Here is a 56,140-nt window from a genome sequence, read left to right on the forward strand (position 1 = left end):
GGATGAGGAAGTAACCGGATACGACTTCGGCGCCGGGCATCCGATGGACCCGGTGCGGTTGGCGCTGACCATGCGGTTGGTGCAGGCGTACGGGCTGGACCGGGCGGTCCGGGTGGTGGCCGCCAAGCCGGCCGGGGAGTCGACGCTGCGCCTGGTCCACGGGCAGGAGTACATCGAGGCGGTACGCCGCGCCTCGGCCGCCCCGGAGGCGGCGGACGGCTCCTACGGCCTCGGGACGATCGACGATCCGGCCTTCGCGGGGATGCACGAGGCGTCCGCGCTGATCGCCGGGCAGTCGGTGGGCGCGGCCGAGGACGTCTGGCGCGGGGAGGCGCTGCACGCGGTGAACTTCGCGGGCGGGCTGCACCACGCCATGCCGCGGGGCGCGTCCGGGTTCTGCATCTACAACGACGCGGCGCTGGCGATCGCGCGGCTGCTGGAGCTGGGGGCGGAGCGGGTCGCGTACGTGGATGTGGACGTCCACCACGGGGACGGGGTGCAGGCGGCCTTCTGGGACGATCCGCGAGTGCTGACGATCTCGCTGCACGAGCACCCCCGGACGCTGTTCCCGCAGACCGGCTGGCCGGAGGAGGCGGGCGGGGAGGGCGCCGAGGGCTCGGCGGTCAACGTGGCGCTCCCGGCCGGGACCTCGGACGCGGGCTGGCTGCGGGCCTTCCACGCGGTGGTGCCGGAGCTGGTGGCGGCGTTCCGTCCCCAGGTGCTGGTGACCCAGCACGGCGCCGACACCCATGTCGAGGATCCGCTGGCCCATTTGGCGGTGACCGTCGACGCGCAGCGGGCGGTCGCCGAGAGCTGTCACCGGCTGGCGCACGAGCACGCGGACGGGCGCTGGGTGGCGCTCGGGGGCGGTGGGTACGCGGTGGTGGACGTGGTGCCGCGGTCCTGGACGCATCTGGTCGCGATCGCGGCCGGGCGGCCGGTGGAGGCCACTACGGCGGTGCCGGAGGAGTGGCGGGCGGAGGTGTACCGGCGGACCCGGATGGACGCGCCGCGGCGGATGACGGACGGGCGGGAGCCGGACTGGCAGGATTTCCACGAGGCCGGGTACGACCCGGCGAGCCGCCTGGACCAGGCGATCCTGGCGACGCGCCGGGCGGTCTTCCCGCACCACGGGCTGCTGCCGTAAGGCCCGCAGGCGACCGGAACGCCTGCGGCGGGCCACGCGGCGGAGCCGCATATCGGTGCTTCCCCCTCCCCGCCCCTCCCCACAACTGGGGCTCCGCCCCAGACCCCGGCCGGGGCTCCGCCCCAGACCCCGTGCGGGGGCTTCGCCCCAGACCCCGGCCGGGGCTCCGCCCCAGACCCCGTGCGGGGGCTTCGCCCCAGACCCCGGCCGGGGCTCCGCCCCAGACCCCGTGCGGGGGCTTCGCCCCAGACCCCGGCCGGGGCTCCGCCCCAGACCCCGTGCGGGGGCTTCGCCCCAGACCCCGGCCGGGGCTCCGCCCCAGACCCCGTGCGGGGGCTTCGCCCCAGACCCCGGCCGGGGCTCCGCCCCAGACCCCGTGCGGGGGCTTCGCCCCAGACCCCGGCCGGGGCTCCGCCCCAGACCCCGTGCGGGGGCTTCGCCCCAGACCCCGGCCGGGGCTCCGCCCCAGACCCCGTGCGGGGGCTTCGCCCCAGACCCCGGCCGGGGCTCCGCCCCAGACCCCGTGCGGGGGCTTCGCCCCAGACCCCGGCCGGGGCTCCGCCCCAGACCCCGTGCGGGGGCTTCGCCCCAGACCCCGGCCGGGGCTCCGCCCCAGACCCCGTGCGGGGGCTTCGCCCTAAACCCCGTGCGGGGGCTTCGCTCCGGACCCTGGTCGGGGGCCCCGCCCAGACCCCGTGCGGGGTCGCTCCGGACTCCGGGCGGGGGCTTCGCCCCAGGTCCCGGGCCGGGGGCTTCGCCCTAAACCCCGGGCGGGGGCTTCGCCCCAGACCCTGGTCGGGGGCCCCGCCCAGACCCCGTGCGGGGTCGCTCCGGACTCCGGGCGGGGGCTTCGCCCCAGGTCCCGGGCCGGGGGCTTCGCCCTAAACCCCGGGCGGGGGCTTCGCCCCAGACCCCGGGCCGGGGGCTCCGTCCCAGATCCCGGGTGGGGTCTTCGCCTCAAACACCCGGCCGGGGGCTCCGTCCCAAACCCCGGGCCGGGGCTCCGCCCCAAACGCCCCGGGGGCCAGGGGCGGAGCCCCTGCGACGTGTTGGACGCTCCCTTGCGGGCGTTACGCCAACCGTGGGGTCTGGCCGCATATTCGGGCGGCCGGCGGGGTGGGTCCGTCAGCATCGGGGGCGTGTTGAGTACCGCCGCGCTGCGCGCGCATCTGCTGGTGGCGCGGCTTGCCGGGCCCGTGGCCACGAGCCGGGAGGAGAGCCTGCGCCGCTATCGGCTCTTCGCGGCCCGGGATCCCCGGGTGCTGCTCGGGTTGGAGCCCGAATACGACTGGTCCTTTATGGAATTGCTCGGCCTGATGGGCGAGAAATGCGGGGTTTCGGTCGACCCGGCCAATGTTTCGGGGCCGGATGTGATCGATCCGGAGCTCACGATCGCCGCGCTGGACGCCTTCGCGGACCGGCTGCGCGGTGCCGCCCGGGACCGGGTCCCGGTGCTCCTCGGCACCGGCCATCCGCACCGTCTCCTCGGCTTCTACGCCGCGTTGGCGTCGGCGCTCTCGGCGGCGGGCTGCCGTGTTCTCACTCCCGCGGAGGGTAGATGTATCGACATAACGACGCGGTTCGGCGTACGTACCCACCGGCTCACCTACGTACGAGGTGTCGCGATGGTGCGGGCGCCCGGCGCTCGCCCGACCGCGAGTGAGCCGGGCGCCCACAGCCATTCGCCGCTCCCGGTTCGGGTCGCGCTCGGCTGTGCCGCGGAGTCCGGCGGGCCCCTGCCGGGGCTTGTCATCGGGGACCACGGATGGGTCTGCGGAGCAGGTCAGCTGGGCTTTGAGGCCATCGGGCCAGGGGACACGGACGACCCCGCGCTGTTCGTCGGGGAGGCCGAGGGGCGGGTGTCCGTCGCCGTTCCGCTTGATGACGGTGTGCGGTCTGGTTACTACCGGCCGATTACTCGCTATGTACTCAATCGAGCGTGTCTGTCACAGTAGGCGTCCGATCGCTACTCCTCTTCCCCACTTGCATCACCCGCCCCTAACCTGGGGTGGAGCGCGCATGCGACCAGGAGTCACCGGAGGGGAAGCCGGTGCCCGACATGTGCGGAAGGTTCAGGTGTTGTCATGGCTGCTGGCGAACGGCCTCTGAACGAGGTTCAGTTTCTGACCGTGGCGGAAGTCGCCTCGGTGATGCGAGTGTCCAAGATGACCGTGTACCGCTTGGTGCACAGTGGTCATCTGCCGGCGATCCGGGTGGGCAGGTCTTTCCGGGTCCCAGAGCAAGCGGTTCATGAATACCTCCGCGAATCGTATGTGGGGGTGGAGTCCGCCTAGGCCGTTTCCGGGCCCGGGGAGGACCCTCGGATTACGTGGTTCGCTCGGCGCCGGGTAGGCTGGCCCGATGTAGGTCGTGTGGGCTCGGACGCCCCGCACCGAGTGAATCGAAGTGAGCGAGGGTAGTCGTGGGCTCTGTTATCAAGAAGCGGCGCAAGCGGATGGCCAAGAAGAAGCACCGCAAGCTGCTCAAGCGCACGCGCGTCCAGCGTCGCAACAAGAAGTAAGCAAGCGACGCTGTGTTCGTCCCGCAGCCCTCCCACCACCGGTGGGAGGGCTGCGGTGCGTGGGTGGCACCGGCCTGAAGCCACGTTCGCCCCTTCGGCCCCGGCTCAAAACGTCGCACCGCGCGGCGAGTGGTCATCACAGCGCAACATCGAGCGGTTACGGTGTTCGGCACAGCCCAGCTCGGACGAGGGTGGGAAGGAAGGCGCTGATCTTGGGAAAGGTCGTGCTCGTCACCGGAGTCGCTCGCCGGCTGGGAGGCCGTTTCGTCCGGCGTATACAGCGCGAACCCGATGTGGAGCGAGTGATCGGCGTGGACGCCGTGCCGCCCGAACACCACCTCGGCGGCGCCGACTTCGTCCGGGCCGATATCCGTCATCCCACGATCGGGAAACTGCTCGCCGAATACGGCGTCCACACCGTCGTCCACATGGATATCAACGGCACTCCGCTGGGCGCGCGCGGCAATCGCGCCTCGGTCAAGGAGACCAACGTCATCGGCACCATGCAGCTGCTCGGCGCCTGCCAGAAGGCCCCGTCGGTGCAGCGGCTGGTGGTGAAGTCCAGTACCAATGTGTACGGCTCCGCGCCCCGCGACCCCGCCGTCTTCAGCGAGACCACGCCGCCCAAATCCCTCCCCAGCGGTGGCTTCGCCAAGGACACCGTCGAGGTCGAGGGATATGTCCGCGGCTTCGCCCGGCGCCGCCCCGATGTCGCGGTGTGCGTGCTGCGCTTCGCCAACATCCTGGGGCCGTGCGCGGACTCCCCGCTCGCCGAGTACTTCGCGCTGCCGGTGCTGCCCACCGTCATCGGCTACGACCCACGGCTCCAGTTCGTCCATGAGAAGGACGCCATCGAGGTGCTGCGGATCGCGGCCTCCGAGCCGCGCCGGTCCACGCTCAACAGCGGTACGTTCAACATCGCCGGGGACGGGGTGCTGCTGCTCTCCCAGGCCGCCCGGCGGCTCGGCCGCCCGACCCTGCCGCTGCTGCTGCCCACCCTGCGCTGGGCCCGCACCGCGCTGCGCTCCCTCGGCATCACCGACTTCTCGCCCGAGCAGATCCGGCTGCTCACCCACGGCCGGGTCGTGGCCACCACCCAGATGCGCGAGACCCTGGGGTTCGAACCCGAACACACCACCGCCGGCGCCCTCGCGGACTATGCGCACAGCCGCGGCCCCGGGCTGCTCCCGCCCGAGACCCTCGCCCGTAACATCGACCGGCTCGCCGCGCTGCTGCCCGCCGGCGCCCAGCCTTAAGGAGCGCAACCACCATGGCGGACGCCAAGGTCATTCCGTTCGGTGAGGAACCCCGGTCGTCCCGGAGGAAGGTCCCCCGGCTGGGTCGCGGCGGCCGCTCCCAGGGCTCGCTCAAGCCCGTACCGCAGCAGCGCGACGAGGCGCTCGAACAGCGCCCCCAGACGGCGGCCGCGACCGTGCCGCCCCTGCCGCCCGACTCGCCCAAGCCCGCCCCGGGCAGCGGCGACTGGGAGCGCAAGCTTGCCCACGGGCTGAGCTTTCTGCGCCGCCGGATCACCGGGGACTACGAGGTCGACGACTTCGGCTACGACCACGATCTGACCGAGCAGGTGCTGATGTCCCTGCTCCGCCCGCTGTCCGACAAGTACTTCCGGGTCGAGGTGAAGGGGATCGAGAACATCCCCGAGAGCGGCGGCGCGCTCGTCGTCGCCAACCACTCCGGGGTACTGCCGCTGGACGGGCTGATGCTCCAGGTCGCCGTGCACGACAACCACCCGGCCAAGCGCCATCTGCGGCTGCTCGCGGCCGATCTGGTCTTCATGCTCCCCGTCATCAACGAGCTGGCCCGCAAGGCCGGGCACACCCTCGCCTGTGCCGAGGACGCCCAGCTACTGCTGGAGCGCGGCGAGGTGGTCGGGGTGATGCCGGAGGGCTTCAAGGGGATCGGCAAGCCGTTCTCGGAGCGGTACAAATTGCAGCGCTTCGGGCGGGGCGGCTTCGTCTCGACGGCGCTGCGTGCGGGGGCGCCGATCGTGCCGTGCTCGATCGTGGGCGCGGAGGAGATCTTCCCGATGGTGGGGAACGCGAGGACCCTGGCCCGGCTGCTCGGCATTCCGTACTTCCCGATCACGCCGACCTTCCCGCTGCTCGGGCCGCTGGGCGCGGTGCCGCTGCCGACGAAGTGGACCATCCAGTTCGGCGAGCCCATCCCCACCGACGGGCATCCGCCGGAGGCGGCGGACGACCCGATGCTGATGTTCAACCTGACCGACCAGGTACGAGAAACGATCCAGCACACGCTCTACAAGCTGCTCGTCCAGCGGCGGTCGGTGTTCTTCTGACGGCTTGGTCCCTGGGGGTGGTGTGCGCCGTAACACCACCCCCAGGGCCTTTCACCTCGTGTCGTCGCCGTCGATGCTCAGGCCCGGCAGCAGGTCCGGTAGCAGCGGGGGGATGGTGATGTCCGGCTGGGACGGCTTGCTGCCCGGGTCGCCCTTGCCCGTGGACGGGCTGGGGCTGGATCCGCCGCCGAGTGGCGGGTCCAGAAGGTCGCCGGCCCCGCCCACCAGGCCGCCGCTCTGGCTGTGGGTGCTCGCCGAGGACGACGGGTGCGGGCGCGGGGCCGTCTTCTCGTCGGTGCGGCTGCCGCTCGGGGTGGCCGAGGCGGACGCCGGGCGGTCGTCCGGGGCCATCCCGCCCGCGCGCTGCGGCGTGTGGCCGGTCTGCGGGCCGGACTGGGCCTGCTGCTCCTTCTTCGTGGGCAGCAACGCCCGCAGCGGACCGACCTCTTGGTCTATGGCGTCGAAGACCGAGCTCACCTCGTCGCCGACGTCCATGAGCTGGACCGGCAGCTGCTCGCGCAGTCGGCTCCAGCCGTCGCGGTGGGCCTGGGAGAAGGTGGACAGCTGCTGGATCGGGCCGAGCGAGCCGTCGCGCTCATAGACCTGGTGCAGCAGCCGGTGGCCCTCGGAGGCGTCATGGCGCATCCCGGCCAGGACCCGGCGGATCTCGCCCAGCGAGTCATGGTCCAGATCGCCGGTGCGGGTCCGCTCCATCAGGCGGCGCGCCTCGCTCATCCGGGTGGACGCCTGGTCCAGATAGATCCGGCCCCGGTCGGCGTCGCCGTCCGCCATCTCGAGCTTGAGGTCTTCCATACCGCGCTTGAACCCGTAGAGGGTGTCGCCCGGCAGCGCGTTCGAGCTGGCCGCGGCGACGCCGCCGAACGCGCCCGCCGCCACGCCGACCGTGAGCCCCCCGGCCGCGAGCCCCTTGGACCAGCGGGAACGGGGGCGGAATCTTGCCACCGGGGGTTTGGCCCGGTGGGCGCCACTGGGCCGGCGGCGCTGCTCGGGCACGCGCGGCGCCCCCTCGGCGAAGGCCGCCTCCATGGCGGCGACCAGCTGCGCCCGCTGGGTGGCGCGGACCTCCGGGTCCAATGTCGGTGCCGGCAGCTCGCCCAGCCCGCTCGCCAGGGCCAGCAGCCGTCTCCGCTCGGCGCTCTCCGCCGGTGGGGAACCTGGCTGTTGCTGCGGCGTCTCGTCCCGGGCGGCCTGGTGGTTGCTCTCCAGGGCCTCCAGGGCCTCCAGGGCCTTGGCGAAGGCGTTCGCCCGCCGGTGTGCCGATACGTTCGCGATCACAGGCGGCACCTCCTCTCGTCGTGACGGTCGACTCCCCAGGACACCCGAGGGTTCCGTGCCATGCGCGCATCCACCCGATCGAGTGAGTGGATCACGGGCAGGGTACGACCACAAGGCGCCTGCATCCCCCACAACGAGCGGCGCAGCACCCGGGTTACGCCCTCCCCGAGGGCCCTCCCGACTGGCGGGCGGGCCGTGGCCGGGAGGCTACGGGCGGTCAGCGGGCGTCGTCCGGAAGAAGCCGGGCCAGGGTGCGTACGGCCCGGTACTGAAGCGTTTTGATCGCACCCTCGTTCTTCCCCATGACCCGGGCGGTCTCGGCGACCGAGAGGCCCTGGAGGAAGCGGAGCGTCACGCACTCCTGCTGCTGCGGGTTGAGTTTTCGCACCGCCTGGAGCAGGGCGGCGTTGGACAGCGATTCGAGGACGGAGTCCTCGGGGCTGCGCTCGACCTCGTTGGCGTCCAGCATCTCGCCGGTGGTGACCTCCAGCCGGAAGCGGCTGGACTTGAAGTGGTCGGCGACGAGGTTGCGGGCGATGGTCACCAGCCAGGCGCCGAAGTCGCGGCCCTGCCAGGTGAAGGTGCCGATGCGGCGCAGGGCGCGCAGGAACGTCTCGCTGGTGAGGTCCTCGGCCGTGGCCCGGCCGCCCACGCGGTAGTAGATGTAGCGGTAGACCGTGTCGGCGTACTGGTCGTAGAGCCTGCCGAACGCCTCCGCCTCCCCGGACTGGGCGCGCTCGACGAGGTCCATCATGCGGCGGCTGTCGCTGTCGGCGCCGGGGCGCCGGGCGGTGGGGGTGGAGCCGCGGGAACGTCTGCCGACCGCGGCGCCGCCGTCCGCCAGGGCGTAGCACGGACCGGCCTGGCCGGGGCGGTCGACCGTGCCGACGGCTGGGCTGACGGGCTGTGGGGTGGCGAGGGCGGGGACGGCATACGCGGTGGGGACGAAGCCGCGCAGACAGTCGAGGACCGTTGCGCGCAGCGTAGCCAGGCCCGAGGCGTCAACCCCGACGTGTGGGTACACGGGACTCCCAGAGGCAGAGCTTCCATCACGTGCAGTACGGGACCGTCACCCGCCGTAGGGACGCGTGGGTACCGGTTTGCGTCTAAGGAGAATAACGCTTCGTACAGGCGGCACTACACCCAGTTGCTCAAATCATCGTTTCCGTTCGCTCTGTTATGGATTGATGACGCATCAAGTATCGAATGCGTACCGCCAATTGACCGGAACCGTTCGTGGGTTGTGCGATTGTGTGGCGTGTTGTGACAAAGCGGCGGTAAGGGGACTGGCGGGGGCGCTGTGGGGTAGGAAGCACGGAATGACCGAAACAGGGCGGGCGCGTTCGGTTGGTGACGCTGTGTATCGATGGGCACGTCGTCACGGAGCGCGATCGGCGGTCAGTCTTGACCGTCCTCGGTCACGGTCGTACGCAGGCGGTCAGCACCGCCCGAACGGGGCACTCCGGAACGGGCTCAGCGGGAGGTCAGGCGGGGGATCAGGGGTCGGGCCGGGGCCTGGGTGAGACTCGGCCGTCCGGTGGTCAGCGGCGCCGGCGGTGCAGGGCCACGGCGGCCGCTGTGCCGCCCGCCACCGCGCCCACCCCGGCCGCCGCCGGGATGCCGATCTTGGCCGCTTTACGCCCGGTGCGGTAGTCGCGCAGCCGCCAACCGTGCTCACGGGCGTGCCTGCGCAGCCGGGTGTCCGGATTCACCGCGTACGGATGGCCCACGATCGACAGCATCGGGATGTCGTTGGCGGAGTCGCTGTAGGCCGCGCAGCGGGTCAGGTCCAGTCCCTCGGCCCCCGCCAGCGCCCGTACGGCCTCGGCCTTGGCCGGGCCGTGCAGCGGCTCGCCGACCAGCCGGCCGGTGTAGATGCCGCCCACCGACTCGGCCACCGTGCCCAGCGCCCCGGTCAGCCCCAGCCGCCGGGCGATGATCGTCGCGGTCTCGACCGGCGCGGCGGTCACCAGCCAGACCCGCTGCCCGGCGTCCAGATGGGCCTGGGCGAGGGCGCGGGTGCCGGGCCAGATGCGGTCGGCCATGTACTCGTCGTAGATCTCCTCGCCGATCGACATCAGCTCGGAGACCCGGTGGCCCTTGACGATGGACAGGGCGCTGCTGCGCACGTCCTCCATGTGCGCCGGGTCCTCGACCCCGGCCATCCGGAACCAGGTCTGCTGCCAGGCGAAGCGGGCGAGTTCGCGCTTGCGGAAGAAGTGCCGCTTGTAGAGGCCGCGGCCGAAGTGGAAGAGCGCGGCGCCCTGCATGACCGTGTTGTCCAGGTCGAAGAAGGCGGCGGCCCGCTCGTCCCCGACGACGGGGAACTCCGGTTCGGCGGGGGGCTGCGCCGCGGGGGTCTCGGCCGACGACTTGCGCGCGGCCTCGGCCGATGCCTCTCCGGCGAGGACACTCCGCTCGGTGGCGGGTCGTCGACGTCGGGTGAACCATCCCAGTGCGGCCATGGGGCGAGCATAGCCAGCGCTCCGGCGCATCCCGTTACGCCCGGGTGTCGGACCGATTCAGGTTACGCGAAAGGGACGCGCGCAAGAGGGGAACGGACCCGGTGCGGGGGCCGGAATCAGCCGCCGAGCGCGGTGCGCAGCCGCTGGGGGTTCACCCGCCAGAAGTCGTGCTGCTCGCCGTCGATCAGCACCACCGGGATCTGCTCCCAGTAGGCGCGGTACAGCTCCTCGTCCTGGGTGATGTCCTTCTTCTCCCAGGGGGTGCCCAGCTCGCCGCAGACCTCCTCGACCACGGCCTCGGCGTCCTCGCACAGATGGCAGTCGGGCTTGCCGATCAGCGTGACCGTGCGCTCGGTGGGCTTCTTCCGCGGGGTGCGGCGCAGCAACGGGCTCATGGCACAAGTGTGCCCGCGCGAGCGGCGGGCCCGCTCCCGACGGGTTCGGAAGTGGGCTCTCGGTCGATTACGATCGTGGGCGTTTTGTTGCTGTCCGGGGGTAAAAAGGTGAGGAGTGAGGGCCTGTGCTCCCGTCGGCGGTCCAGCGGGGCGAGTGTGCCCGCGGGAAACGGTGTGACGCAGGTAGTGGTTCCGCGGCTGGCTCGATAAGGCGCGTGACACCGGTCACTTTGCTCGGACAAAGCGGACACCATCTTTGTGCACGCGTTCACAAAGACATAGCCTGCTGTCGATGGGGCGGTCATGAAACACCCGGCCGCCCGCAGCCTCGCTCTACCCGCAGGAGCACCGTGGCAACTGGCCGAACTCACCGACCGGCGACCCGCAGCCGAGGGATCCCCGAGGCCACCGTCGCCCGGCTACCGCTGTATCTGCGTGCGCTGACCGCTCTCTCCGAGCGTTCGGTGCCCACGGTGTCCTCGGAGGAGCTGGCCACCGCGGCCGGCGTCAATTCGGCCAAGCTGCGCAAGGACTTCTCCTATCTCGGTTCGTACGGCACCCGCGGTGTCGGCTACGACGTGGAGTACCTCGTCTACCAGATCTCGCGGGAGCTCGGGCTCACCCAGGACTGGCCGGTTGTGATCGTCGGCATCGGTAACCTCGGCGCCGCGCTCGCCAACTACGGCGGCTTCGCCTCCCGTGGCTTCCGGGTCGCCGCGCTGATCGACGCCGACCCCGCGATGGCCGGGAAGCCGGTCGCGGGCATCCCGGTGCAGCACACCGACGAGCTCGAGAAGATCATCACGGACAACGGCGTCTCGATCGGCGTCATCGCCACCCCGGCGGGCGCGGCCCAGCAGGTCTGCGACCGGCTCGTGGCCGCCGGGATCACCTCGATCCTCAACTTCGCGCCCACCGTGCTGTCCGTTCCGGACGGGGTGGACGTGCGCAAGGTCGACCTCTCGATCGAGCTCCAGATCCTCGCCTTCCACGAGCAGCGCAAGGCGGGCGAGGAGGTCGGCGCCCCCGAGGAGGCCGCGGGGGCGGTTCCACCGCCGCCCGTGGCGCCCCATCGAGCGCCCCCGGGCGCCCCCGGCGCCGACAGCGGCCGGCAAGGACCTGACGGGGACGTGCCCGCCGTGATGCCGGCATGAGTCTCCTCGTCGTCGGACTGAGTCACCGCAGCGCGCCCGTGAGCGTGCTGGAGCGCGCCGCCCTGGTGGGGGACGAGCAGGCGAAGCTGGTGCAGGACACCCTCGCCGCCGAGCCCGCCACCGAGGCCGCGGTGCTGGCCACCTGCAACCGCATCGAGCTCTACGCCGACGTGGACAAGTTCCACGCCGGGGTCGCCGAGCTGTCCACGCTGCTCGCCCAGCACACCGGCGTCGGACTGGACGAGCTCACCCCGTACCTCTACGTCCACTACGAGGACCGGGCCGTCCACCATCTGTTCTCGGTGGCCTGTGGGCTGGACTCGATGGTCGTGGGCGAGGGCCAGATCCTCGGCCAGATCAAGGACGCGCTGGCGCTCGGGCAGGAGCTGCACACCGCGGGGCGGCTGCTGAACGACCTCTTCCAGCAGGCGCTGCGGGTCGGCAAGCGGGCCCACAGCGAGACCGGGATCGACCGGGCGGGCCAGTCGCTGGTCACCTTCGGCCTGGAGCAGCTGGCCCAGGGCGCGCCGGTGGCGGAGTGGGCGCGGGGCAAGCGTGCCCTGGTGATCGGCGCCGGTTCGATGTCCTCGCTGGCCGCGGCGACGCTCGCGCGCGCCGGTGTATCAGAACTGGTGATCGCCAACAGGACGTTGGAGCGGGCGCTGCGCCTGGCCGAGTCCCTGGCCCAGCAGCACGCCGCCACCCCGGCCGCGATCACGCCCGCCGATTCCGCCGGTGCGGAGACCGCTGCGGAGACCGGTGCGGAAACGTTGCGCGAGGGCCTGGTGGCCCGCGCCGTGCCGCGGGACCGGGTCCCCGCCGAGCTGCCGCACGCCGACATCGTCGTGTCCTGTACGGGCGCGACCGGGCTGGTCCTGACCGCCGCCGAGCTGCGCACCGCGCTCGCCCAGCGCGCGGCCTGCCCGCCCGGGGCGCACCCCGCCGAGGCGGACGTCTCGCTGCTCGACCTGGCGATGCCGCGCGACATAGACGCGGCGGCGCACCGGATCGAGGGGCTGCACCTGGTCGACATCGAGTCCCTCGCCGAGGCGGCCGCCGAGCCGTCCGGCGCGCCGGGCTCGTCCGCCGGGGCGATGGCCGCCGACGTGGACAAGGTGCGGGCCATCGTCTCCGAGGAGGTGGCCGCCTTCGGGGCGGCCCAGCGTGCCGCGCACATCACCCCGACGGTGGTCGCGCTGCGTACCATGGCGGCGGACGTCGTCGCCAGTGAGATCGCCCGCCTCGACGGGCGGCTTCCCGATCTGGACGACAAGCAGCGGGCCGAGATCACGCAGACCGTGCGCCGGGTCGTCGACAAGCTGCTGCACGCGCCCACCGTGCGGGTCAAGCAGCTCGCGAGCACTCCGGGAGGCGCCGGTTACGCGGACGCGCTGCGGGAGCTCTTCGACCTCGATCCGCAGGCGGTCGCCGCCGTCAGCCGCGCCGACGGCTCGGCCCGTACCGCAGAACCGAACGACCCGAAGGGAGGCCGGGCATGAACCCCACCCCCTCACCCGCCGCCTCCGGCGGCGCTCCGCCGCTGCGCCTGGGCACCCGCCGCAGCGCGCTCGCCATGGCCCAGTCCGGCCTGGTCGCGGACCTGGTCCGCGAGGTCACCGGGCGCCCCGTCGAGCTCGTCGAGATCACCACGTACGGCGACACCTCGCGGGAGCACCTCGCCCAGATCGGCGGCGCCGGCGTCTTCGTCTCGGCGCTGCGCGAGGCGCTGCTCAGGGGCGAGATCGACCTGGCCGTGCACTCGCTGAAGGACCTGCCCACCGCGGAGCCGGAGGGGCTGACGCTGGCCGCGGTCCCGCGCCGCGAGGATCCGCGCGACGCGCTGATCGCCCGGGACGGGCTCACCTTCGCCCAGCTTCCGCCGGGGTCCCGGATAGGCACCGGATCCCCGCGCCGCGCGGCCCAGCTGAACGCGTGGGCCCGCTCCTTCGGCCTCGACATCGAGACCGTGCCGATACGCGGCAACGTCGGCACCCGCATCGGCTACGTCCGCTCGGGACGGCTGGACGCCGTGGTGCTCGCCGCCGCCGGTCTGATCCGTCTGGGGCGGATCGGCGAGGCGACCGAGCTGCTCGATGTCGACCATGTTTTGCCCGCCCCCGGCCAGGGGGCCCTGGCAGTGGAGTGTGCCGCGTCCAACGTGGCGCTCGCTGCCCGGCTCGCCGAGATCGACGACCCGTCCACACGGGTCGCCGTGACCGCCGAGCGATCCCTGCTCGCCGCCCTGGAGGCCGGTTGCAGCGCACCTGTGGGTGCGCTGGCCGACCTGTTGGGCGACGGTCAGGCTGTCACCGAAATGCGCCTGCGCGGCGTCGTCGGCACGCTCGACGGCACGACGCTGGTGCAGCTGTCCACCACCGGTCCCGTACCCGCATCGCCCAGTGAGGCCGCGGACCTCGGTCGCGTACTCGCCGCCGAGATGCTCGCCAAGGGTGCGGCCGGTCTTATGGGGGAGCGAGCACTTTGAACCCCACCGCCCCGAATCACCCCGGCTGCGGACACGTCACCTTCCTCGGTGCGGGCCCCGGAGATCCGGGCCTGCTGACCTTGCGCGCCGTGGAGGCACTCGCCACCGCGGACGTGTTGATCGCCGACCCTCAAGTGCTCGACGTGGTGCGCCAGCACGTCAGGCCGGGCGTGGCCGCGGAGGCTCAGGGCACGCCGCAGCAGGCGGACGCTGATGGGTCGTCAGGCACCGCCACCGTCCCGGTACTCAGGGACAGCGCCAATCTTGTCATGACGGCCGCGCGCGGCGGCAAGCGGGTCGTGCGCGCGGTCGCGGGCGACCCCGGCCTCGACGGATACGCCGCCGACGAGATGCTCGCCTGCGCGGCCGAGGGCATCGTCTTCGAGGTGGTGCCCGGTGTGGCCGCCGCGGTGGGCGTGCCCGCCTACGCGGGGGTGCCGCTGCGGGACGCCCACAGCGCGGATGTGCGCTTCGTGGACGCCCTGAGCGCCGATGAGCGCTGCTGGAGCGAGATCGGCTCGTCCGACGCGACCGCCGTGGTCTCCGCGACCCTGGAGACGGTGGCCGCCGCCGCGGGTGAGCTGGTGGCCGCGGGTCGCAAGCCGGACACCCCGCTCACCGTCACCGTCGCGGGCACCACCACCCGCCAGCGGACCTGGACCGCGACGCTGGGGACCATCGCCCAGGTGCTGAAGGCGGCCAAGGTGCTGCCGTCGCCGCAGGGCGCCCAGCCGGTGATAGCCGTGGTCGGCGAGCAGAGCGCGGCCGGCCGGCGCGATCAGCTGTCATGGTTCGAATCCAAGCCGCTGTTCGGCTGGAAGGTCCTGGTGCCGCGCACCAAGGAGCAGGCCGCCTCGCTCTCCGATCAGCTGCGCGGCTACGGCGCGGTGCCCAGTGAGGTGCCGACCATCGCCGTGGAGCCGCCGCGCACCCCGCAGCAGATGGAGCGCGCGGTCAAGGGCCTGGTCACCGGGCGCTATGAGTGGATCGCCTTCACCTCGGTCAACGCGGTCAAGGCGGTGCGGGAGAAGTTCGAGGAGTACGGGCTCGACGCCCGCGCGTTCGCCGGGATCAAGGTCGCGGCGGTGGGCGAGCAGACCGCGAGGTCGCTGATCGACTTCGGGGTGAAGCCGGATCTGGTGCCCACCGGTGAGCAGTCCGCGGCCGGGCTGCTGGAGGACTGGCCGCCGTACGACCCGGTGTTCGACCCGATCGACCGGGTGTTCCTGCCGCGTGCCGACATCGCCACCGAGACCCTGGTCGCCGGGCTGATCGAGCTGGGCTGGGAGGTCGACGACGTGACCGCGTACCGCACCGTGCGCGCCTCGCCGCCGCCGGCCGAGACCCGGGAGGCCATCAAGGGCGGCGGGTTCGACGCGGTGCTCTTCACCTCGTCGTCCACCGTGCGGAACCTCGTCGGCATCGCGGGCAAGCCGCACAATGTCACTGTCATCGCCTGTATCGGCCCGGCCACCGCTAAGACCGCGGAGGAGCATGGACTGCGGGTGGATGTGCTGTCGCCCGAGCCCTCGGTGCTCAAGCTGGCCGAGGCGCTCGCGGACTTCGGGGCGGCGCGGCGGCAGGCCGCGATCGAGGCCGGGGAGCCGGTCACCCGCCCGAGCGAGCGACGGCCTGGTTCACGGAGGAGGGCACGCTCTTGACCATCTCGAACGGCAGCTTCCCCGGTACGCGGCCCCGGCGGCTGCGCACCACGCCCGCGATGCGGCGCATGGTCGCGGAGACCCGGCTGCACCCGGCCGAGCTGATCCTGCCCGCGTTCATCCGCGAGGGCGTGAGTGAGCCGGTGCCGCTGGAGTCGATGCCGGGCGTGGTCCAGCACAGCCGGGACACGCTGCGGAAGGCGGCGGCGGAGGCGGTCGCCGCGGGGATCGGCGGGATCATGCTCTTCGGGGTGCCGGAGGAGTCCAAGAAGGACGCGGTCGGCACCCCCGGCACGGACCCGGACGGGATCCTCCAGGTGGCGATCCGCGATGTGCGAGCCGAGGTCGGCGACGACCTCGTGATCATGTCCGACCTCTGCCTGGACGAGCACACCGACCACGGCCACTGCGGGGTCCTGGACGCCGAGGGCCGGATCGACAACGACGCCACGCTGGAGCGGTACGCGGAGATGGCGCGCGCCCAGGCCGACGCGGGCGTCCACACCGTGGGCCCCAGCGGGATGATGGACGGGCAGGTCCGGGTGGTCCGCGAGGCGCTGGACGGCGCCGGGCACCAGGACGTCTCGATCCTCGCCTACACCGCGAAGTACGCCTCCGCCTTCTACGGCCCGTTCCGCGAGGCGGTGGGCTCCTCGCTGAAGGGCGACCGCAAGACCTACCAGCAGGACCCGGCCAACGCCCGCGAGTCGCTGCGCGAGCTGGAACTGGACCTGGCCGAGGGCGCGGACATGGTCATGGTCAAGCCGGCCCTGCCGTACCTGGACATCCTGCGGCGGATCGCCGACGCCGTGGACGTGCCGGTGGCCGCGTACCAGATCTCCGGTGAGTACGCGATGGTCGAGGCGGCCGCGGCCAACGGCTGGATCGACCGCGACCGAGCGATCATGGAGACGCTGACCTCGGTGCGGCGCGCGGGCGCGGGGATGATCCTCACGTACTGGGCGACCGAGGTGGCCCATCGGCTGAACCGCGGGGAGTGACGCCCCGCCGCGGGGAACGACCACGAGGCCGGGGGCGCGGAGCCCCCGGCCTCATCCGTCACCGGTCCTCGCGCTCCGCGGGGGCCAGCCGGGCCCAGGCCGCGAACGCCGCCGCCACGGCCAGCAGGCCGAGGCCGATCCACAGGTTGATGCGGATCCCGTCGGCCTTGGCCACCTCGGCGGGGCTGTCCGTCAGGCCCAGCGCGGTCAGCACCGCGCCGTACAGGCCGAGCAGCCCGGCGATGAGCCAGCGCACATCGAAGGTCTTGCCCGGGGCCATGGGGTCCTCGCCCCTCTTCATGTCGCTCATACGGCGATCACCAGCCAGACGCTCAGAGCCGCTGTCAGGGTCAGGATGACGCTCCCCAGCACCACCGGGGACTTCCACCACGGCTGCCGCACCAGCGCCTCATGGGCGTCCGGCGAGTCGGGGTCGGGCAGGCCCCACACCAGACCGGCCAGTTCGGCGACCGGCTTGGGCTTGGTGACGAGGGTGACCGCGACCGTGACGACCGCGTCCACGACGAAGGCGAAGAGCGCGCCGTAGAAGTTGGCCATCTGGGCGTTGATGGTGTCGTGCGGGCCGACCTCGCCGCCGGGGTAGAACCAGCCGATGTGGTACGCGGAGAGGTGGGCCGCGGCCGCCGCGACCGTGCCGGAGAGCATGCCCCAGAAGCCCGCCCACGGGGTGACCCGCTTCCAGAACATCGCCAGCAGGAAGGTCGCGAACAGCGGCGAGTTGAAGAACGAGAACAGCAGCTGGATGTAGTTCTGGATGTTGTTGTACTCGGAGGCGACGAACGCGGCGGCCACGCTCACCGCGATGCCCGCGACCGTGGCGTAGCGCCCGGCCTTGAGGTAGTAGCGGTCGTCGCGCCCCTTGACGATGTACGGCTTCCAGATGTCGTAGGTGAACACCGTGTTGAAGCCGGATATGTTGGCCGCCATGCCCGCCATGAAGGCCGCCAGCAGCCCGGTGAGGGCGATGCCGAGCACGCCGTTCGGCAGGAAGCGCTGCATCATCTCGGGGATCACGTCGTTGTACGTGGGCCCGCCGGGCTTCCCCAGCTTGGGGATGATGACCAGCGCGATCATGCCGGGGACCACGGTGAACAGCGGGAGCGCCATCTTGGGGAAGGCGGCGATCAGCGGGGTGCGGCGGGCCGCGTTGAGGTCCTTGGCGGCCAGGGACCGCTGTACCTCGGCGAAGTTGGTGGTCCAGTAGCCGAAGGCGAGCACGAAGCCCTCGCCCATCGCCAGGCCGATCCAGTCGCCCAGCGGGTTGGTCCAGTGGCCCGGTGTGGTGCCCTGCCAGGTGTGCAGCAGGCTGGGGTCCTGCACGGCCTCCTTGAGGCCGCTGAAGCCGCCCACGTAGTGCAGCCCGATGACGACGATCGGGATCAGCCCGGCGAGGATCACGAAGAACTGGAGCACCTCGCCGTAGATCGCGCCCGCGAGCCCGCCCAGGGTGATGTACCCGAGGACGAAGACCGCCGACAGCAGGATGGACAGCCACAGCGGCCAGCCGATCAGCAGCTTGACGATCAGGGCGAGCGCGAAGAGGTTCACCCCGGCCAGCAGCATCTGCGCCACGGCGAAGACGACGCTGTTGAGGAGGTGGGTCTGGTTGTTGAAGCGGCGGCGCAGATACTCCGAGACGCTGTGGACCCGGGTCGAGTAGTAGAACGGCATCATCACGACGCCGAGGAAGACCATCGCGGGGATGGCGCCGAGCCAGTAGAAGTGCACCGCGGCGGCGCCGTACTGGGCGCCGTTGGCCGCGCCGCCGATGATCTCCAGGGCGCCGAGGTTGGCGGATATGAAGGCGATGCCGGTGATCCAGGCGGGCATCGAGCGCCCGGCGAGGAAGAAGTCACCGGTGGTGTGGACGGCCCGCTTGGTGGTGACGCCGATGGCGATGATCGCGCCGAAGTAGACGGTGAGCAGGAACCAGTCGACGGCGCCGAGGCTGAGCGTGCCGGTCATCACCGGCCCCTGACCACGAAGTCGGCGGCCGCCCGGCCGGGGGCCACCAGCCGGGCGTTGGCCTCGTCGGAGGTGAGGACGAAGCGCTCGGCCTCGTCGTGCGGCTTGCCGAACCGCTCATGGCGCTCGATCAGCCGGCGCACCCGCTCCTCGGTGTCCAGGTCGACCCACCAGGTCTCGTCCAGCAGCTCGCGTACCGGGAGCCAGGGCGCCTCGTCGAGGAGCAGATAGTTCCCCTCGGTGATCACCAGCGGGATCTCCGGCGGAACCGGGATGGTGCCCGCGACCGGCTGCTCGAGCTCCCGGTCGAACCCCGGCGCGTAGACGACCTCCTCGGTGCGCGGCGCCCGCAGCCGCCGCAGCAGCGCGGTGTAGCCGTACGGATCGAAGGTCTCCGGCGCGCCCTTGCGGCCGGTCAGGCCGAGCCGGCGCAGCTCGGCGTCGGCGAGGTGGAAGCCGTCCATGGGCACCAGGACGGCCCGGTCGGCGCCGAGGGCGTCGACCAGGTGTTCGGCGAGGGTGGTCTTGCCGGCCCCGGGTGGTCCGGCGATGCCGAGCAGACGGCGGCCGCCTGCTTCGGCCAGGCGCTGAGCGCGCTCAAGGAGGTGCTGGGGAGTCATAGCGGGCGCTTTCGGCGGGTTCAGGGGACTTTACGGGACTGGGGGACGCGGATGGCGGGGCGGGGTGCTCGGACGTGCTCAGGGCCGCGTGGGCGGCCTCGGACGTGCTCAGGCCGCCGCGTGGGCGGCCTTGAGCTGGTCGGCGATGTACGAGCGGGCATGGGCGGCGAGGTCGGCGCCGTCGGCCCACAGATCGCGCCAGACGGCGAGGTCGTGGGAGAGGCCGGGGGCGACCACGGCGGAGGAGAAGGACTCGAAGGTGATCGGGCCCTGGTAGCCGATGTCCGCGAGGGCGTGGAAGAAGGCGGGGAAGTCCACGGTGCCGGAGCCGAGGTAGCCGCGGTGGGACTCGCCGATGTGGACATAGCCGAGGCGGTCGCCGCAGGCGCGGACCGGGCGGGAGAAGTCCTGCTCCTCGATGTTCATGTGGTACGTGTCGAGGTGGACCACCACATTGGCCGCGCCGATCTCGTCGATCAGCTCCAGGCCCTGCCGCGCGGTGTTGACCAGGTTGGACTCATAGCGGTTGACGACCTCCAGGCCGAGCGTCACCCCGAGCCCGTCGGCCTCGGCGGCGAGCCTGCGCAGGGCCTGGACGGCGTGTTCGCGGCCCTTGGGGGTCGGCGGGTGGCCGTATTTGCCGAGCGCGCCGTAGAGCACTCCGCCGAAGTAGTGGCCGCCCAGGTCATGGGTGAGGTGGAGGGCCTGGCGCAGCAGCGCCTCGCCGCGGGCGGCGGTGGCGGGGTCCTCGGCGGAGACATCGGAGTCGAAGGCGAGGCCGCGGGAGCAGGCGACGCCGAGCTCATGGGCGGCGAGCACCTCGCGGGTGGCCTTCACATCGACGATCCCGGGGTCGTGGAGGGAGATCTCGACCAGGTCGTATCCGGCCTCGCGGCTGCGGGCCGCGGCGGTCCGGGCGCCCTCGGGAGTCCAGTCGCCGGTCCACACGAGTGCGTGTACTCCGAGGTCGTTCATGGCGATCCCTTCTCCTGCCTGCCCTTCGGGCGTGCTGTGCGGCGTTGCCCGCCTGATGTTACGCATCTTTTGCATGAAGGCAATACATAAGTCTTCTTGGGATTGGTCGTAAAGGGAGGTACGGTGTGGGCGGTACCGAACAGAGCGTGAACAGCGGAGGACAGGGCCCAGTGACGGAGGCGGTCTCGGCAGGTCAGCCAGCGCAGGCGCATCCCACGGGCCCCGGGGCGGTGCTGGCGCTCATCCGCGGCGGCCGGGCCACCACCCGCGCCCAGTTGATGGCGGCCACCGGGCTCTCCCGGTCCACCATGGCCACCCGGCTGGAGGCGCTGACCGAGGCGGGCTATCTGGAGGCGTCCGGCGCGGCCGACTCCACCGGCGGCCGCCCGGCGGGCTCCTTCCGGCTGCGCCCCGACTCGGGCGTACTGCTGGTCGCGGACATCGGCGGCAGCCATGTGCACACCGCGCTCGCCGACATGGCCTGTACCGTCCTCGTCTCGCACCGCCGGGACCTCGATGTGGCCGAGGGCCCCGAGGTGGTGCTCGGCCAGGTGGCCGCCGACTTCCGGCGGCTGCTGAAGGAGGCGGGCGAGCCCGCCGGGCGGGTGCGCGGGATCGGCGTCGGCGTGCCGGGCCCGGTCGAGTCGGGCACCGGCCGGGTGGTCAGCCCGCCCATCATGACCGGCTGGGACGGCTATGCGGTGCCGGACTTCTTCCGCGGGACCTACGGCTGCCCGGTGCTGGCCGACAAGGACACCAATCTGATGGCGCTGGGCGAGCACCGGGTCAACTGGCCCGACGTCCAGCATCTGCTCTTCGTCAAGGCGGGCACCGGTATCGGCTCCGGCCTGGTGCTCGGCGGCCGGCTCCACCACGGCTCCCAGGGCGCCGCGGGCGACATCGGCCACATCCCCGCCCCCGGGCTCGACGAGACCTCCCCGGACGCGCCCCTGTGCCGCTGCGGCAACTCCGGCTGCCTGGAGGCGGTGACCGGCGGCTGGGCCTTGGTGCGAGACCTCACCGCCGCCGGGCACGAGGTGGCCACCACCGACGATGTGGCGCGCCTGGTGCGCTCCGGCAACGGCGACGCCGTACGGCTGCTGCGCCACGCCGGGCGCCTGCTCGGGCAGGGTGTCGCGGACGCGGTCAGCCTGCTCAACCCCTCGATCCTGGTGGTCGGCGGCGGCCTGGCCCACGCCCAGGAGCATCTGATCGCCGGTATCCGGGAGGTCACCTACCGCCGCTCACTGCCCCTGGCCACGCGGGACCTGAGGGTGGTCCTCTCCCCGCTGGCCACCCGCGCGGGCGTCACCGGCGCGGCCCATCTGGTCGCGGACGCCCTCTTCGACCCGGCGGCGGTCGACTCCCGGCTGCGGTGACACGACGCCGAGCGCGCCCCGGCGCACAGATGCGCACGCGGGGGGAATTTCCAGGAAATCTCGGCAGAGGGCACATCCATCGGGCCCTCCCGGGCGTCTGATCAGGGAGCGGCCCTGTTATGCGGCCGCAGGCCAGGGGCATTTGGAGATATTGACGTTGAAAACCGGCATGAAGGGTCTACGTCGCGTATCCGCGGTCACGATCACCGCTGGAGCCGTGCTGACGGCGGGGGCGTTCACCGCCTCCGCGCAGGCCGCGACGACCGCAAGTCCCACGATCGCCGCCAAGGGCGGGTTCGTGATGAACAACGCCACGGGGAAGAGCCTGTTCACCAAGGCCGCGGACACCCGTCTTTCCACCGGCTCCACCACCAAGATCATGACCGCCCGGGTGGTGCTCGCGCAGCCGAACCTCAACCTGGACGCCAAGGTCACGGTCCAGAAGGCGTACAGCGACTACATCGTCGACAACAACTGGGCCTCCTCGGCCAAGCTGATCGTCGGCGACAAGGTCACCGTCCGCCAGCTGCTGTACGGGCTGATGCTGCCGTCCGGCTGTGACGCGGCGTACGCGCTGGCGGACAAGTTCGGCACCGGCTCCACCCGGGCCGCGCGGGTGAAGTCGTTCATCGGCAAGATGAACACCACCGCCAAGTCCCTCGGGCTGACGAACACCCACTTCGACTCGTTCGACGGCATCGGGCACGGCGCCAACTACTCGACGCCGCGCGATCTGACCAAGCTGGCCAGCAGCGCGATGAAGTACTCCACGTTCCGTTCGGTCGTGAAGACGAAGTCGACCAAGCAGAAGGTGACCACGAAGAACGGCGGCTACCGCTACATGTCGTGGACCAACACCAACAACCTGCTGGGCAGCTACTCGGGCACCATCGGCGTCAAGACCGGCTCGGGTCCGGAGGCCAAGTACTGCCTGGTCTTCGCCGCCACCCGGAGCGGGAAGACGATGATCGGCACCGTCCTCGCCTCCACCTCGGTGGACAACCGCACGAAGGACGCGAAGAAGCTGATGGACTACGGCTTCAGCAGGTAGCCGTCACCCGCGGCACGGCGAGGGGCCTGCCCCGCGACCCGAAGGGTTCGCGGGGCAGGCCCTTGTCGTGGCCCTCGCGCCTGCTCAGCGCACCGCGTTCCAGGAGTGCGCCACGTCCACCACGACATGCCCGTCGGTCTGGAAGACCCGGAACGGCAGCCGTGCCCGCACGCCCAGGCCCACCTGGGTCTCACCCTCGAAGCTGGCGCCGAAGCGGGTGTCCCGGAAGGTCTGGTAGCCGGAGATGTCCACGCCCGGCAGCGGCTTGCGCGCCCGCCCCGGGTACGACTCCGCGCCGCTGCCCGGGTCGTAACTCGGCGCGGACACATGGATGTCCAGGATCGCGCCGCCGCGGACCGGGATCTCCTCGCCCGAGCCGTCCTGGTGCAGGGTGTTCACATACCCCACGCGGTAGCCGACGCGATCGGCGGCCGTGGCCCCCTTCACGTCGAACACGATGCGGTCGTAGCACGCGTGCCGGCCCGTCCTGATGTTCCCCAGCGGTGCGTGTCCCGCCGGCTGGGCCGTCTTCTCGCCGCTGCCCCAGCCGGTCTCACAGGTCGTCGCCGCCTTGGCCGCGGTCGGCGTGACGGCCCCGGCCGTCGCCGCCGTCGCCGCCAGCGCGCCGCCCGCGAGCGCCATCGCCGCGAGTGCGGTCCCCCACCGTCGCATGGTCGTGCCCCCAATGGTCCGTTGTCCGTTGATGACAGGTGATTCACGGGGTTGGACGGGCCGGGGCCGTGAGAGGTTGTCCCGGTCCGGGAAATGTGTCCCGAATGCTACGTGCGCGGAGGGTGCTCATGGCAGTCGCCCGGGGGTTTTCCCCCGGGCGGGTCGGCCGGTTGCCCGGATGGGACGGTGGGGCCGGTTCGACAAGGCTTGCGCACATGAGACCGACGACCGGCAGAACCGCCGCACTGGCCCTCGCCACCGCCGCCACCGCCTCCCTCCTCGGGGTCGCGTCCGCGAACGCGACCCCGGACCCGCCGGCCGACCCGACCGCCGCCGCGCCCGACTGGGGCGCCTGCGAGGGCACCGGGCTCGACCCCCGTCAGGAATGCGCCACGCTCAAGGTGCCGCTGGACTACCGCGACCCGGGCGGCAAGCGGATCTCCCTCGCCGTCTCCCGCATCCCCAGCGAGCGGCCGCAGGCCCGCCGGGGCACTCTGCTGCTGATCCCGGGCGGCCCCGGTTCGCCGGGGCTGAACCGGCCCAGCACGCTCGGCAAGCGGCTGCCGAAGTCGGTGCGGGACGCGTATGACATCGTCAGCTTCGACCCGCGCGGCCTGGGGAAGTCCACGCACACCGGATGCGATCTGAACCCCGAAGATCTCTCGCTGCTCGCCTCCCGCCCCTGGCCCGCCCCCGGCGGGGACATCACGCGGAACATCACCACCGGCCGCCGCATGGCCGACACCTGCGCCCGCAACGGCGGCGAACTGCTGCGCACCATCAGCACCGTCAACGAGGCGCGGGACATCGACAGCGTCCGCCGGGCGCTCGGCGAGCGGAAGCTGTCCGCGTGGGGCGTCTCGTACGGGACGTATGTGGGCTCCGTCTACGCGCAGATGTTCCCCGAGCACACCGACCGCTGGGTGCTGGACAGCAATGACGACCCGAACCCGGAGCGGGTGGAGCGCGGCTGGCTGGCCAACTACGCCGTGGGCGTCGAGGACACCTTCCCCGACTTCGCCCGCTGGGCCTCCGCCCCCGGCAGCCCCGTGCGGCTCGCCGAGACCCCCGACGGGGTGCGGCGGCGGGTCCTGGAGCTCGCCGCCCGGCTGGACGCGAAGCCGCTGCCGTGGCCCGGCGCCAACCCGCCCGAGCTGAACGGCAACGCACTGCGCCAGAGCATGCTGGACGCCCTGTACTCCCGGGACGACTTCGAGAGCCTGGCCCGGCTGATCGCCGACGCGGACGCGGGCAAGGTGCCCGCCGATCCACCGGCCGACCCTCCGCAGGACGCCGCGGCCGTGTCGCTCGCGACCATCTGCAACGACGTGGAGTGGCCGACCTCCCTGCCCGGTTACGCGCGGGATGTCGCCGCCAGCCGTAAGAGCCACCCGCTCACCGCGGGCATGCCGATGAACGTCACGCCGTGCGCGTTCTGGCATGACAAGCCGCGGGACAAGCCGGTGCGGATCACCGACCAGGGGCCGTCGAACGTCCTGCTGGTGCAGAACAAGCGCGATGTGGCCACCCCGTACAGCGGGGCGCTGGGCCTCCGGCGCTCCTATGGGGACCGGGCCCGGATGGTCAGCGTGGACGCGATGGGGCATGGCGCGGCGTACATGGAGAACGGCAGCGCCTGCGCGGACCGGAGGGTGACGGACTTCCTGCTGACCGGTGAGCGGCCGAAGCGCGATGTGCTCTGCCGGTGACGCCCCCTGACGAGCCGCCGGTGAACGCGGAGAGCCCCGCCCCGGGAAGCCGGGGCGGGGCTCTTCACACGCGGTATCTCAGAGGCGCTCGGGGGTGCGGATGCCCAGCAGGGACATGCCCTGTCCCAGCGTGCGCGCCGTGATGTCGCACAGGAAGAGGCGGTTCTCCACCTGGGCCGGGCCGCCCTCCGCCTTCAGGACCGGGCACTGGTCGTAGAAGGTCGTGTAGAGCGAGGCCAGCTGGTAGAGATATCCGGCCAGCTTGTGCGGCTCGTACCCGGTGGCCACCTCGCGCAGCGTCTCCCCGAACTGGTCGAGGTGCAGGCCCAGCGCCCGCTCGGCCGGGGCCAGCGGAAGCTCCGGGTGGGCCAGCGCCCGCTGCCCCTCGTCGGCGCGGCGCAGGATCGACTGGATCCGGGCGTACGCGTACTGGAGGTAGACCGAGGTGTCCCCGTTGAGCGAGACCATCTGGTCGAGGTCGAACTTGTAGTCCCGCGAGGCGGAGGTGGACAGATCCGCGTACTTCACCGCGCCGATGCCGACCTGGGCGCCGCGCTCGAGGATCTCCTCCTCGGTGAGGCCGAGCTTCTCGCTCTTCTCCCGGACCACGGCCGCGGCCCGCTCGGTGGCCTCGTCCAGCAGGTCCTCCAGCCGCACCGTCTCGCCCGCGCGGGTCTTGAACGGCTTGCCGTCCTTGCCCAGGACGGTGCCGAAGGCGAGCTGCACGGCGTGCACCTGGTCATTGAGCCAGCCGATCCGGCGGGCGGTCTCGAAGACCATCTTGAAGTGCAGCGACTGCCGGGCGTCCACCACATACAGCAGGGTGTCGGCCTTCAGGTGCTGCACCCGGTCGCGGATCGCGGAGAGGTCGGTGGCCGCATAGCCGAAGCCGCCGTCGGACTTCCTCACGATCAGCGGCACCGGATTGCCCTCGGGGCCCTTGATGTCGTCGAAGAAGACGCACAGCGCGCCCTCGGAGCGCACGGCGACACCGGACTCCTCCAGCAGCCGGCAGGTCTCGGCCAGCATGTCGTTGTAACCCGACTCGCCGACCACATCGGGGTCGTGGATCTCGATGTCCAGCTTGTCGAAGACCGAGTAGAAGTAGATCTTCGACTCGTCCACGAACTTCCGCCACAGGGCGATGGTCTCCTCGTCGCCCGCCTGGAGCTCCACCACCCGCCGCCGGGACCGCTCCTTGAACTCCGCGTCGGAGTCGAAGAGCGCCCGCGCGGCCTTGTAGAGCCGGTTGAGGTTGGACATGGCCTCCTCGCCGGAGGAGGCGTCCTTGTGGTCCAGCTCGTGCGGGTGCTCGATCAGATACTGGATGAGCATGCCGAACTGGGTGCCCCAATCGCCGATGTGGTGGCGGCGGACCACCTGCTCGCCGACGAACTCCAGGATCCGCACCACCGCGTCGCCGATCACCGCCGAGCGCAGATGGCCGACGTGCATCTCCTTGGCCACATTGGGCTGGGCGTAGTCGATCACGGTGGTGCCGGGCGCCTGCGCGAACGGCACGCCGAGGCGGTCGTCGGCGGCGCGGGCGGCGAGGGTCGCGGTGATCGCGGAGTCGGCGATCGTGATGTTGAGGAAGCCGGGGCCGGAGACCTCGATGTCGGCGATCACCGGATCGGGGTCGGCCGAGGTGGCGGCGACCGGAAGGTGCGCCACGACCTTGGCGGCCAGCTCACGGGGGTTTCCCTTGAGCTGCTTGGCCAGCGCCAGCATCCCGTTGGCCTGGAAATCGGCCCGGTCGCTTCGTCGCAGCAGCGGGTCCGCGGAGCCGGCCTCCGGCAGGGCAGCCGAGAGGGCGTCCGCGACGCGCTGATGGACCGTAGCGGCGAGGGAGAGGACCGATGCCATGGATGAGGTGCCATTCCGATAGTGGTGGTATGGACAACCCAGTATTTCACGGCGGGTCCAACGATTTCCCCGGCCTGTGGACAACCCGGGCTCGCCCGGCGGGTCCTGTGGGCGAATCCGGAGGGGTTCGTTCCGTCTGGGACAATGGGCGGTGCCATGACCGCTAGGAAGGAAGTGCCGACCGTGGCTCAGAGCACCGAGACCGACTGGGTCTCCCGATTCGCCGACGAGGTCATTGCCGAGGCGGACCGCCGCGCCCCGGGCAAACCTGTCGTCGTCGCCTCGGGACTCAGCCCGTCCGGCCCGATCCACCTCGGCAATCTGCGCGAGGTCATGACCCCGCACCTGGTCGCCGACGAGATCCGGCGCCGGGGCCGTGATTGCGTTCACATCCTGTCCTGGGACGACTACGACCGGTATCGCAAGGTTCCGGCCGGGATCGACCCCTCCTGGTCCGAGCACATCGGCAAGCCGCTCACCTCGGTCCCGGCCCCGCCCGGGTCCGCGTATCCGAACTGGGCGGAGCACTTCAAGGCGCCGATGGCCGAGGCGCTGCGGGAGATGGGCATCGAGTTCCACCCCATCAGCCAGACCGAGATGTACACCTCGGGGGCGTACCGGGAGCAGATCCTGCACGCGATGCGCCACCGCCGGGAGATCGACGCCGTCCTGGACCGGTACCGCACCAAGGACAAGCCGGGCGCCAAGAAGCCCAAGCAGCAGCAGAAGCCGGTGGACGAGGCCGAGCTGGCCGCCGCCGAGGGCTCGGGCGCGGCCGCCGAGGACGACGGCAGCGCGGGCGAGGCGGGTTACTACCCGTACAAGCCGTACTGCTCGGTCTGCGAGCGCGACATGACCACGGTGACCTCGTACGACGACGAGACCACCGAGCTGGCGTACACCTGCGCGTGCGGCCACGGCGAGACCGTCCGGCTGAGCGAGCACAACCGCGGCAAGCTGGTCTGGAAGGTCGACTGGCCGATGCGCTGGGCGTACGAGGGCGTGGTGTTCGAGCCCTCGGGCGTCGACCACTCCTCGCCCGGCTCGTCCTATGTGGTCGGCGGCCAGATCGTCCGCGAGGTCTTCGGCGGGGAGCAGCCCATCGGCCCGATGTACGCGTTCGTGGGCATCAGCGGCATGGCCAAGATGTCCTCCTCCAAGGGCGGTGTGCCCACTCCGGCCGACGCGCTGGAGATCATGGAGGCGCCGCTGCTGCGCTGGCTGTACGCCCGCCGCCGGCCCAACCAGTCCTTCAAGATCGCCTTCGACCAGGAGATCCAGCGGACCTACGACGAGTGGGACGCGCTGGAGCGGAAGATCGCCGAGTCCACGGCCCAGCCCGCGGACGCGGCCGCGTACCGCCGGGCGACCCGCACCGCCATGGGCGAGCTGCCCAGCACCCCGCGCCCGCTGCCGTACCGCACGCTGGCCTCGGTGGTGGACATCACCACCGGCCATGACGAGCAGACGCTGCGCATCCTCGGCGAGCTCGACCCCGAGAACCCGGTGAAGTCCCTGGAGGAGACCCGGCCCCGGCTCGACAAGGCCGAGCGCTGGATCACCACCCAGGTCCCGGCCGATCAGCGCACCCGGGTCCGGGACGAGCCGGACACGGAGCGGCTGGCCGCGCTGGGCGACACCGAGCGCGAGTCGCTGCGGCTGCTGCTCGACGGCCTGGACGACCACTGGTCGCTCGACGGCCTCACCACGCTGGTCTACGGGGTGCCCAAGATCCAGGCGGGGCTGTCGCCGGAGGCCAAGCCGACGCCGGAGCTGAAGGTCGCCCAGCGGTCGTTCTTCGCGCTGCTCTACACCCTGCTGGTCGGGCGGGACACCGGCCCGCGGCTGCCCACGCTGCTGCTGGCGGTGGGGGTGGACCGGGTGCGCAAGCTGCTCGCGGCCTGACCTCCGCGACTCCCGGGCGCCGGGCGGACGGCCTTACGGCCGCTGCCCGGCGTTCCGGCTTCGCGGGGCGGCGGCGGGACGGCCAGTGGCTGCGGGACGGCCCGTGGCCGAGGGGTGGCTAGAGCTGCGAGGCGGTTACGGGATGGCCTCGCGCTCCAGGCGGACGCGCTCCTTGAAGTCCTCGACATACCCGGCCAGCTCGCTGTTGCTGAGGTCGGTCACGCCGTAGGTCTCCCGCAGCCGCTGCCCGAACTGGTACGCGGAGGGGTACTTGCTGTTATCGGCGAGGAACTGGCGGAAAGTCGCGTAGTAGACCTCCTCGCGCGGCACGTCGTCCGGCAGCTGGTTCAGCCGCTGCTCCGGCTGCGGCTCCTCGTACGCGTACCGCTCGGGCTCGCGCTGCTCCGGTACGTAGACGCCCTGATGGCTCCCCACGCCCTCACCGCCGAGCGGCCGCACCCGGCCGCCGGGCCCGACCGGCACGGTCAGTTGGGGCTGCGGGGGCTGCTGTGGCTGGGGCTGCTGGAATTGCTGCGGCTGCTGCTCGGGCTGCGGCGCCTGGCCCGGGACCTGCTGGTCCTGCGCCTGGAGCTGCTGCGGCTGCTGTGCCTGCTGCGGGTGCTGGAGCTGCTGGGGCTGCTGCTCGACCGGCGCGGGGTGGGCGGCCGCCGGGTCGAAGGGCACGGCGTTCCGGCCGTCATGGCCCTGTCCGGCGGGCTGCTGGTAGACCGGCAGGGGCAGCGAGAGCGGCAGCTCCTGCGTCTGGGGCTGCTGGGGGTGCTGCTGCGGGCCCGGGTCCGCCGCGGCCCCCGGCGCGCCGTACGGGCCCGGCTGGGCCTCCAGGGACGCGCCCTTGGGCCCCGTCCCGTCCGCCGCGGCCGACCGGCCCGGGGGGAGCGCGGTCGCCGACACCGTGGACGGGTCGAGACCGGCCGCCGCGAGCCCCGCCGGTGCGGTGTCCGCCAGCGGCACCCCGTACCGCGCCAGCCGCAGCGGCATCAGCGACTCCACGGGCGCCTTACGACGCCAGGACCGTCCGTAGCGGGCCCGCAGCCGGGCCTGGTAGACCAGCCGGTCCTGCTCCAGCCTGATGACCTCCTCGTAGCTGCGCAGCTCCCACAGCTTCATCCGGCGCCACAGCCGGAAGGTGGGCACCGGCGCGAGCAGCCAGCGGGCGATGCGGACCGACTCCATGTGCCGGTCGGCGGTGATGTCGGCGATCCGGCCGACCGCGTGCCGGGCGGCCTCGACGGAAACGACGAACAGGATCGGGATCACGCCGTGCATGCCGACGCCGACCGGGTCCGGCCAGGCGGCCGCGCCGTTGAAGGCGATGGTGGCCGCGGTCAGCAGCCAGGCGGTCTGGCGCAGCAGCGGGAAGGGAATGCGGATCCAGGTGAGCAGCAGATCCAGCGCGAGCAGGACCACGATCCCCGCGTCGATGCCGATCGGGAAGACATTGGCGAACCTGCCGAAGCCCTTGTCGAGGGCGAGATCGCGCACCGCGGCGTAGGAACCGGCGAAGCCGATCCCGGCGATCACCACCGCCCCGGTGACGACCACCCCGGCCAGTATTCGGTGCATCCGTGTCAGTTGCATCGCGGCCACCCGCGACCCCTCCCCGTCCTCAACAACAGCCGCATCAGCGTCGCATACACGTCAAGGCTCATGGGCGGGAAGGGGCCGTGTCGGCGAGTCAGGCCCCGCTCTTGGCGTCCTTACCGATGGCGCCGACGGCCTCCTTGGCCGCGGACTTGGCGTCCTTGAGCAGGTCGGCCGCGTCCGGGGCCTTGGCGGTCTCATAGCCCGCGCCGTCGTACTGGAGGGTGATGACGACATTGGCGGTGCGGACCACGACCGTCTGGTCGCGGAAGTCGTCGCCGTCCTTCTTCTCCTTGGTGCTGACCGTGGTCGCCTCGTCGCCGATGCCCGCGACCTTCTCGGTCTTGGGATCGGTCACCTTGCCGGCGGTGGCGGCCCTGCTCGCCTGCTGGGTGGCGTACTCCCCGGCGCGCTTGTCGCCGGAGCCGAGCCCCGGGTCGGAGCGGAACAGCTTGAGGGAGACGGTCAGCGAGCGGTAGTCGAACTTGTCGAGGCCGCTCCACAGGCAGCTGGCCGACGTATTGGTGTCGGCCGAGGGAAGGGCCTTGCCCTTCTTGTTCTGCGCCTTGGGGACGAGATCGTCGATCGTCTTCCCGGAAAGCGTGGAGCACACATCGGGCAGCTTGCTGAACTTCGCTGCCGCGACGGTGGGTGAAGCGCTGGGCGAGCTGGGTCTCGCTGAGCCACCGGCGTTCTTGTCGTCCTTCTTGTCCGAGCCGGAGGAGCAGCCGGCGACGAGCACCACCGGTACGGTCGCGCAGGCGAGTATTCGGGCGAGTCGCGGGGCTGAACGGTGCATGGGTCCTTCGCTCATTCTCTGTCGATGGGCGGACGTGCCGCCCGCGTCATTAGTCGGCACGGTACGCGGCCGACGCGCGGGCGTCCCAATTTCCGAGGTCTCCGCGGGGAGGGGCCGGGGTGCTCGCGGGGGTGCGGCGAGGACCGGTTATTCGTTGAGGCGACCGGTCAGTTCATCGGCCAAGTCCTGGGCGCTTTCCTGTAGTTCCTGGCTGCTGGGAATGTGCTTCTTGTCGGTCGTCCACTGGTCGTACTCAATGGTGGCAATCACATTCGAGGACCGGAACACGACGGTGATGTCGCGGTGGATACCCGAGTCCTTGGTGATCAGTTGGTCGTTGAGAAAGGCGTCGTCACCGAGGTCGTCCAGCCGGCGCGGGGCGGTGTCCTCGGAGGCGGTGTCACTTTCGTCACTTCCGCCGCTCGCGTCGGCGCCCGCGGAGGGGCTATCGGAGCTTTTGCCCCCGTCGTCGGCCTTGTCGTCCTTACCGGCTTCGTTGCCCTTGTCGCCCTTGCCGCTCTGGCCGGACTCATCGGCGCTCGAACTGGCGGAGGCGGAGGAGTCACCCTCGTCGCCCGAGCCGCCCTCGTCGCCGCCCGCGCCGCTCTCCGAGCCGGAGGGGCTCGAGGGAGGGCTCGTGGCGTCCGGGATGTCGGCGGCGGCGGCCTTCTTCTCGTACGTCTCCTGAGCCCGGTCGTCATCGCTGACCGAGGGGTCGTACGAGACCACCCGCTGGAAGTCGATCGTGAGATAGCGCGTGCCGCTCGTGGTCTCCACCTTCCAGCGGCAGCCGTCCCGGCGGTCTATGTCATACGTCACGGCCGCTTGGCCGTCGTACACCTTGTCGTCCTGCTCGGCGCCGGGCAGCAGGGCCTGGAGGGTCTTACGGCTCACCGCGCCGCATGCCTCGGGCAGCGTGCGATAGCGGCCGGGCTCGGCCGAGACCGCCGTCCCGGAGTCGCCGGAGGCGCCGTCGTCCGGGTCGCTCGTCGAATCGGAGCCGGTGCATCCGCCGAGGCCCGCGACGGCGAGCACGGTGATGAGCGCGGCTACGGCCGGGGTGGCCCGCCGTCCGTACACCCTTCGCTGTGCTGGCTGCACTGTCCGTGTCCCTTCGAGCGACGGAAAACTCCTTGCCGCCCGCGGGCGGTGGCTGGACACAATGTCTATCGCACGCACTGCCGTGCCTGCCGGTCGCCCGCCACCTATGAGGCATTGGCCCGGCTTTTGCGTTTTCAGTCTTTTACGGGGGAATGAGTACATCATGTCGTATGTCGAGGTACCCGGCGCGCAGGTGCCGATCCGGATGTGGACCGACCCCTCGACGGTCGAGGGCGTGGCCATGCAGCAGCTGCGCAATGTGGCCACCCTGCCCTGGATCAAGGGCCTCGCCGTGATGCCGGATGTGCATTACGGGAAGGGTGCCACGGTCGGCTCGGTGATCGCGATGCGGGGCGCGGTATGCCCGGCGGCGGTCGGGGTGGACATCGGCTGCGGGATGTCGGCCGTCAAGACGTCGCTGACCGCCAACGACCTTCCGGGGGATCTCTCGCGGCTGCGGTCCCGGATCGAGCAGGCGATCCCGGTGGGGCGCGGTATGCACGACGACCCGGTGGACCCGGGGCGGCTGCACGCGTTTCCGACGACGGGGTGGGACGACTTCTGGAGCCGGTTCGGGGGAGTGGCCCAGGCGGTCAGGTTCCGCCAGGAGCGGGCCGTCAAGCAGATGGGTTCGCTCGGATCCGGTAACCACTTCATCGAGTTCTGTCTCGATGACGAGGGTTCGGTCTGGCTGATGCTGCACTCCGGCTCTCGCAACATCGGCAAGGAGCTTGCCGAGCACCACATCGGCGAGGCCCGGAAGCTGCCCCACAACCAGAATCTGGTCGACCGCGACCTGGCCGTCTTCATCGCGGACACCCCGCAGATGGCCGCGTACCGGCACGATCTCTTCTGGGCGCAGGAGTACGCGAAGTACAACCGCGCGATCATGATGGCGCTCTTCCAGGACGTGGTGCGCAAGGAGTTCAAGAAGGCCCGCCCGGTCTTCGAGCCGGTGATCAGCTGCCACCACAACTACGTGGCCGAGGAGCGCTACGGGGGCATGGACCTTCTTGTGACCCGTAAGGGCGCCATCCGCGCCGGGAGCGGGGACTACGGGATCATCCCGGGCTCGATGGGCACCGGTTCGTACATCGTGCGCGGTCTGGGGAACGAGGCGTCGTTCAACTCGGCCTCGCACGGAGCGGGCCGGAAGATGAGCCGTAACGCGGCGAAGAAGCGCTTCTCGACCCAGGATCTGGCGGAGCAGACGCGGGGTGTGGAGTGCCGTAAGGACTCCGGCGTCGTGGACGAGATCCCGGGGGCGTACAAGCCGATCGAGAAGGTCATCGACCAGCAGCGGGACCTCGTCGAGGTGGTGGCGAGACTCAAGCAGGTGGTGTGCGTCAAGGGCTGAGCTCAGGACCGTACGTGATCGACAGGCCCCGGACCGGCGACGGTCCGGGGCTTCTGCCTGCTCGGGCCGAGTGCCCTAGGACGTGGTGCGCGTTGTGGTGGTGCCACGTTCCCGCCGGCGGCGGCTGGGGTATGTCCGAGTCTGACGGCGATGACACGTCGTCGAGTGAGCAGGAGGCCGGTAGCACTGGGCCAGGGAGGTGCTCATTGGGAGGAATGAAACGCTTCGAGCAGCGTCTCGAAGGTCTGATGAGCGGCAGCTTCGCCAAGGCTTTCAACTCCGAGCTCCAGCCCGTCGAGATCGCGGGAGAGCTCCTGCGTGAGTGTGACGACAACGCCACGGTCTGGAACCGCGGCCGGACCGTCGTACCCAACGACTTCGTCACCGTCGTACCCAACGACTTCGTCGTGGAGCTGAGCACGCCGGATCACGAGCGCCTCAGACCCCACCTCGACCAACTCGGCGACGAGCTCGCCAATATGGTGCGCGCCTACGCCAATCAGCAGCGGTACACCTTCGTGGGCTCCGTCACGGTCCACCTGGCGAAGGCGGACGACCTCGCCACCGGCCGGTTCCGGGTGCGCAGCCGTACGCTCGTCGGCTCCATCGGGCGTACTGCCGGCCCTGCCCCGGCCTCCCACGCCCAGGTGCGCCACTGGATCGAGATCAACGGCACCCGCCACCCGATCTCCCGCCCGACGGTGATGCTGGGCCGCGGCATCGAAGCCGATGTGCGGATCGACGACTTCGGCGTCTCCCGTCGGCACTGCGAGATCCGGATCGGAACGCCCTCGACGATCCAGGATCTCGGGTCCGCCAACGGCATCGTGGTGGACGGGCGGCACACCACTCGCGCTACGCTCCGCGACGGTTCGCGAATCGTCATGGGCACCACCACCGTCATTTACCGGCAAACCGAGGAGCCAACGCTCACCCCCGGCATGGCTGAGCAGGACGCGCGAGGCCAGCAGCAGGACGCGCGAGGCCCCGAGCGCCCCGCTCCGGCTACCGGCCAAGGCACCAGCGGCGGCTATGAAGTCGAAGACCTCATCCCGGCCGCTGATTCCCTGGACAGTGCGCTCGCGCGACTCTTCCTTCGGCTGGGTCCCCCGCCCGAGCCGACGGGTCGTCAATTCACCCCTGTGGGGTCTGATGATGGAGGGGCACAGGAGTGACAGACCCGGCTGAAAACCATCCAGATCCGAGCATCAACGTGGGGCTGTCCATCGCCGCGCAATGGGGCGAGGCCCTTGGGGCGGAAAAACTCGAAATCGCTTTGAAGGCGCTTGAACCCCAGCTCAAGCGTGAGCATCAGGCGCGCATGAAGCAGCTCGACAATGAGCGTGCCCTGGCAGCGCAGCAGCACGCCGCGGCCGAAGCCGCCGCGAGTCGGGCGGCCGCGGTGGAGAAGGCCGCGGGGGAACGAGCCGCTCGTGACGCTGAGCGGCGACGTAATCATGTGTACCGGATGAGCGGGCTGATATCCGGAGTCGTGCTGTCGCTGGCGCTGCTCAGCGCCGGTGTCGTGGTCGCGCCCACTCAACCGTGGCTGTCGGCGTGTCTGTGTGGGCCGAGTCTCCTCGCCCTCGCGAAGATCTTTGTCCTGCGGCGCAGTGATGCGGGTGACATCAGGGCATCGGAGAGGGCGGCCCGGGAGGCCGCCGCCGCGGTTGCTCCTCCACAGCCCCCGCAAGGCGCCGTGTGAGCTGCGCGCCCTCCCGTGCCGCGAGCGTGTTGTGGCAGGGCTGTGGAGGATAGGGCTGGGGCTAGGGTGGACGAGCGCGGACGGGCTCAGCGCTCGCGGTGGACCTTGTGCTGGGCGGCCTGGGCGCGGGGGCGGATGACCATCATGTCGATGTTCACATGCGAGGGGCGGGTGACCGCCCACTCGACCGTGTCGGCCACGTCGTCGGCGGTCAGCGGCTCGGCCACGCCCTCGTAGACGGCCGCGGCCTGGCTCTCGTCCCCGCGGTAGCGGTTCACCGCGAACTCGTCGGTCCTGACCATGCCCGGGGCGATCTCGATCACCCGCACCGGCTCACCGCACAGCTCCAGGCGCAGGGTGGCCGCGATGGCGTGAGAGCCGTGCTTGGCCGCCACGTACCCGCCGCCGCCCTCGTACGCCACATGGCCCGCCGTGGAGGACAGCACGACGATCGTGCCGTCGCCGGAGGCGGTGAGGGCGGGCAGCAGCGCCTGGGTCACCTGGAGCACGCCCACCACATTGACCTCGTACATCGCCCGCCAGTCGGCCGGGTCGGCGGTGGCCACGGTCTCGGCGCCGACCGCGCCGCCCGCGTTGTTCACCAGGACGTCGCAGCGGTCCAGGCCGGCGGCGAAGGACTCCACGGCGGCGCGGTCGGTGACGTCCAGGACGTACGCCTCCGCCTCGTGCCCCGCCTCGGTCAGCTCGGCGGCGAGCGCCTCGATGCGCTCCTTACGGCGGGCGGCGAGGACGACGCGGAATCCGGCGGCCGCCAGGCGGCGCGCCGTCGCGGCTCCGATCCCGCTGCTCGCGCCGGTGATGACTGCGGTACGGGTGGTCATCGGCCCTCCAGTGGCGACGTGGCGCAAACGGTGACGTGTGCGCATGATCCATATGCAGGATATGACGCCCCGATTTACCTCCAACCGGGGGACTGAAGATAGGAATCCGCTAGGGGCTCTCGGGCTCGGGGAAGGGTGCACTGCGTCCGGCGCGGCGCCGGTAGTTGGAGCACCCATGCCCAAGGAGTGAATTCAGGTAATGACCCAGCAGAGCAGATTCCTTCAGCGGTCCCGTCGTTCTTTCCGGCGTTGGGGCGTGGCCTCAGCGGGCGCCATCGCGGCGGCGGCTCTGGTCGCCGGTGCTCCGGGAACCGCATGGGCCTCGGGCAGCACCCCCGACCCGCACTCGTCGCAGGGCAACCACTGTCTCCAGGACCGGGCGCACGGGGACAACAAGGAGAACCACGACAAGGGCAACCACGAGAACGGCCGTCACGAGGACGAGAAGGGCCAGCACGAGCAAGGCCGCTACGAGGTGAAGGACCCGAACGGCCGTCACGAGGACAACGCCCGGGACGACGAGGGCAGCCGTCACGACGAGGGCGGGCGGTACGAGAAGAAGGAGAGCGACCCGCGCGAGGAGAGCGACCAGCGCGAGGACCACGGCCAGCGCGAGGACCACGGCCGGTACGACGAGAAGATGGACAGCGGCCGTGAGGACAGCGGCGGCAAGGAAGACAGCCGTAAGGAAGACAGCGGCAAGGAAGACAGCGGCAAGGAAGACAGCCGCAAGGAGGACAGCCGCAAGGAGGACAGCGGTCAGGAGGAGAGCGGCAAGGAGGACAGCCGCAAGGAGGAGAGCGGCCAGCGCGAGGACCAGGGCCGTCAGGACCCGACCCGCTACTTCCCCACCGGGAAGTACTGGCACGGCATCCAGGGCCGCAGCGCGGCGCGCCCCGAGCAGGTAGCGCAGCCGGAGCAGGTAGCGCAGCCGGAGCAGGCCGCGCAGCCCGAGCAGGTGGCTCAGCCCGAGCAGGCCGCGCAGCCGTACGAGGCCGCCCAGTCCGGTGCGGAGGCCCAGTCCGGTGAGGAGGCCCAGGACCGCGGCGCCATCCGTCCCGTCGCCGTCCCCGTCCACGAGGACGACCAGGCGCGCCACGGCCAGGAGCACAAGCAGCAGCAGGAGCACAAGCAGCAGGAGCAGAAGAAGAACGACCCGGTGACGCTCGCCGAGGCGGTCGAGATCGCCGAGTGCGAGGTCGGCGGCCAGGCGGTCAGCGCCGAGCTGGTGGACTGCCCCGAGGACGACCCGCACCACAACGGCAAGCACGAGGACGGCCGTAAGGACGACCGCAAGGACCCGCGCCACCACGACGAGCAGCGCAAGGACGAGCAGCGCAAGGACGACCAGCGCAAGGACGAGCACAAGGACCCGCACAAGAAGGAGGTCAAGCAGGTGTGGGTCGTGGAGGTCGAGTGCGACCACACCATCACGACCGTCTTCATCGACCCGGACACCGGCTGCGTCCTCGGCACGGAGCAGGAGCAGGACGACCACCACGGTGACCACGGCAAGCGGGGCAAGGACAACCACGGCGACCATGAGGGCAAGGGCGGCCACGGCCGGCCGATGGTTACCTCCTAGGCACGTACATGATCACAGCGACTCCGGCCAGACAGATCAGCGCTCCGAGCACATCGAAGCGGTCGGGCCGGTAGCCGTCGGCGACCATGCCCCAGGCGAGCGATCCGGCGACGAACACGCCGCCGTACGCCGCGAGGATGCGGCCGAACTCCGCGTCCGGCTGGAGCGTGGCCACGAACCCGTAGGCACCGAGGGCGATGACCCCGGCGCCGATCCACGCCCACCCCCTGTGCTCACGCACGCCCTGCCAGACGAGCCATGCGCCGCCGATCTCCAGGAGCGCGGCCACGGCGAACAGAGCGATGGAACGTGCGATGAGCATGGGGGAAGGGTACGGCCCGCCCATGCGAGGCCCCGTAGCGGAGCGGAACGCTACGATCGGCGCCCACCACAGGATCACACCGGGGGATGGGTGCCGTGCAGTTCCGCCTTCGAGTCGACGCTGCCGAGGGGTCTCCGGGCGTCCTCGACCTCTATCGCTGGCTGACCGAGGACCCCGACGTCGCGGGCGCCGCGGAGGTGGCGCTGGTGGACGAGGAGGACCGCGGCGACACCCTGGGCGGCCTCGAGGCCATCTCCACCGTCGTCTCGAACCTCACGTCCCTCGGCAGTCTGCTGCTCGCCGTGGCCACCTGGCGCGACGCACGGGGCTGCGGCGCGGACACCCGGGTGGAACGCGATGGCGTCTCCCTGCGCGTCGAGAGCACCGACCCGGAGACGATCCGCCGCCTCCTCCGGCAACTGGAGTCCCCGGTGGGATCCCAGCCCCCGGAGGAGTCCCCGGACAACTCCGGCCGCCCGGACGACTCCGACCATCCGGGGAATTCCGACCACCCAGAGAACCCGGCATGACCTGGCGCTCCGGCACCTCCCGCACCTCCCGTACCTCCCGTACGACGAGAGACACCACGGCACCGGCGGCACGCCTCTCCGACCCCTCCGCGTCCCGGGCCGTCCTCATCGAGGCCCATGCCTTCACCCGGGGCGGGGCCGCCTCCCGGGACCGGCAGCGGCATCTGGACGACCGGCCGTCCGTGGCGGCGGGCTGCCGACGGCTGGCCGAGCTGTTCCGGGACCCCGAGGTGTGGGGCCTCCCCGAGGAGCACTGCGCGGTCGTCTCGCAGCCGACGCGCGACAGCATGCTGGAGGCCGTCCACCGCGCGGCCGCCGAGGCCACGGACACGCTCGTCGTCTACTACGCGGGCCACGGCCTGCTCTATCCCCTCAGCGGCGGCTTACACCTGGCGGTACCGGAGACGACGAAGGACAAGTCGTTCACCGCGGTGAAGTACGACGACCTGCGCGAGATCCTGCTGAGCGCCACCCGTGTCCGCCGTAAGGTCGTCATCCTCGACTGCTGCTTCAGCGGCACCGCCCTGCGCGGCCATCTGTCCGCCGGGGGTGACACGATCCGGCTGGCCGATGTCGAGGGCACCTCGGTCCTCGCCGCCTCCCACGCCACCAAGCAGGCGCTGGCGCCCCCGGGGGAGCGGTACCCGGCCTTCACCGGCGAGTTGATCGCCCTCCTCGAAGAGGGCGACCCGGACGCGCCGGAGTTGCTCACCATGGCGGATCTCTACGACCGCGTGGACCGCGCCCTGATGCGCAAGAACCGCCCACGCCCCCAACAGCTGAACCGCGACCGCGGCGCCCATATCTCCATCGCCCGCAACCGCGCTCCCCGCCAGGAACCCCCGGAACCGGACGACGAGACCACCGCCGCGCCCGAATCCCACGGCCTGAGCACACGCCAACGCGCCCTCGCCGCAGCCACCCTGGCCCTCGCCGCCATCGCCGGCCTGACCTTCTGGCTCCTGCCGAACGGCGACGGCGGGCGCGGGGCCGACGGCAAGGGCCCGAGCTGCGGCAAGGCCCACTCGACCTTCGACTCCGGGGACGGCACCCAACGCCGTGAGCCATCCGTCGACTCCGTGCACAACGCGGCGTGCCGGGGCGACTTCGACACCATGGAAGTGGCCATGGACCGCGGGGGCTTCGACGGTACGGGCTTCTCGGCCGCCGCCCCGGACGAGGTCATCGCGTCCTGGAAGAAGCGCCCGGACCGAGCGTCGTTCCTCCACGACCTGGCCACCCTGCTGGAGAGCGAACCGACGGTCGACCAGGGCGGCTTGACCTTCTCCCACGGCGACCAGGTGGCCACCTGGCAACGGGGCCCGGGCACCGTGCCCGACAGCCACTACCGCTGGACGGGCTACTTCCGCTGCGACGGCCCGGACTCCGACCACCCGGTCTGCAAGCCCCCTGAGTGAAATTCCCTTTGCCGGCGTCCACCGGTGTGCCAGGGTCGGCCGATGACGACTCCGACCACCTCCCGCCGCGCCTTACTCCGCTGGCAGTTCGACCTGACCTGGTCGCTCTTCGAGTACCACCTGGAGCGGTTGGAGCCCGAGGACTTCCTGTGGGAGCCCACGGCCCACTGCTGGACGGTGCGGCAGGGCGCCGACGGGTCGTGGCTGCCGGACTGGGCGGAGACCGAGCCCGACCCCGTGCCCGTTCCCACCATTGGCTGGCTGAGCTGGCACATCGGCTGGTGGTGGAGCGTGACCATCGACCATGCGGAGGGACGCGAGCCGCGGGAGCGGACCGAGGTCGGCTGGCCCGGCGACGGTAAGGCGGCCATCGAGTGGCTGCGCGGTCTGCGGGCGGAGTGGACGGCCGTACTGGACCGGCTCACCGAGGAGGACCTGGACGCCATCGCGCCGTTCCCCTGGGACCGGGACCCGGAGCACACCGTCGCGCACATGGCCGCCTGGGTGAACGCCGAGCTGATGAAGAACGCCACCGAGATCGGCCAACTTCGGCTGCTGCGCGCCGCCTCCGCTTCGTAGCCGTAGGGCCAGGCTTCAGGGCCACGGCCCCGCGCCCGGAGCCACCGCCCCGGCTCAGGGCCACAGCCCTCGGCTCAGGGCCAGACCAGGCAGTACGGCTGGTGCCCCGCCTCGTGCAGCCGGTGGCTGAAGTCCTGCCACTCGTGGAGCAGTTGATAGACCGTGAAGGCGTCCCGGGGGCCGCCGCGGTCGGGGACCGTGGACCAGATGAAGGCCGCGGCGCCCACGGCCTCCTCGCCCACGCCGCGCAGCGGATCGACGGCGGTCATCGGGAGTTTGACGACCGCGTAGTCCGGGTGGAGGACGACCAGTTCGAGCGGGGGGACCTTGTGCAGCGGGACGCCCTCGATACCGGTGAGGACCATCGCCGCCACCGTCTCCGGCTTGATCTTCGTGAACATGCCGTGGCCGAGCTCGTCGCCGCCGAGCTCCTCGGGGCGCATGGAGATGGGGACCCTGGCCGCGGTGGCGCCGTCCGGCGCACCGAAGTACTTGTAGGTCACCCCCATGCGGCCCCCGCTTCTGCCTGCCCTGCCCGCCTCGTCCCGCCGATGGCGTCCGGGCCGGGCACGCTCGGGGCCTCGGTCGTCAGTCCCTTCACCCAGTTCGCCACCGCGATGCATATCTCCACCCGACCACTCGCGGCCACTACCGCGCAACCCGATCTCTGTTCACAGAGACCTCCCCCACCATAGAGCTGTGAAACGCCGGGCCGCGGGGATACGTCCGCCTCTGACAACATGGCATGCGTGAGCTATCCGTACGCAGCCCCAGTTTCGCAGACGCTTTTCGATCGCGCGGCCGCCGTGACGCCCGGCGGCGTGAACTCTCCGGTGCGGGCGTTCCGCGCCGTGGGAGGTACGCCCCGGTTCATGGTGTCCGGGGACGGTCCGTACCTCACCGACGCCGATGGACGCGAGTACGTGGACCTCGTGTGCTCGTGGGGACCGATGATCCTCGGCCATTCCCACCCCGAGGTCACCGCGGCCGTGCAGGCCGCCGTCGCCCGCGGTACGTCGTTCGGCACGCCGGGCGAGGGCGAGGTCGAACTCGCCGAGGAGATCGTGGCGCGGGTCGCCCCGGTCGAGCAGGTGCGCCTGGTGTCCTCCGGCACCGAGGCGACGATGTCGGCGATCCGGCTGGCCCGTGGGTTCACCGGGCGGTCGAAGGTGATCAAGTTCGCCGGTTGCTACCACGGGCATGTGGACGCCCTGCTGGCCGCGGCCGGGTCCGGGGTGGCGACCTTCGGGCTGCCGGACACTCCGGGGGTGACGGGAGCGCAGGCGGGGGAGACCGTGGTGCTGCCGTACAACGACCTGGAGGCGGTCCGGGCGGCCTTCGCCGCGCACCCCGGGGAGATCGCCTGTGTGATCACCGAGGCGTCGGCGGGCAACATGGGCGTGGTGCCGCCGCTGCCCGGGTTCAACGCGGGCCTCAAGCAGCTCTGTGCCGACCATGGCGCGCTCTACATCTCCGACGAGGTCATGACCGGCTTCCGGGTATCCAGGGCCGGGTGGTTCGGGCTGGACGGTGTGGAGCCGGACCTGATGACCTTCGGCAAGGTCATGGGCGGCGGCTTCCCGGCCGCGGCCTTCGGCGGGCGCGCCGACGTCATGGAGCGTCTGGCCCCGACCGGTCCGGTCTACCAGGCGGGCACCCTGTCCGGGAACCCGGTCGCCACGGCCGCGGGCGTCGCCCAGCTGCGGCTGCTGGACGACGCGGCGTACGGACTGGTCGACGCGGCCTCCGAGCGGCTGCGGGCGATGGTGTCCGAGGCGCTCTCCAAGGAGGGCGTGGCGCACCGGGTCCAGGTCGCGGGCAACATGTTCTCGGTCTTCTTCACCGCCGACGCGGTCACCGACTACGAGAAGGCCAAGGCGCAGGAGGCGTTCCGCTTCACCGCCTTCTTCCATTCGATGCTGTCCCAGGGCGTCTACCTCCCGCCGTCCGCGTTCGAGTCGTGGTTCGTCTCCACGACGCACGACGAGAAGGCGCTTGAGCGGGTGGCGGCGGCTCTGCCGGGGGCGGCGCGGGCCGCCGCCGAGGCCACTGAATGATGGATGACATGACACAGAGCGAGAACGACATCACCGTCGTCCATGTGATGCGCCACGGCGAGGTCCACAACCCGGAGGGCGTGCTCTACGGCAGGCTGCCCGGCTACCACCTCTCCGATCTGGGGCGGCGGATGGCCGACCGGGTCGCCGAGCACCTCGCCGACCGTGACATCACCTATGTGGTCGCCTCCCCGCTGGAGCGGGCGCAGGAGACGGCGGCGCCGATCGCCAAGGCGCACGGCCTGGACGTGGCCTCGGACGAGCGGCTGATCGAGGCGGCGAACGTCTTCCAGGGCAAGACCTTCGGTGTCGGCGACGGCGCGCTGCGCAAACCGGGCAACTGGCGCCATCTCACCAACCCGTTCCGCCCGTCCTGGGGTGAGCCCTATGTCGACCAGGTGGTGCGGATGATGGCGGCGCTGGGCCGGGCGCGGGACGCCGCGCGCGGGCACGAGGCGGTGTGCGTCAGCCATCAGCTGCCGATCTGGATCGCGCGCAGCTTCGTGGAGCGGCGGCGGCTGTGGCACGACCCGCGCAGGCGGCAGTGCACCCTGGCCAGCCTCACCAGCTTCACCTTCCGCGGCGACCGCATCGTCTCGGTGGGCTACAGCGAACCGGCCCGTGATCTCGTTCCGCCCCATCTGCGCGCCGGCGCCAAGCCGCTGAAGGGCGCCTCCAAGGGCTACGGCGCCTGAGTGGTGCGCCCGGCGTCGGGCCGTGCGGTGTGGCACCGAATGGAGACATTGTGTCCGCCGTGTAATTGACTGCGTTCCTTCGGAACCTCGCTATTCGCCTCGCCATCTCCAGGGTTGTCCGGACACCCCGGGCAATCAGAACGGCGAGTGCGAATTGAGGGCGTTATGCGTGAGGTCAGCCGGAGGGGGATCCTCGGTCTTGGTATGGGAGCGGCGGCGTCACTGGCCGTCGCCGGCTGTTCCTCGGGGTCCGGATCCGGTATGCCGAAGCCCGAGAAGACGACCCAGGCGAAGCCGATCGGTGACGGCTCCACTTCGCACGGTGAGCGGCGTAAGGAGGCCCCGAAGCCGGAGCGGCTGGAGCGGGGGCAGAAGCCGCCGCAGTTCGTGGTGTTCTCGTGGGATGGTGCGGGAGAGGTCGGCAACGGTCTCTTCCCGCGGTTCCGCAAGCTGGCCGAGGACCACGGCGCGAGCATGACCTTCTTCCTCTCCGGTATCTACTGCCTTCCGGAGTCGAAGAAGTCGCTCTACCGGCCGCCGAACAACCCGGTGGGCGCCTCCGACATCGGCTATCTCACCGATGACCACATCAAGGCCACACTGCGGAACGTGCGCGAGGCCTGGCTCGAGGGCCATGAGATCGGCACCCATTTCAATGGCCACTTCTGCTCCGGAAGCGGCTCGGTGGAGAACTGGACGTCCGCGCAGTGGAAGTCCGAGATCGACCAGGCCATGTCCTTCGTCACGGAGTGGAAGACGAATACGCGCTTCAACGATGTGGATCCGCTGCCCTTCGACTACCACAAGGAGCTCATCGGCGGCCGCACTCCGTGTCTGAAGGGCCAGACCAATTTGCTGCCGACGGCCCGGGAACTCGGCTGGCGCTATGACGCCAGTTCGCCCGGCGGACTCCAGGTGTGGCCGTCGAAGAAGCAGGGCATCTGGGACTTCCCGTTGCAGCAGATTCCCTTTCCGGGGCACACCTTCGAGGTGCTCTCGATGGACTACAACATCCTGGCGAACCAGTCGAAGAATTCCACCAATGCCCCGCCCGCGAACTACCCGGGCTGGCGCAAGCAGGCCACCGATGCGTACATAGCCGGTTTCAAGCGGGCCTATGAGACCAATCGCGCCCCGTTCTTCATCGGAAACCACTTCGAGGAGTGGAATGGCGGCATCTATATGGACGCCGTCGAGGAAGCGCTCAAGCACATGGCCGACGAGAAGCACAAGGACGTCCGGCTGGTCTCCTTCAAGCAGCTCACCGACTGGCTGGACGCCCAGGACCCCGCGGTCCTGGCCGAGCTGAGCGGGCTCGGTGTGGGCCAGGCGTGGAGCGCGAACGGCGGCTGACGGTGCCAGTGGGCGCCGGGCGAGCCAGTGGCGAGCCGGGGGCGGGGCCCCGCGGGGCCCGGCGGGGCGCCCGGAGGGGGGTGGCGAAGATCCCCAAAAGGGCCATGCGAAACTTTTCACATGAGTGCCTGCCGTGCCCCTCGGGGCCTCGCGACCCGTCGTCGCGCAACCGTGCTGGCCGTCGGGGCCACGGTTGCCGCGCTGTCCCTGACCGCCTGCGGCGGGAGCGGCACCTCGGGCGGCTCCGCCGACACCAAGTTCGTCCAGGGCAAGGGCGGCGTGGACACCGTCGCCAAGGAGAACCGTAAGGACGCGCCCCAGCTCTCGGGCAAGACCCTGGAGGACAAGCCGCTGGACGTGGCGGACTACAAGGGCAAGATCGTGGTCCTGAACGTCTGGGGCTCCTGGTGCGCCCCCTGCCGGGCCGAGGCGTCGAACCTCGCCAAGGTGGCCAAGGACACCAAGGCCAAGGGTGTGCAGTTCATCGGGATCAACACCCGTGACTCCAACCGCGCCCCCGCGCTCAGGTTCGAGAAGGAATACGGCGTCGACTACCCGAGCCTGTACGACCCGATCGGGAAGCTCATGCTGCGCTTCCCCAAGGGCAGCCTCAATCCGCAGGCCATCCCCTCGACGATCGTGCTGGACCGGGAGGGCCGGATCGCGGCCCGCGCTCTGACGCCGCTCAGCGAGGAGCGCCTGCGCTCGATGGTCACCCCGCTGATCGCGGAGAAGTGACCTTTCGTGAATACGCTGGCCGCCGCGACCGATCCCAACCAGACCGTCCTGACCGGGGCGCTGCTGCTGGCGCTTCCGGTCGCCCTGCTCGGCGGACTGGTCTCCTTCTTCTCGCCCTGTGTGCTGCCGCTGGTGCCCGGCTATATGTCGTACGTCACAGGGGTTACGGGCACGGATCTGGCCGAGGCCAAGCGCGGCCGGATGGTCGCGGGCGCCTCGCTCTTCGTGCTCGGCTTCACCGCGGTCTTCGTCTCCGGGGGCGCGCTCTTCGGCAACTTCGGCTGGACGCTCCAGGAGCACAAGGAGACCATCTCCAAGATCCTCGGGGTCGTCACGATCGTGATGGGCCTCGCCTTCATGGGAGTGCTGGGGGGCTTTGGACAGCGGGAGTTCCGCTTCCACATCAAGCCCACGCTGGGGCTCGCGGGCGCGCCGGTGCTGGGCGCCCTGTTCGGCGTCGGCTGGACGCCGTGCCTGGGGCCGACGCTCACCGCCGTCAACGCCCTGGCGTTCAATGAGGCGAGCGCGGGGCGCGGGGCCCTGCTCACCGCCGCGTACTGCGTGGGCCTCGGGCTGCCGTTCGTGGTGGTCGCCGTGGCCTACCGCCGGGCGCTGGGTGCCTTCGGCTGGGTCAAGCGGCACTACGTCTGGGTGATGCGAGCCGGGGGCGGCATGCTCGTCGCCCTGGGGGTGCTGCTGCTCACAGGTGTCTGGGACACCATGATGGGCTCCATGCAGACCTGGGCTCAGGGCTTCAACGTTGGGATCTGATCGATGTCCACCACCGATACCGACACCGCGGCCGGCAAGGAGGCCGGCACGCCGCCCCAGGGTGGCGCGACCGCCGAGGAGCGCGAGCTCGGCGCCGCGGGGTCGCAGCTGTCCACCGCCCCGGCCGAGGAGATCAACGTCCCCTCGCTGGGGCCGCTCGGCTGGGCCCGGTGGTTCTGGCGGCAGCTGACCTCGATGCGGGTGGCGCTGCTGCTGCTCCTGCTGCTCACCCTCGCCACGATCCCCGGCTCCCTGGTCCCGCAGACCAGCATCGACCAGCTCAAGGTGCAGGACTTCCAGGAGCGGCACCCGACGCTCACCCCGATCTACGAGAAGCTCCAGCTGTTCCACGTCTACAGCTCGGTGTGGTTCTCGGCGATCTACCTCCTGCTGTTCATCTCGCTCATCGGCTGCATCGTGCCGCGCACCTGGCAGTTCATCGGCCAGCTGCGCGGCCGCCCGCCGGCCGCGCCCCGTCGGCTGACCCGGCTTCCCGCGTACACCACCTGGCGCAGCGAGGCCGAGCCGGAGCAGGTGCTGGCGGCCGCCCGGAAGATCATGAAGGGGCGCCGCTTCCGCATCGAGGCATCGGGTGACGCGGTGGCCGCGGAGAAGGGCTATCTGCGCGAGGTGGGCAATCTGCTCTTCCACACCGCGCTGATCGTGCTGCTGGTGTCCTTCGCCGCCGGGCAGCTGTGGAAGACCGAGGGCAGCAGCCTGATCACCGAGGGCGGCGGCTTCTCCAACAGCCTCACCCAGTACGACGACATCAAGACGGGGCAGCTGTTCAACAGTGACGATCTCGCCCCCTTCGGCTTCCAGCTGGACCGCTTCACCGCGACCTATGAACGCAGCGGTCCGCAGATGCGCACCCCGCGCACCTTCCGCGCCGATGTGAGCTACTGGGACGGCGCGGACGGCGCCAGCCACAAGACCTCGATCAAGGTGAACGAGCCGCTGGAGATCGCGGGTTACAAGGTCTTCCTGCTGAACCACGGCTACTCGCCGGTCGTCACCATCCGGGACGGCAAGGGCGAGGTGGTGCACCAGGGCCCGGTGGTCGGCCTGCCGATCGACGGCGCCAACCTCACCGAGAGCATGGTCATCAAGGTCCCGGACTACCGGGACAAGAACGGCAAGAAGGACCAAATCGGCTTCCAGGGGCAGTTCCTGCCGACCTGGGTGCGCAGCCAGGGCATGTTCTCCGTCTTCCCGGCGCTGGACAATCCGACGCTGGTCCTGACGGCCTACCACGGCAGCCTCGGCGTGGACGGCGGCACTCCGCAGAGCGTGTACCAGCTGGACAAGTCGCGGATGAAGCAGTTCATGGAGCCCGACGGCAAGACCAAGTTCGCCCGGGCGCTCAAGGTCGGCGACACCATGAAGCTGCCGAACGGCGCCGGAACGCTGTCGTTCGACGGTGTCAAGGAATGGGCCAGCTTCCAGATCTCGCACAAGCCGGGTGACCAGGGGGCCCTCATCGGCGCCGTGGCCGCCCTGGTGGGCCTGGCCGCCTCCCTGTTCATCCAGCGCCGCCGGGTGTGGGTGCGCGCGGTGACGGGCGACGACGGCACCACCGTGGTCGAGATGGCGGGGCTCGGCCGCAGTGAGTACGCCAAGCTCCCCGAAGAACTCGCCGATCTGGCCGTCCGTCTCCAGGCGGACGCACCACCGGCCCCGGAAGCGGAACCCGACCCGGAGCCCGACCGGAACTCCACCGAGGACTCCGGTAAGGAATCCACCGAGGGCCCCGCCTCGGAATCCGCATCCGATACCGCAGATCCCGCAGATCCTGCCGAAGGAGCGCGCGCGTGAACCTCGCCGCCGAAGTCAACGAGAACCTGGCTCATTACAGCAACGTGCTGATCTACTCGGCGATGGCGGTCTACACCCTCGCCTTCCTGGCGCATATCGCCGAGTGGGTGTTCGGCAGCCGCAGCGCCGTCGGCCGCACCGCCGCCGCGATCACCGCCGACGCCGAGGCCGGCCAGCGCGCCAAGGTGACCGTGCGGGTCGGCGGGCAGGGCGGTGGCACCGCCGTCCTGGACCGGCCGAAGATCGTCACCCGCTCCGCGGCGGGCAGCCGCGACGTCCCGGACGGTCCGGGCGCCGCCGGCGGCACCGAACAGGGCGATGTGTACGGCCGGATCGCGGTGGGCCTGACCGTACTGGCGTTCCTCTTTCATGCCGCGGGCGTCCTCTTCCGCGCGCTGTCGGTGCGGCGGGCCCCGTGGGGCAACATGTACGAGTTCTCCACGACCTTCGCCATGGTCGCGGTGGCCACATATCTCGTGCTGCTGGCGCTGAAGAAGAATGTGCGCTGGATCGGGCTGCCCCTCGTCACCACGGTCCTCCTCGACCTCGGTCTCGCCGTCTCTGTCTTGTACACCGCGAGCGACCAGTTGGTTCCGGCCCTGCACTCATACTGGCTGTGGATCCACGTCAGCTGCGCGATCGTCTCCGGCGCCTCGCTCTACATCGGGGCCGTCGCCACGCTGCTCTACCTCTTCCGCGACCGCTACGAGGTCCAGCTGGAGAACCCGGAGGGCAAGCAGTTCGGCCGGTTCGCCAAGTCCGTTCTGGAGCGGGTGCCGTCGGCGGCGTCGCTGGACAAGTTCGCGTACCGGATCAACGCCACGATCTTCCCGCTGTGGACCTTCACGATCATCGCGGGCGCGATCTGGGCCGAGGCCGCCTGGGGCCGCTACTGGGGCTGGGACCCCAAGGAGGTCTGGTCCTTCATCACCTGGGTCGCCTACGCCTGTTACCTGCACGCCCGCGCCACCGCCGGCTGGAAGGGCCGCAAGGCCGCCTACCTGGCGCTGATCGCCTTCGGCTGCTACCTGTTCAACTACTACGGCGTCAACATCTTCATCACCGGCAAGCACTCCTACGCCGGGGTCTGACACCGGACAACGCGACGGCCGGTTCCCCCGACCCATGTCGGGGGAACCGGCCGTTGTCGCGCTTCTCCGGCCGCCTGGCCGTTCTTCAGGACGCGGCCGTTCTTCAGGACGCGGCCGGCGGGGTGTCCTCCGGACCGGACCCGGACCCGGAGCCGGAACCCGAACCGGAACCCGGGCCCTCGCCCTTGCGGCGCAGCTCCTCCTCGCGGCGGCGGAGGTCGGCCTCCCAGTCCTTCAGCCGCTCCTCGTCGCTCTCGCGGTCGCCGGGCGTGTCGGCCGATTCGTTCGCGTCGTCCTTACGGCCCTTGTCGTTCAGGGACTTGAGGAACTCGGGGTTGTCGTCCGGCGCGACCCAGCCGCCCCCGCCCGTGCCCCGGACGCCGGGCCGGCCGGCGCCTCCGGGGACGGCGCGCTTGCGGCCCGCGATCAGCCAGGAGACGGAGCCCACGACGGGGAACAGCAGGACGAGGATCGCCCAGATGGGCTTGGGGATATAGCGGATGTCCTGTTCGTCGGTGGTGATGCAGTCGATGAACGCGTAGATGCTCAGTGCCAGCGGCACCAGGATCATCAGCACCCGTAGCATGAGGCGATTCCCCCTGCGTGTGGTGTTCGGGGCGGTGGCTCGGGCCCCCAGTTACGGAACCAGGGTAGTGCGTACCCGATACTGGGACGTATGGCTTATGACGATCTTCGTTCCTTTCTGCGGGCGCTCGACAGGGAAGGCGACCTCAAGAGGGTCAAGGCCGAGGTCGATCCCCATCTCGAGGTCGGGGAGATCGTCGACAGGGTCAACAAGGCGGGCGGCCCCGCGCTGCTCTTCGAGAACGTCAAGGGCTCGGCGATGCCGCTGGCCATGAATGTCTTCGGCACCGACCGCCGCCTCCTGAAGGCCCTGGGGCTCCGCTCGTACGACGAGATCAGCGAGAAGATCGGCGGGCTGGTCAAGCCCGAACTTCCGCAGGGGTTCGTCGGCCTGCGCGAGGCGTTCGGGAAGCTGGGCTCGGTGGCCCATGTGCCGCCGCGGAAGGTGAAGGACGCGCCCGTCCAGGAGGTGGTCCTCACCGGTGAGGACGTCGATCTGGACCAGCTTCCGGCGCTGTTCACCTGGCCCGAGGACGGCGGGTCGTTCTTCAACCTCGGTCTGACCCACACCAAGCACCCGGAGACCGGGGTGCGCAACCTCGGCCTCTACCGCCTCCAGCGCCACGACCGCCGCACCATCGGCATGCACTGGCAGATCCACAAGGACAGCCGCAACCACTACCAAGTGGCCGCCCGGCGCGGGGAGAAGCTCCCGGTGGCGATCGCCTTCGGCGCGCCGCCCGCCGTGACCTACGCCGCGACCGCGCCGCTGCCCGGCGACATCGACGAGTACCTCTTCGCGGGGTTCGTCCAGGGCCGGCGGGTCGAGATGGTGGACTGCGAGACGGTGCCGCTCCAGGTCCCGGCGGCGGCCGAGGTCGTCATCGAGGGCTGGCTGGAGCCCGGGAAGACGCTGCCGGAGGGCCCGTTCGGCGACCACACGGGCTTCTACACGCCCCAGGAGCCGTTCCCGGCCCTGACCATCGACTGTGTGACGATGCGGCGGCGGCCGCTGCTCCAGTCGATCGTGGTGGGCCGTCCGCCGACCGAGGACGGACCGCTGGGGAGGGCGACCGAGCGGTTCTTCCTCCCGCTGCTCAAGATCATCATCCCGGACATCGTGGACTACCACCTCCCCGAGTCCGGCGGTTTCCACAACTGCGCGATCGTCTCGATCGACAAGAAGTACCCCAAGCACGCGCAGAAGGTGATGCACGCCATCTGGGGCGCCCACATGATGTCGCTCACCAAGCTGATCGTCGTGGTCGACGCCGACTGCGATGTCCACGATCTGCACGAGGTTTCCTGGCGCGCTCTGGGGAACACCGACTACGCCCGCGATCTGACCGTGGTCGAAGGCCCCGTCGACCATCTTGACCACGCCTCGTACCAGCAATTCTGGGGCGGCAAGGCGGGTATCGACGCCACCGCGAAATGGCCCGAGGAGGGCTATACGCGCGACGGCGGATGGCCGCGCATGGTCATGTCCGATCCGGAGACCGCCGATCGGGTGACGAAGCGATGGAAGGAGTACGGGCTGTGAGCGCCGATTCCGCGACCCCCGATCTCTTCGGCCCCGAACCGGCGCCGCCCGGCCGGGTCCGCGCGTTTCTGCGGCTGGTGATGATCGAGCACTCGGTCTTCGCGCTGCCCTTCGCCTACATCGCCGCGCTGACCGCGATGCACCTGTGGGACTCCACCGTCCACTGGACGCGGCTGCTGCTGATCACTATCGCCATGGTGGGCATGCGCACCTTCGCCATGGCCTGCAACCGGATCATCGACCGCGAGATCGACGCCCGCAATCCGCGCACCGCCGGCCGCGAGCTGGTCACCGGCGCCGTGTCGGTGCGCACCGCGTGGACCGGCGCCCTCATCGCGCTCGCCGTCTTCCTGGGCTCGGCGGCGCTCCTGAACCCGCTCTGCCTGGCGCTGGCGCCGATCGCGGTGGTGCCGATGGTGGTCTATCCGTACGGCAAGCGGTTCACCGACTATCCGCACGCCATCCTGGGCGTGGCCCAGGCCATCGGCCCGGTCGGCGCCTGGATCGGGGTCACCGGTGAGTGGTCGTGGGACGCGGCCATCCTGGGGCTCGCGATCGGCATCTGGATCGGCGGCTTCGACCTGATCTACGCCTGCCAGGACGTGGCGGCCGACCGGGCGCACGGGGTGCGGTCGGTGCCGGCCCGCTTCGGCATCGCGGGCGCCCTCTACGGCGCGCGCGTCTGCCATGTGGTCACCACGGCCCTGCTGGTCTGGTACGCGCTGGCCACGGACGCCGGGGCGTTCTTCTGGGTCGGGCTGGCGATCGTCGCGGCGGCGTTCGCGTACGAGCACACCATCGTGCGGCCGGGCGATCTGTCCCGGCTGAACCGCGCCTTCTTCACGGTCAACGGCTTCATCGGGATCGCCCTGTTCTGCTGCGCGCTCCTCGACCTGGTGGTGCGGGGCCTCGGCCTGTGAGACCCGCCGGATAGGCTCGGTGACGTGGAGACGCCGCACGAGCCTTACGGGCCGCATGAGCCGTACGGGCCGCACGAAGAAGTGGGCGGGCGCCGTCCCTGGGTGGTCGGTGTGTCCGGCGCGTCCGGGACGCCGTACGCCGCCTCGGTGCTGCGCGCGCTGCTGGCGGCGGGGGAGGCGGTCGACCTGGTGGTCAGCCGGGCGTCACGGCTGACGCTGCTTGACGAGACGGGGATCGGGTTCCGGGACGCCCACTGGCGCGAGGATCTGCGCCGCTGGCTGGCGCGCGGCGCGGACGGCACGCCCGACGCCTTCGAGGTGCCCGCCGAGGTGGCGGACGTGGCCCACTGGGCGCCCGGGGACCTGGCGGCCGGGCCGTCGTCCGGCTCGTATCCGGCCAAGGGGATGCTGATCGTCCCGGCGAGCACCGCGTGCGTGGCCGGGGTGGCGCTCGGGCTGTCGAAGGATCTGCTCCAGCGGGCCGCGAGCGTCACGCTCAAGGAACGGCGCAAGCTCGTGGTGGCGGTGCGTGAGACACCGCTGAGCGGACAGACGCTGAAGGCTCTGGTGACGCTGGACGAGGCGGGCGCGGTGGTGCTGCCCGCCTCGCCGGCGTTCTACGCGGGGGCGACGCACATCCAGGATCTGGTGGACTTCGTCGCGGGGCGGGTGCTGGACGCGGCAGGGGTGCCGCACAAGCTGTACCGCCGGTGGGAGGGGGAGCTCGGTGGGGACCGGGACCGGGGAACGGCCTAGCGGGTCCAGCGCCGCCTGGTGCGCGCGGTGCGGGCCGCGACGACGGCCGCGCGGCGAGCCGCGCGGGAGACGGGCCGGTCGGTGGTACGGGCTGCACGCGAGCGGTTGGCCAGGTCCCGCAGCTCGAGCATGCGGGCCTCAAGACCCTCGATCGTGTACACGGTGAGTCTCATCTCCTGAGGGATGGTCGATCGCCTAAAAGATTTACAGGGTTCGTGGCCCTGATGCCTTAGATTCTACATGTAATCCCGCTCAAACTTTGAATAATGGAAGGCGTACGTGGATATGGACGCGGTGGACAGGCAGCTCATCCAGGCCCTGCGGGAGAACGGCCGGGCCTCCTACGCGGAGCTCGGCAGGCTCGTCGGCCTGTCCGGGCCCAGCGTCACGGACCGGATCAACCGCCTGGAGGCCGCCGGGGTGATCACCGGCTATCGCGCGACCGTGGACGCCGCCTCCCTGGGGCTCGGCGTCACCGCGCTGATCGGCATCCAGCTCTCCGACGCCACCGACCACGAGGATGTGGCCCACCGGTTGCGCGAGCTCGCCGAGATCGAGGACTGCTGGTTCATCGCGGGCGACGACTCCTACATGCTCAAGGTGCGCGCATCCGACGTGGACGGCCTGGAGCGGACCATCCGCCGGCTCTCGGGCACCAAGGGCGTCTCCCGCACCCGGACCACGATCGTGCTGTCCACGAAGTGGGAAAACCGGGTCGGCGAGCTTCCCGAGGACATCGAGGCGTAGTCTCGGCGAAGGCTGACATCAGCAGACGTATTGGGAGGCGACCGGGGTGACGGGGACCACACACGACGCGGGTTTCAAGAGGGAGTTGGAGCAGAAGGTCCGCGCGGGCGAGCGGCTCTCGCGGGAGGACGGCATCGCCCTTTACGAGTCCGACGACCTGGCCTGGCTGGGCGGTCTCGCCCATGAGGTGCGCACCCGTAAGAACGGCGACGTCGTGCACTTCAACGTCAACCGCCACCTCAACATGACGAACGTGTGCACCGCGTCCTGCGCGTACTGCTCCTTCCAGCGCAAGCCCGGCGAGAAGGACGCCTACACGATGCGCATCGAGGAGGCCGTCCGGCTCGCCAAGGCGATGGAGAACGAGAACCTCACCGAGCTACACATCGTCAACGGCCTGCACCCGACCCTCCCCTGGCGCTACTACCCCCGGTCGCTCAAGGCGCTCAAGGAGGCCCTTCCGCAGGTCTCCCTCAAGGCGTTCACCGCCACCGAGATCCACCACTTCGAGAAGATCTCCTCCATGCCCGCCTCGGAGATCCTCGACGAGCTGATCGACGCCGGGCTGGAGTCGCTCACCGGTGGCGGCGCCGAGATCTTCGACTGGGAGATCCGGCAGCACATCGTCGACCACGAGACCCACTGGGAGGACTGGTCCCGCATCCACCGGCTCGCCCACGAGAAGGGGCTCAAGACGCCCTGCACGATGCTCTACGGGCATATCGAGGAGCCCCGCCACCGGGTGGACCACGTGCTGCGCCTGCGTGAGCTCCAGGACGAGACCGGCGGCTTCCAGGTCTTCATCCCGCTGCGCTACCAGCACGACTTCGTGGACATGAAGGACGGCAAGATCCGCAACCGCCTTCAGGCCCGCACCACCATGGCCACCGGCGCGGAGGCCCTGAAGACCTTCGCGGTCTCCCGGCTGCTCTTCGACAACGTGCCGCACGTCAAGGTCTTCTGGGTGATGCACGGCGTGCAGACCGCGCAGCTCGCGCTCAACCACGGCGCGGACGACATGGACGGGTCGGTCGTCGAATACAAGATCACCCACGACGCCGATGACTACGGGACGCCCAACAAGCTCACCCGCGACGATCTGCTCGAACTGATCCGGGACGCCGGGTTCCGGCCGGTGGAGCGGAACACCCGCTACGAGGTCATCCGCGAGTTCGAGGGCCCGGACCCGGCCCGCCGCGAGACCCCGCAGCCGATGCGGGTGTGATCCGTACGGGGCGTATGCCGCACATCGCGGGCGTACCGCCGGTGTGACCCGTATCGCCCTCCGCCCGGCGGTTCGTTGTCTGACGGCCGCCGAGCGGGGCACTCGGGGCCCATGGCCGGTACGAAGAGCCCCGAGGACGCGTACACCGCCGCCCCCTTCGTCCCGGAAGGCGCCGACCTGGGCGCGCTCCGGGAAGCGGCGGCCGGATGCCACGGCTGCCCGCTGCACTGCGGCACCACGCAGACCGTCTTCGGCGCCGGGGACCCGGACGCCCGGGTCGTGCTCGTCGGCGAGCAGCCGGGCGACCAGGAGGACCGGCAGGGCAAGCCCTTCGTGGGCCCGGCGGGCAGGGTCCTCGACCGGGCCCTGGGTGAGGCCGGGATCGACCCGGACGAGACATACATCACCAACGCGGTCAAGCACTTCAAGTTCACCCACGTCCCCGAACGCGGCAAGCGGCGCATCCACAAGCCGCCGAGCCTGCGCGAGCTCTCCGCCTGCGGGCCCTGGCTGGAGGCCGAGCTGGAGCTGATCGAGCCCGAAGTGGTCGTGGCGCTCGGCGCCACGGCGGGGAAGGCGCTGCTGGGCTCGTCGTTCCGGGTGACCAAGCAGCGCGGTACGCGGCTGGAGGGCGACCCGTCGGGACCGGCGCGCGGCGCCCTGATCGTCCCCACGATCCACCCGTCCGCGGTGCTGCGGGCCGATGACCGGGAGGCGGTGTACGGGGGGCTGGTGGCCGATCTGAGGGTCGCGGCGGAGGCGCTGGGCTGAGCGGCCGGACCGGAGTGCGTACGGTCGCGGGGCGCGGAGGCGCGGAGGCGCGGAGGCGCGGAGGCGCGGAGGCGCGGAGGCGTGGGGGCGTGGGGGCTCGGGGCCGCGGGCGCTCGGGCCGCGGGGGCGCTGACAGACCCCCTGGGTATCGTCGAACGCATGCCCCTGCGCTGTGAACTCGACCCCGAGACCACCCCCGAGCTGCTCGACTCCATCTGCGCCCTCTGGACCGACGTCTCGAACGCGGGGGGCGCCGTCGGCTTCGTACCGCCCGTGGTCAAGGACGACATACGCCCCGAGCTGATCCAGCACCTCGCCGCGATGACGGAGGGCCGGACCCGTCTGCTCCTCGGCCGCGACGAGGACGGCGCGGTGGCCGCCACCGCCTTCTTCACCTTCAACACCCACCGGCTGATGCGCCACTGGTGCTGGCTCTACACCGTGATGGTGCACCCCTCCCACCAGGGCAAGGGATACGGCCGCGCCCTTATGGCGGCCGCCGAGGAGGCCGCGCGCCATATGGACGGCATCCGGGGGATACGGCTCACCTGCCGCGGCGGCAGCGGGGCGAACCGCTTCTACGAGCGGTGCGGCTACAAGGAGGTCGGGCGGGTGCCCGGCGCGATCA

The 56,140-nt window shown here is 70.9% G+C and carries 54 protein-coding genes and 1 pseudogene (3 of these 55 running past the window's edge); 37 read left to right on the forward strand and 18 right to left on the reverse strand.

The genetic code is table 11. From position 1 onward, the window contains the following. On the forward strand, nt 1-6 hold the end of the coding sequence (locus tag ACJX2R_RS29455) for an MFS transporter (protein WP_413102619.1). 1,227 nt of this gene lie to the left of the window's left edge; 6 of the gene's 1,233 nt are visible here — the last part of the coding sequence; the start codon falls outside the window, past its left edge; its stop codon occupies nt 4-6. Then, on the forward strand, nt 1-1,147 hold the 3' portion of the coding sequence (locus ACJX2R_RS29460) for an acetoin utilization protein AcuC (protein WP_413102620.1). Its footprint begins 26 nt before the window's first position; 1,147 of the gene's 1,173 nt are visible here — the last part of the coding sequence; its start codon lies off the left edge, out of view; its stop codon occupies nt 1,145-1,147. The genes ACJX2R_RS29455 and ACJX2R_RS29460 overlap by 32 nt, the downstream gene beginning before the upstream one ends. A gap of 1,139 nt (nt 1,148-2,286) precedes the next feature. After that, a complete protein-coding gene (locus tag ACJX2R_RS29465; protein ID WP_413102621.1) occupies nt 2,287-3,102 on the forward strand; it encodes a phosphatase in 816 nt (271 codons plus the stop codon). Between the two features lie 129 nt (nt 3,103-3,231). Then, nucleotides 3,232-3,441, forward strand: a complete 210-nt coding sequence (locus ACJX2R_RS29470) for a helix-turn-helix domain-containing protein (protein ID WP_014053989.1) — start codon at nt 3,232-3,234, stop codon at nt 3,439-3,441. Between the two features lie 128 nt (nt 3,442-3,569). Then, a complete protein-coding gene (locus ACJX2R_RS29475) occupies nt 3,570-3,668 on the forward strand; it encodes a 30S ribosomal protein bS22 (RefSeq protein WP_003948845.1) in 99 nt (32 codons plus the stop codon). Between the two features lie 212 nt (nt 3,669-3,880). Next, a complete protein-coding gene (locus tag ACJX2R_RS29480) occupies nt 3,881-4,924 on the forward strand; it encodes an NAD-dependent epimerase/dehydratase family protein (protein WP_262701554.1) in 1,044 nt (347 codons plus the stop codon). Nucleotides 4,925-4,938: 14 nt separating this feature from the next. Next, a complete protein-coding gene (locus ACJX2R_RS29485) occupies nt 4,939-5,985 on the forward strand; it encodes a lysophospholipid acyltransferase family protein (protein ID WP_413102622.1) in 1,047 nt (348 codons plus the stop codon). Between the two features lie 51 nt (nt 5,986-6,036). On the opposite strand, the gene ACJX2R_RS29490 is transcribed toward ACJX2R_RS29485, so the two are convergent. The 4 genes from ACJX2R_RS29490 to ACJX2R_RS29505 all read right to left on the reverse strand — a co-directional run bounded on the left by ACJX2R_RS29490 (nt 6,037) and on the right by ACJX2R_RS29505 (nt 10,141). Continuing rightward, on the reverse strand, nt 6,037-7,281 hold the full coding sequence (locus ACJX2R_RS29490) for a DUF5667 domain-containing protein (protein ID WP_413102623.1): 1,245 nt from the start codon (nt 7,279-7,281) through the stop codon (nt 6,037-6,039). 217 nt (nt 7,282-7,498) lie between these two features. Next, entirely contained in the window at nt 7,499-8,305 is an 807-nt protein-coding gene (locus ACJX2R_RS29495) for an ECF subfamily RNA polymerase sigma factor, BldN family (protein ID WP_086884617.1), read from the reverse strand. A 517-nt stretch (nt 8,306-8,822) separates the two neighbouring features. Further along, entirely contained in the window at nt 8,823-9,746 is a 924-nt protein-coding gene (locus tag ACJX2R_RS29500) for an HAD family hydrolase (protein ID WP_020869454.1), read from the reverse strand. Nucleotides 9,747-9,862: 116 nt separating this feature from the next. Continuing rightward, nucleotides 9,863-10,141: a glutaredoxin family protein gene (locus tag ACJX2R_RS29505; RefSeq protein WP_201858443.1), complete on the reverse strand. Its 279-nt coding sequence runs from the start codon at nt 10,139-10,141 to the stop codon at nt 9,863-9,865. Between the two features lie 350 nt (nt 10,142-10,491). Between ACJX2R_RS29505 and ACJX2R_RS29510 the strand changes: the two genes are divergently transcribed. Genes ACJX2R_RS29510 through hemB form a run of 5 tightly spaced genes read left to right on the forward strand, consistent with a single transcriptional unit; the run spans nt 10,492 to nt 16,442 of the window. Next, entirely contained in the window at nt 10,492-11,295 is an 804-nt protein-coding gene (locus ACJX2R_RS29510; RefSeq protein WP_262701551.1) for a redox-sensing transcriptional repressor Rex, read from the forward strand. After that, nucleotides 11,292-12,794 carry a glutamyl-tRNA reductase gene (locus tag ACJX2R_RS29515; RefSeq protein ID WP_413102624.1) on the forward strand — a complete coding sequence of 501 codons (1,503 nt, stop codon included), beginning with the start codon at nt 11,292-11,294 and terminating at the stop codon, nt 12,792-12,794. Before ACJX2R_RS29510 ends, ACJX2R_RS29515 begins: the two co-directional genes overlap by 4 nt. Beyond that, nucleotides 12,791-13,780: a hydroxymethylbilane synthase gene (gene hemC / locus ACJX2R_RS29520; protein ID WP_413102625.1), complete on the forward strand. Its 990-nt coding sequence runs from the start codon at nt 12,791-12,793 to the stop codon at nt 13,778-13,780. The genes ACJX2R_RS29515 and hemC overlap by 4 nt, the downstream gene beginning before the upstream one ends. Beyond that, nucleotides 13,777-15,441, forward strand: coding sequence for a uroporphyrinogen-III synthase (locus ACJX2R_RS29525; protein WP_413102626.1), 1,665 nt, complete (start codon nt 13,777-13,779; stop codon nt 15,439-15,441). Before hemC ends, ACJX2R_RS29525 begins: the two co-directional genes overlap by 4 nt. A gap of 2 nt (nt 15,442-15,443) precedes the next feature. Next, nucleotides 15,444-16,442 carry a porphobilinogen synthase gene (hemB, locus tag ACJX2R_RS29530; protein ID WP_413105970.1) on the forward strand — a complete coding sequence of 333 codons (999 nt, stop codon included), beginning with the start codon at nt 15,444-15,446 and terminating at the stop codon, nt 16,440-16,442. A gap of 58 nt (nt 16,443-16,500) precedes the next feature. On the opposite strand, the gene ACJX2R_RS29535 is transcribed toward hemB, so the two are convergent. The 4 genes from ACJX2R_RS29535 to ACJX2R_RS29550 all read right to left on the reverse strand — a co-directional run bounded on the left by ACJX2R_RS29535 (nt 16,501) and on the right by ACJX2R_RS29550 (nt 20,023). Then, entirely contained in the window at nt 16,501-16,752 is a 252-nt protein-coding gene (locus tag ACJX2R_RS29535) for a hypothetical protein (RefSeq protein ID WP_413102627.1), read from the reverse strand. Then, nucleotides 16,749-18,428, reverse strand: a complete 1,680-nt coding sequence (locus ACJX2R_RS29540; RefSeq protein WP_413102628.1) for a sodium:solute symporter family protein — start codon at nt 18,426-18,428, stop codon at nt 16,749-16,751. Before ACJX2R_RS29540 ends, ACJX2R_RS29535 begins: the two co-directional genes overlap by 4 nt. Further along, a complete protein-coding gene (locus ACJX2R_RS29545; RefSeq protein ID WP_413102629.1) occupies nt 18,428-19,048 on the reverse strand; it encodes a nucleoside/nucleotide kinase family protein in 621 nt (206 codons plus the stop codon). The genes ACJX2R_RS29540 and ACJX2R_RS29545 overlap by 1 nt, the downstream gene beginning before the upstream one ends. A 108-nt stretch (nt 19,049-19,156) precedes the next feature. Then, a complete protein-coding gene (locus ACJX2R_RS29550) occupies nt 19,157-20,023 on the reverse strand; it encodes a sugar phosphate isomerase/epimerase family protein (protein WP_413102630.1) in 867 nt (288 codons plus the stop codon). A 170-nt stretch (nt 20,024-20,193) separates the two neighbouring features. Here ACJX2R_RS29550 and ACJX2R_RS29555 point away from each other — a divergent pair, with 170 nt between their 5' ends. Together ACJX2R_RS29555 and ACJX2R_RS29560 are read left to right on the forward strand one after the other, a co-directional pair. Next, nucleotides 20,194-21,402 carry an ROK family transcriptional regulator gene (locus ACJX2R_RS29555; protein WP_413102631.1) on the forward strand — a complete coding sequence of 403 codons (1,209 nt, stop codon included), beginning with the start codon at nt 20,194-20,196 and terminating at the stop codon, nt 21,400-21,402. A gap of 169 nt (nt 21,403-21,571) precedes the next feature. Then, the gene (locus ACJX2R_RS29560; RefSeq protein ID WP_262701544.1) at nt 21,572-22,453 is read left to right on the forward strand and encodes a D-alanyl-D-alanine carboxypeptidase family protein; all 882 of its coding nucleotides are present in this window, start codon (nt 21,572-21,574) and stop codon (nt 22,451-22,453) included. Nucleotides 22,454-22,537: 84 nt separating this feature from the next. Here ACJX2R_RS29560 and ACJX2R_RS29565 read toward each other — a convergent pair whose 3' ends face one another. Next, on the reverse strand, nt 22,538-23,125 hold the full coding sequence (locus ACJX2R_RS29565; protein WP_413102632.1) for a hypothetical protein: 588 nt from the start codon (nt 23,123-23,125) through the stop codon (nt 22,538-22,540). 215 nt (nt 23,126-23,340) lie between these two features. On the opposite strand from ACJX2R_RS29565, the gene ACJX2R_RS29570 reads away from it, so the two are divergent. Next, nucleotides 23,341-24,834 (forward strand): alpha/beta hydrolase, encoded by a 1,494-nt coding sequence (locus ACJX2R_RS29570; RefSeq protein ID WP_413102633.1) that lies wholly within the window; start codon nt 23,341-23,343, stop codon nt 24,832-24,834. A 78-nt stretch (nt 24,835-24,912) separates the two neighbouring features. On the opposite strand, the gene argS is transcribed toward ACJX2R_RS29570, so the two are convergent. Further along, the gene (argS, locus tag ACJX2R_RS29575; RefSeq protein ID WP_413102634.1) at nt 24,913-26,700 is read right to left on the reverse strand and encodes an arginine--tRNA ligase; all 1,788 of its coding nucleotides are present in this window, start codon (nt 26,698-26,700) and stop codon (nt 24,913-24,915) included. Between the two features lie 156 nt (nt 26,701-26,856). Here argS and lysS point away from each other — a divergent pair, with 156 nt between their 5' ends. Then, nucleotides 26,857-28,605 carry a lysine--tRNA ligase gene (gene lysS, locus ACJX2R_RS29580; protein ID WP_413102635.1) on the forward strand — a complete coding sequence of 583 codons (1,749 nt, stop codon included), beginning with the start codon at nt 26,857-26,859 and terminating at the stop codon, nt 28,603-28,605. A 135-nt stretch (nt 28,606-28,740) separates the two neighbouring features. Here the strand turns inward: lysS and ACJX2R_RS29585 are convergent, their stop codons facing one another. The 3 genes from ACJX2R_RS29585 to ACJX2R_RS29595 form a co-directional block, all read right to left on the reverse strand. Beyond that, a complete protein-coding gene (locus ACJX2R_RS29585; RefSeq protein WP_413102636.1) occupies nt 28,741-30,204 on the reverse strand; it encodes a DUF2637 domain-containing protein in 1,464 nt (487 codons plus the stop codon). 97 nt (nt 30,205-30,301) lie between these two features. Then, nucleotides 30,302-31,006, reverse strand: coding sequence for a hypothetical protein (locus ACJX2R_RS29590; RefSeq protein ID WP_262701538.1), 705 nt, complete (start codon nt 31,004-31,006; stop codon nt 30,302-30,304). A 147-nt stretch (nt 31,007-31,153) separates the two neighbouring features. Further along, nucleotides 31,154-32,107, reverse strand: coding sequence for a DUF3558 domain-containing protein (locus ACJX2R_RS29595; RefSeq protein ID WP_413102637.1), 954 nt, complete (start codon nt 32,105-32,107; stop codon nt 31,154-31,156). Nucleotides 32,108-32,270: 163 nt separating this feature from the next. On the opposite strand from ACJX2R_RS29595, the gene ACJX2R_RS29600 reads away from it, so the two are divergent. The 3 genes and pseudogenes from ACJX2R_RS29600 to ACJX2R_RS29610 all read left to right on the forward strand — a co-directional run bounded on the left by ACJX2R_RS29600 (nt 32,271) and on the right by ACJX2R_RS29610 (nt 35,169). Further along, entirely contained in the window at nt 32,271-33,464 is a 1,194-nt protein-coding gene (locus tag ACJX2R_RS29600) for an RtcB family protein (RefSeq protein WP_413102638.1), read from the forward strand. A gap of 206 nt (nt 33,465-33,670) precedes the next feature. Then, nucleotides 33,671-34,384 (forward strand): annotated as a pseudogene (locus ACJX2R_RS29605) (FhaA domain-containing protein); the annotation flags it as partial. Between the two features lie 251 nt (nt 34,385-34,635). After that, nucleotides 34,636-35,169, forward strand: a complete 534-nt coding sequence (locus tag ACJX2R_RS29610; RefSeq protein ID WP_413102639.1) for a hypothetical protein — start codon at nt 34,636-34,638, stop codon at nt 35,167-35,169. 86 nt (nt 35,170-35,255) lie between these two features. Here ACJX2R_RS29610 and ACJX2R_RS29615 read toward each other — a convergent pair whose 3' ends face one another. Then, nucleotides 35,256-36,011 carry an SDR family NAD(P)-dependent oxidoreductase gene (locus ACJX2R_RS29615; RefSeq protein WP_413102640.1) on the reverse strand — a complete coding sequence of 252 codons (756 nt, stop codon included), beginning with the start codon at nt 36,009-36,011 and terminating at the stop codon, nt 35,256-35,258. A gap of 256 nt (nt 36,012-36,267) precedes the next feature. On the opposite strand from ACJX2R_RS29615, the gene ACJX2R_RS29620 reads away from it, so the two are divergent. Next, a complete protein-coding gene (locus ACJX2R_RS29620; RefSeq protein WP_413102641.1) occupies nt 36,268-37,596 on the forward strand; it encodes a hypothetical protein in 1,329 nt (442 codons plus the stop codon). Here ACJX2R_RS29620 and ACJX2R_RS29625 read toward each other — a convergent pair. Further along, nucleotides 37,586-37,918: a YnfA family protein gene (locus tag ACJX2R_RS29625; RefSeq protein ID WP_020869425.1), complete on the reverse strand. Its 333-nt coding sequence runs from the start codon at nt 37,916-37,918 to the stop codon at nt 37,586-37,588. The two genes, ACJX2R_RS29620 and ACJX2R_RS29625, sit on opposite strands and share 11 nt — an antisense overlap. A 95-nt stretch (nt 37,919-38,013) precedes the next feature. Between ACJX2R_RS29625 and ACJX2R_RS29630 the strand changes: the two genes are divergently transcribed. From ACJX2R_RS29630 to ACJX2R_RS29640, 3 genes are read left to right on the forward strand one after another with little or no spacing between them, the layout of a single operon-like run. Then, complete coding sequence (locus ACJX2R_RS29630; RefSeq protein ID WP_413102642.1) at nt 38,014-38,448, forward strand: effector-associated constant component EACC1; 435 nt, start codon at nt 38,014-38,016, stop codon at nt 38,446-38,448. Next, nucleotides 38,445-39,866, forward strand: coding sequence for a caspase family protein (locus ACJX2R_RS29635; RefSeq protein WP_413102643.1), 1,422 nt, complete (start codon nt 38,445-38,447; stop codon nt 39,864-39,866). The genes ACJX2R_RS29630 and ACJX2R_RS29635 overlap by 4 nt, the downstream gene beginning before the upstream one ends. 42 nt (nt 39,867-39,908) lie before the next feature. Further along, nucleotides 39,909-40,445 (forward strand): DinB family protein, encoded by a 537-nt coding sequence (locus tag ACJX2R_RS29640; protein ID WP_413102644.1) that lies wholly within the window; start codon nt 39,909-39,911, stop codon nt 40,443-40,445. A 74-nt stretch (nt 40,446-40,519) separates the two neighbouring features. On the opposite strand, the gene ACJX2R_RS29645 is transcribed toward ACJX2R_RS29640, so the two are convergent. After that, a complete protein-coding gene (locus tag ACJX2R_RS29645; RefSeq protein ID WP_223864596.1) occupies nt 40,520-41,068 on the reverse strand; it encodes a hypothetical protein in 549 nt (182 codons plus the stop codon). Between the two features lie 117 nt (nt 41,069-41,185). On the opposite strand from ACJX2R_RS29645, the gene hemL reads away from it, so the two are divergent. The 7 genes from hemL to ccsB all read left to right on the forward strand — a co-directional run bounded on the left by hemL (nt 41,186) and on the right by ccsB (nt 48,965). Further along, nucleotides 41,186-42,502: a glutamate-1-semialdehyde 2,1-aminomutase gene (hemL, locus tag ACJX2R_RS29650; RefSeq protein ID WP_413102645.1), complete on the forward strand. Its 1,317-nt coding sequence runs from the start codon at nt 41,186-41,188 to the stop codon at nt 42,500-42,502. Between the two features lie 8 nt (nt 42,503-42,510). After that, nucleotides 42,511-43,197, forward strand: a complete 687-nt coding sequence (locus tag ACJX2R_RS29655; protein WP_413102646.1) for a histidine phosphatase family protein — start codon at nt 42,511-42,513, stop codon at nt 43,195-43,197. 165 nt (nt 43,198-43,362) lie between these two features. After that, a complete protein-coding gene (locus ACJX2R_RS29660; RefSeq protein ID WP_413102647.1) occupies nt 43,363-44,550 on the forward strand; it encodes a hypothetical protein in 1,188 nt (395 codons plus the stop codon). A gap of 120 nt (nt 44,551-44,670) precedes the next feature. Further along, nucleotides 44,671-45,288 (forward strand): TlpA family protein disulfide reductase, encoded by a 618-nt coding sequence (locus ACJX2R_RS29665; protein ID WP_413102648.1) that lies wholly within the window; start codon nt 44,671-44,673, stop codon nt 45,286-45,288. Nucleotides 45,289-45,294: 6 nt separating this feature from the next. Further along, entirely contained in the window at nt 45,295-46,059 is a 765-nt protein-coding gene (locus tag ACJX2R_RS29670; RefSeq protein ID WP_037955272.1) for a cytochrome c biogenesis CcdA family protein, read from the forward strand. A 3-nt stretch (nt 46,060-46,062) separates the two neighbouring features. After that, a complete protein-coding gene (locus ACJX2R_RS29675) occupies nt 46,063-47,874 on the forward strand; it encodes a cytochrome c biogenesis protein ResB (RefSeq protein ID WP_413102649.1) in 1,812 nt (603 codons plus the stop codon). After that, a complete protein-coding gene (gene ccsB / locus ACJX2R_RS29680) occupies nt 47,871-48,965 on the forward strand; it encodes a c-type cytochrome biogenesis protein CcsB (RefSeq protein ID WP_413102650.1) in 1,095 nt (364 codons plus the stop codon). Before ACJX2R_RS29675 ends, ccsB begins: the two co-directional genes overlap by 4 nt. Before the next feature lie 103 nt (nt 48,966-49,068). On the opposite strand, the gene ACJX2R_RS29685 is transcribed toward ccsB, so the two are convergent. Continuing rightward, the gene (locus ACJX2R_RS29685) at nt 49,069-49,551 is read right to left on the reverse strand and encodes a PLD nuclease N-terminal domain-containing protein (protein ID WP_413102651.1); all 483 of its coding nucleotides are present in this window, start codon (nt 49,549-49,551) and stop codon (nt 49,069-49,071) included. Nucleotides 49,552-49,641: 90 nt separating this feature from the next. Between ACJX2R_RS29685 and ACJX2R_RS29690 the strand changes: the two genes are divergently transcribed. The 3 genes from ACJX2R_RS29690 to ACJX2R_RS29700 all read left to right on the forward strand — a co-directional run bounded on the left by ACJX2R_RS29690 (nt 49,642) and on the right by ACJX2R_RS29700 (nt 52,769). Further along, the gene (locus ACJX2R_RS29690; protein ID WP_413102652.1) at nt 49,642-51,093 is read left to right on the forward strand and encodes a menaquinone biosynthesis decarboxylase; all 1,452 of its coding nucleotides are present in this window, start codon (nt 49,642-49,644) and stop codon (nt 51,091-51,093) included. Next, a complete protein-coding gene (mqnP, locus tag ACJX2R_RS29695) occupies nt 51,090-52,013 on the forward strand; it encodes a menaquinone biosynthesis prenyltransferase MqnP (protein ID WP_413102653.1) in 924 nt (307 codons plus the stop codon). The genes ACJX2R_RS29690 and mqnP overlap by 4 nt, the downstream gene beginning before the upstream one ends. An 81-nt stretch (nt 52,014-52,094) precedes the next feature. Next, nucleotides 52,095-52,769, forward strand: coding sequence for a UbiX family flavin prenyltransferase (locus ACJX2R_RS29700; RefSeq protein ID WP_413105971.1), 675 nt, complete (start codon nt 52,095-52,097; stop codon nt 52,767-52,769). Here the strand turns inward: ACJX2R_RS29700 and ACJX2R_RS29705 are convergent. Continuing rightward, a complete protein-coding gene (locus ACJX2R_RS29705) occupies nt 52,766-52,942 on the reverse strand; it encodes a hypothetical protein (protein ID WP_020869410.1) in 177 nt (58 codons plus the stop codon). The two genes, ACJX2R_RS29700 and ACJX2R_RS29705, sit on opposite strands and share 4 nt — an antisense overlap. Nucleotides 52,943-53,054: 112 nt before the next feature. Between ACJX2R_RS29705 and ACJX2R_RS29710 the strand changes: the two genes are divergently transcribed. From ACJX2R_RS29710 to ACJX2R_RS29725, 4 genes are all read left to right on the forward strand, one after another. Then, the gene (locus ACJX2R_RS29710; RefSeq protein WP_137978995.1) at nt 53,055-53,516 is read left to right on the forward strand and encodes an Lrp/AsnC family transcriptional regulator; all 462 of its coding nucleotides are present in this window, start codon (nt 53,055-53,057) and stop codon (nt 53,514-53,516) included. Between the two features lie 46 nt (nt 53,517-53,562). Beyond that, nucleotides 53,563-54,741: an aminofutalosine synthase MqnE gene (mqnE, locus tag ACJX2R_RS29715; protein ID WP_413102654.1), complete on the forward strand. Its 1,179-nt coding sequence runs from the start codon at nt 53,563-53,565 to the stop codon at nt 54,739-54,741. Nucleotides 54,742-54,852: 111 nt separating this feature from the next. Beyond that, nucleotides 54,853-55,512 carry a UdgX family uracil-DNA binding protein gene (locus tag ACJX2R_RS29720; protein WP_413102655.1) on the forward strand — a complete coding sequence of 220 codons (660 nt, stop codon included), beginning with the start codon at nt 54,853-54,855 and terminating at the stop codon, nt 55,510-55,512. Between the two features lie 159 nt (nt 55,513-55,671). Then, nucleotides 55,672-56,140: the 5' portion of an N-acetyltransferase family protein gene (locus ACJX2R_RS29725; RefSeq protein WP_413102656.1), read on the forward strand. 56 nt of this gene lie beyond the right edge of the window; 469 of the gene's 525 nt are visible here — the first part of the coding sequence; it begins with the start codon at nt 55,672-55,674; its stop codon lies beyond the right edge, outside the window.

Origin of the sequence: Streptomyces sp. Inha503, assembly GCF_047215865.1 — a bacterium.
Taxonomy (GTDB): Bacteria; Actinomycetota; Actinomycetes; order Streptomycetales; family Streptomycetaceae; genus Streptomyces; species Streptomyces lycopersici.

Coding starts and splice junctions, on each gene's coding strand:
- ACJX2R_RS29470 (WP_014053989.1), top strand. CDS start 3,232: ATGGCTGCTGGCGAACGGCCTCTGAACGAGGTTCAGTTTCTGACCGTG.
- ACJX2R_RS29485 (WP_413102622.1), top strand. CDS start 4,939: ATGGCGGACGCCAAGGTCATTCCGTTCGGTGAGGAACCCCGGTCGTCC.
- ACJX2R_RS29500 (WP_020869454.1), bottom strand. CDS start 9,746: ATGGCCGCACTGGGATGGTTCACCCGACGTCGACGACCCGCCACCGAG.
- ACJX2R_RS29505 (WP_201858443.1), bottom strand. CDS start 10,141: ATGAGCCCGTTGCTGCGCCGCACCCCGCGGAAGAAGCCCACCGAGCGC.
- ACJX2R_RS29515 (WP_413102624.1), top strand. CDS start 11,292: ATGAGTCTCCTCGTCGTCGGACTGAGTCACCGCAGCGCGCCCGTGAGC.
- hemC (WP_413102625.1), top strand. CDS start 12,791: ATGAACCCCACCCCCTCACCCGCCGCCTCCGGCGGCGCTCCGCCGCTG.
- ACJX2R_RS29535 (WP_413102627.1), bottom strand. CDS start 16,752: ATGAGCGACATGAAGAGGGGCGAGGACCCCATGGCCCCGGGCAAGACC.
- ACJX2R_RS29540 (WP_413102628.1), bottom strand. CDS start 18,428: ATGACCGGCACGCTCAGCCTCGGCGCCGTCGACTGGTTCCTGCTCACC.
- ACJX2R_RS29545 (WP_413102629.1), bottom strand. CDS start 19,048: ATGACTCCCCAGCACCTCCTTGAGCGCGCTCAGCGCCTGGCCGAAGCA.
- ACJX2R_RS29550 (WP_413102630.1), bottom strand. CDS start 20,023: ATGAACGACCTCGGAGTACACGCACTCGTGTGGACCGGCGACTGGACT.
- ACJX2R_RS29560 (WP_262701544.1), top strand. CDS start 21,572: ATGAAGGGTCTACGTCGCGTATCCGCGGTCACGATCACCGCTGGAGCC.
- ACJX2R_RS29565 (WP_413102632.1), bottom strand. CDS start 23,125: ATGCGACGGTGGGGGACCGCACTCGCGGCGATGGCGCTCGCGGGCGGC.
- ACJX2R_RS29570 (WP_413102633.1), top strand. CDS start 23,341: ATGAGACCGACGACCGGCAGAACCGCCGCACTGGCCCTCGCCACCGCC.
- argS (WP_413102634.1), bottom strand. CDS start 26,700: ATGGCATCGGTCCTCTCCCTCGCCGCTACGGTCCATCAGCGCGTCGCG.
- lysS (WP_413102635.1), top strand. CDS start 26,857: ATGACCGCTAGGAAGGAAGTGCCGACCGTGGCTCAGAGCACCGAGACC.
- ACJX2R_RS29585 (WP_413102636.1), bottom strand. CDS start 30,204: ATGCAACTGACACGGATGCACCGAATACTGGCCGGGGTGGTCGTCACC.
- ACJX2R_RS29590 (WP_262701538.1), bottom strand. CDS start 31,006: ATGCACCGTTCAGCCCCGCGACTCGCCCGAATACTCGCCTGCGCGACC.
- ACJX2R_RS29600 (WP_413102638.1), top strand. CDS start 32,271: ATGTCGTATGTCGAGGTACCCGGCGCGCAGGTGCCGATCCGGATGTGG.
- ACJX2R_RS29615 (WP_413102640.1), bottom strand. CDS start 36,011: ATGACCACCCGTACCGCAGTCATCACCGGCGCGAGCAGCGGGATCGGA.
- ACJX2R_RS29625 (WP_020869425.1), bottom strand. CDS start 37,918: ATGCTCATCGCACGTTCCATCGCTCTGTTCGCCGTGGCCGCGCTCCTG.
- ACJX2R_RS29635 (WP_413102643.1), top strand. CDS start 38,445: ATGACCTGGCGCTCCGGCACCTCCCGCACCTCCCGTACCTCCCGTACG.
- ACJX2R_RS29640 (WP_413102644.1), top strand. CDS start 39,909: ATGACGACTCCGACCACCTCCCGCCGCGCCTTACTCCGCTGGCAGTTC.
- ACJX2R_RS29645 (WP_223864596.1), bottom strand. CDS start 41,068: ATGCATCGCGGTGGCGAACTGGGTGAAGGGACTGACGACCGAGGCCCC.
- hemL (WP_413102645.1), top strand. CDS start 41,186: ATGGCATGCGTGAGCTATCCGTACGCAGCCCCAGTTTCGCAGACGCTT.
- ACJX2R_RS29655 (WP_413102646.1), top strand. CDS start 42,511: ATGACACAGAGCGAGAACGACATCACCGTCGTCCATGTGATGCGCCAC.
- ACJX2R_RS29660 (WP_413102647.1), top strand. CDS start 43,363: ATGCGTGAGGTCAGCCGGAGGGGGATCCTCGGTCTTGGTATGGGAGCG.
- ACJX2R_RS29665 (WP_413102648.1), top strand. CDS start 44,671: ATGAGTGCCTGCCGTGCCCCTCGGGGCCTCGCGACCCGTCGTCGCGCA.
- ACJX2R_RS29675 (WP_413102649.1), top strand. CDS start 46,063: ATGTCCACCACCGATACCGACACCGCGGCCGGCAAGGAGGCCGGCACG.
- ACJX2R_RS29685 (WP_413102651.1), bottom strand. CDS start 49,551: ATGCTACGGGTGCTGATGATCCTGGTGCCGCTGGCACTGAGCATCTAC.
- ACJX2R_RS29690 (WP_413102652.1), top strand. CDS start 49,642: ATGGCTTATGACGATCTTCGTTCCTTTCTGCGGGCGCTCGACAGGGAA.
- ACJX2R_RS29705 (WP_020869410.1), bottom strand. CDS start 52,942: ATGAGACTCACCGTGTACACGATCGAGGGTCTTGAGGCCCGCATGCTC.
- ACJX2R_RS29710 (WP_137978995.1), top strand. CDS start 53,055: ATGGACGCGGTGGACAGGCAGCTCATCCAGGCCCTGCGGGAGAACGGC.
- ACJX2R_RS29720 (WP_413102655.1), top strand. CDS start 54,853: ATGGCCGGTACGAAGAGCCCCGAGGACGCGTACACCGCCGCCCCCTTC.